The organism is Dysosmobacter sp. Sow4_B12 (assembly GCF_052116665.1).
Taxonomy (GTDB): Bacteria; Bacillota; Clostridia; order Oscillospirales; family Oscillospiraceae; genus Oscillibacter.
This window is the reverse complement of record NZ_JBQKKR010000016.1, coordinates 1-50,412: the sequence shown is the minus strand read 5'-3', so window position 1 is coordinate 50,412 and position 50,412 is coordinate 1. Positions and strand designations below refer to the sequence as shown.

Sequence of the window (50,412 nt, the reverse complement as noted above, 5' to 3'; positions counted from 1 at the left end):
TACGATTCCGCGATCCAGTTTCCCTCGTTCCAGCATCTTTCATCACCCATGCTTATTTTACCATATAAATGCGATAAAGCCCAGCTATGCTGGACTTTTTCGACAGCCTGAATCCCGAAACCGAAAGGTTTCGGGATTTTTTCGCGCTTAGGAGGACTGGCGTTTCCGGGCGGTGGAGGACTGGATGCCCAGCTCGATGCGGTACTTGGCCACAGTGCGGCGGGCCACCTGGATGCCCCGGGCGGAGAGCAGCTGGCACAGCCGCTGGTCGCTGAGAGGATGGGCGGGGTCCTCGTCCCGGACCAGATCCAGAAGCCGGCGCTTCACCGCCTGCTGGGAGGGGCCCTGGTCGCCGATGGCCCGGCTGAAAAAGTACCGCAGGGGATAGGTGCCCTGGCGGCACTGGAGAAACTTGCCCCGGGTGGCCCGGGAGACAGTGGAGGGATGGACCGCCAGTGCCTCCGCCAGGGAGCTGAGGCTCATGGGGGAGAGCTCGTGGGTCTCACCGGAGAAAAAAGGCCGCTGAGCCTCCAGAATGGCGTCCGCGCAGGAGCGGAGGGTGCTGCCCCGGCGCTCCAGGCTGCTGAGCAGCCACTTGGCCTGCTGCATCTTCTGGCGCAGGTACTCCCGGGTCTCCTGCTCGTCGGATTCCTTCAGCAGGCGGGCGTAGTAGTCGCTGATGGACACCCGGGGGAGGTAGTATTCGTTCAAAATCGCCTGCAGCTTGCCGTCCAGCTCCACAATGAAGATGTCCGGCCGGACATAGACCGTGGGCTCCGTGGGCTGGAAGGCCCGGCCGGGGTGGGGCTCCAAACCGGAGATGACCTTCTCCGTCGCCTGGATCTCCTCCACGGTAAGGCCCAGCTCCCGGGAGATGGGACCGTAGTGCTTGCGGCTCAGCTCCGGTAAAAAGCGGGACACGATGTCCATGACAGCGGGGGAGACGTTGTCCTTCCGGGCCAGCTGCAGCAGCAGGCACTCGGAAAGGTTCCGGGCGCCCACACCGGCGGGGTCCAGGCTCTGGATGGTGGAGAGCGCCTGGTCGATGAGGGCTTGGGGGATCTTCAAGTCCAGCAGACCGTCCAGGTCCTCTTGATTCAGCCAGCCATCCTCGTCCACCAGCTCCGCGATGTACCGGCTCAGGGCCAGCAGAGGCTTGGGCAGGCGCTTGCGGTCCAGCTGGTCGCACAAAAAGGCGGAGAGGCTCTCCACCTCCCGGTCAGCGGCGCCCCGCTCCGGCATGGCGGTGTCCTCGTGGGTGAAGGTGCCTCCGTGGACGCCGGCGTCGATCCAGCTGGCTTTCTGGCGCAGCTCCTCATAGGCGCTGCGCAGGGCGGAGGAGTCCTCCTGCTCCACCACGGGATTTTCCTCACTTACCTTATTTAAATATTCCAGCAGCTCCTGGGAGTTCATCTGCAGGATCTCCATGGACTGCAGCAGCTGCGGCGTCAACTTTAGGTCCTGCCGCAGTTCGGTTTTCAATGAGACCAGGCTCATGATCGGTCCTCTTTCCTCAGCGGCGGCCCTTAGGACCGGCCGGTGACGTATTTGCTGATCTTGCGGGCGGCGGTGGCCTGGGAGATGCCCAGCTCTTTCGCCACGGCCACGGTGGTGCCGCAGCGGTGGTAGGAGTCCCGGATGATCTGGGCCTCGTAGGCGTCCATCCGCTCGGACAATGTGCCGCTCTGGGCCAGCAGCTCCGCCGGGGGCACCGCGTCGCCGGTGTACTCCGGCGGCAGGGCGGTGACGTCAATGATGGGGTCCTGGACGGTAATGACCATCCGCTCCAGGAGGTTTTCCAGCTGGCGGACGTTGCCGGGCCAGTCGTACTGCTCCAAAAACGTCATAAACCGGGGAGAGAAGGTGAGGTTTTTGCCGTACTCCCGGCAAAACCGCGCCAGAAACTGGTGGGCCAGGGGGAAGATGTCCTCCTTCCGCAGCCGCAGGGGCGGGATGTGGATGCGGATGACGTTCAGCCGGTAAAAAAGGTCGGAGCGGAACAATCCCCGCTGGACCTCCTCCTCCAGATTCCGGTTGGTGGCCACGATGAGGCGGAAGTCCAGCTCGATCTTCCGGGTGCCGGACAGGCGCTCAATGGTCTTTTCCTGGATGAGCTGCAGCAGCTTGGACTGGATGTGGGCCGGCAGCTCGCCGATCTCGTCCAGAAACAGCGTGCCGTGGTTGGCCAGCTCGATCTTGCCGATTTTGCCAGAGGAGGACGCGCCGGTGAAGGCGCCCTTTTCATAGCCGAACAACTCCGACTCGATGAGATTTTCATGAAGCACGGCGCAGTTGACCTCGATGAAGGGGCCGTTTGCCCGGTTGCTCATCTTGTGGATGGTCTTGGCAATGGCGCTCTTGCCCACGCCGGTCTCACCGGTGATGAGGATATTGGCCTTGGTGTTGGCCGTGTTCTGCATAAGGGTCCACAGCCGCTGCATGGAGGTGCTTTTGAACACCATGGAGGTGGAGGTGGCCCGGGTGCGCAGCTCCGCGATCTCCTGGGAGTACTGCTGGATGGAGTCCTGGAGGTAGCGGTAATTCCGCTGGATGGTGTTGATCTGCTCCATGGACACCGTGTTGAAGCAGACGGCGTATTTCAGCTCCCCGTTGTCGTCGAAGAGGGGGATGCCCACGGTCATGACGTTTTTGTGGGAGTGGTTGATGGTCTGGGTGGCGGTGATCTTCCGCTTCTGGCGGATGACCTCCGCCGTGATGCAGGGGGTGAAGGTGCCGTCCGCCTCCAGGTCAAAGGCGGATTTGCCCACGATGGAGTCATGGGTGAAGCCGAAGTTCTTCTCGTACGTCTCGCTGACCCGCAGAATGACGCCCTTGGCGTCCGAGAGCATCATGTCGTCCGCCAGGACCAGATTGTTCTCCGGATTCAAGATCTCAAAGAGGCCCTTCAGATTGATGTCCTCGTCAAAAATATTCGAAAAATTTTCTGATTGTGACAAACCGCCACCTGCTTTCCAAATCGTGTGGAAGCCATGCTTCTATTCAAAAATGAGTATACCATATTCAAAAATGAATAGGAAGAGGAAAAGCCTCTTTTTTGCTCGTCGGATTTGACAGAAATCCGGTGAGAATTTTAGAGTCTCCCCACAAAATGCGTTTTTAATTTTGAGAAAGCACAGGGAATGTTGAACTATTCATTTTTGAATAGGCTGCCGATGGAACCACCACAGTCTTTGGCAAAAGCACAAAATACAAAATAAAAATCTGTATATTCTGCACAGAAAACACTGGAAATTTTTCTAAAATCGGCACCGAAAAATTGGCATAAAATTTGCTTAATTAATCGGTAGCAAACTCTGGGCCAGCCCCGCGCTTCGCGGACGGCTGCCATCCAACATTTATTTTTAAGGAGGAAACAGTCATGTATCAGACCATTCGTTACGAGAAGAACGGCAATATCGGTATTGTCACCATCAATCGTCCCGAGGCGCTGAACGCTTTGAACTCCACTGTGATTTCTGAACTGGAGCAGGTGATCTCCGAGGTGGAGAAGGACACCGAGCTGGGTGCCTTCATCCTCACCGGCGAGGGCCGCTCCTTCGTGGCCGGCGCCGACATCGGCGAGCAGTATCCCATGGACGTGGCCGCTGGCCGCAAGTGGGGCCAGCGGGGCAGCGCCCTGTTCCGCCGCATCGAGAAGCTGGAGATCCCCACCATCGCCGCGGTGAACGGCTTCGCCCTGGGCGGCGGCTGCGAGATCGCCATGTCCTGCGACATCATCCTGGCTGCCGGCCCCAACGCCGAGGGCAAGGGCGGCGCCAAGTTCGGCCAGCCTGAGGTGGGCCTGGGCATCACCCCCGGCTTCTCCGGCACCCAGCGCCTGCCCCGCCGCGTGGGCGTCGCCAAGGCCAAGGAGCTGATCTTCTCCGGCAAGGTCATCGGCGCCCAGGAGGCCAAGGAGATCGGCCTGGTCAACGCTGTGTATCCCCCCGAGGAGCTGATGAACGGCGCCATCGCCATGGCCAAGTCCTTCACTGCCAACGCCCCCATCGCCGTGAAGTATTCCAAGGCCTGCATTGACCGCGGCATGCAGATGGACATTGACGACGGCATCGCCCTGGAGAACGAGCTGTTCGCCATGTGCTTCGCCACCGCCGACCAGAAGGAGGGCATGAGCGCCTTCCTGGAAAAGCGCAAGGAAAAGCACTTCCAGAACAAGTAAGCATCTGAAAGCATCTTAAAAAATATTGAAATAAAGAGGGAAGTTAAGCATGAAGAAAGTTCGTGTGATCACTGCTGAGGAAGCGGCCCTGCTGGTCAAGGACGGCGATACCGTCTCCACCGGCGGCTTCGTCAGCTGCGCCTGCCCCGAGGCGCTGACGAAGGCTCTGGAAAAGCGCTTTGTGGAAACCGGACATCCCCGCGATTTGACGCTGTTCTTCGCGGCCGGCCAGGGCCACCGGGACGGCACCGGCGGCGACCACTTCGGCCACGAGGGCATGTGCAGACGCGTGGTGGGCGGCCACTGGGACCGCGCCGCCAAGCTGGGCGAGCTGGCTCTGGCCAACAAGATCGAGGCCTATAACCTGCCCCAGGGCGTCATCACCCACATGTACCGCGACATCGCCGCCCACAACATCGGCACCATCACCCACGTGGGCCTGTACACCTTTGTGGACCCCCGCAACGGCGGCGGCAAGCTGAACGAGTGCACCAAGGAGGACCTGGTGAAGCTGGTGAACATCGAGGGCGAGGAGCGGCTTTTGTACAAGCCCATCCCCATTGACGTCTGCCTGATCCGCGCCAGCTACGCCGATGAGTACGGCAACTGCACCGTCCACCGCGAGATCGGCCCCCTGGACGTCACCGCCCAGGCCCAGGCCACCAAGAACTCCGGCGGCAAGGTCATCGTCCAGGTGGAAAAAATCGTCCAGGGCGGCTCTCTGGACCCCAAGCTGGTGAAAATTCCCGGTATCTATGTGGACGCCATTGTGGTAGGCTCTGTGGAGGACAACATGCAGTGCCTGGGCATGCCTTATGACGGCGCGCTGACCGGCGAGTTCCGCATCCCCGTGGACGCCATCCCCCCCATCCCTCTGGATGCCAAGAAGATCCTGGCCCGCCGCGCCGCCATGGAGCTGCCCCAGGACGCCATCGTCAACCTGGGCACCGGCGCTCCCGAGAAGATCGCCAACGTGGCCGCTGAGGAGGGCATTTCCGATAAGCTGATCCTCACCGTGGAGGCCGGCGGCATCGCCGGTGTGCCTTACGGCGGCACCCAGTTCGGCGCCTCCGCCAACGCCATGGCCATTCTGGACCACAACGTCCAGTTCGACTTCTACCAGGGCGGCGGCCTGGATGTTGCCTTCCTGGGCCTGGCGGAGACCGCGCCCAACGGCGATCTGAACGTGTCCAAGTTCGGCACCCGTCTGGCCGGCGCCGGCGGCTTCATCGACATCACCCAGAACGCCAAGAAGGTGGTCTACTGCGGCACCTTCACCGCCAAGGGCTTGAAGACCGAGTGCCGGGACGGCAAGCTGGTCATCACCCAGGAGGGCGCCAAGAAGAAGTTCGTCAAGGCGGTGGAGCACATTACCTTCTCCGGCGTTTATGCCAACAAGGTCCACCAGCCCGTGCTGTATGTCACCGAGCGCGCCGTGTTCGAGCTGCGGCCCGAGGGCGTGACCCTCATCGAGATCGCCCCCGGCATCGATCTCCAGACCCAGGTGCTGGACCAGATGGAGTTCATGCCGAAGATCGCCGAGGATTTGAAGCTCATGGACGAGCGCATCTTCCGTGATGAGCTGATGGGCCTGGCCAACGACTAAATCCCAAGACCCCCAACATACAAGGAGGAAAAACAATATGGCACTGATGACCGCACAGGAATACATTGACAGCCTGCGCAAGCTGAACACCCGGGTGTACATGTTCGGCGAGAAGATCGAAAACTGGGTGGATCACCCCATGATCCGTCCCTCCATCAACTGCGTGGCCATGACCTACGCCCTGGCCCAGGACCCCCAGTACGCGGACCTCATGACCGTGAAGTCCAGCCTCACCGGCCACACCATCAACCGCTTCACCCACCTGCACCAGTCCACCGAGGATCTGATGAACAAGGTGAAGATGCAGCGCCTGCTGGGCCAGAAGACCGCTTCCTGCTTCCAGCGCTGCGTGGGCATGGACGCCTTCAACTCCGTGTTCTCCACCACCTATGAGATCGACGAGAAGTACGGCACCCACTACCACGAGAACTTCAAGAAGTTCCTGACCTTCGTCCAGGACAATGACTTGACCGTGGACGGCGCCATGACCGACCCCAAGGGCGACCGCTCCAAGTCTCCCAGCCAGCAGGCGGACCCCGACATGTACGTCCATGTCGTTGAGCGCCGCAGCGATGGCATCGTGGTCTGCGGCGCCAAGTGCCACCAGACCGGCTCCATCAACTCCCACTGGCACATCTTCATGCCCACCATCTCCATGGGCGAGGCTGACAAGGATTGGGCCGTCTCCTTCGCCTGCCCCACCGACGCCGAGGGCATGTACATGATCTACGGCCGCCAGTCCTGCGACACCCGCAAGCTGGAGGAGGACGCCTCCATCGATGTGGGCAACGCCAAGTTCGGCGGCCAGGAGGCCCTGGTGGTTCTGGACCACGTGTTCATCCCCAACGAGTACATCTTCCTCAACGGCGAGTATGAGTTCGCCGGCATGATCGTGGAGCGCTTCGCCGGCTACCACCGCCAGAGCTACGGCGGCTGCAAGGTGGGCGTGGGCGACACCCTCATCGGCGCCGCCGCCCTGGCCGCTGAGTACAACGGCGTGGAGAAGGCCTCCGCTGTGAAGGACAAGCTCATCGAGATGACCCATCTGAACGAGACGCTGTTCTGCTGCGGCATCGCCTGCTCCGCCCAGGGCTTCAAGACCAAGGCGGGCAACTACCAGATCGACCTGCTGCTGGCCAACGTGTGCAAGCAGAACGTCACCCGCTTCCCCTATGAGATCGTCCGCCTGGCGGAGGACATTGCCGGTGGCTTGATGGTCACCATGCCCTCTCAGAAGGACTTCCACAGCGAGACTGTGGTGGGCCGCAACGGCGAGACCATCGGCGAGATCTGCAACAAGTTCTTCGCCGCCCGGGAAGGCGTTTCCACCGAGAACCGCCAGCGCATCATGCGCTTCATCGAGAACCTGTGCCTGGGTGCCGCGGCTGTGGGCTACCGCACCGAGTCCATGCACGGCGCCGGCTCTCCCCAGGCCCAGCGCATCATGATCGCCCGCCAGGGCAACATCCAGGGCAAGAAGCAGCTTGCCAAGGACATCGCGGGCATCAAGGATTAAAGAGGTCCTCTAAGGGGGACTTTGTCCCCCTTAGACGCTCCGGCGGAAGGGATTCCGCCTCCGCTGAACCCCCTCACGTCCGCACGCGGACGTGTCGCTGCGGCGGGCAGAGGTGTTTTGGCCGAAATGAATTCGTCCAAAACAAATTTGCCGCCCCCTAAACAAGTGTTTCCAAATTTAAATATAAGGAGTAAACATCATGGATTTCAATCTGAGCCGTGAACATCAGCTGATCCGGAAGATGATGGCCGACTTCACCGAGAATGAAGTCAAGCCCATCGCTGCCGAGACCGACCGCACCAGCCAGTATCCCCGGGAGACCATCGAGAAGCTGTTCGACCTGGGCGTTATGGGTATGTGCGTGCCCAAGGAGTACGGCGGCACCGGCGCCGACCCCCTGGCTTCCGCCATCTGCATCGAGGAGCTGAGCAAGCAGTGCGCCTCCACCGGCGACATCGTGGCCACCCACAACGGCCTGTGCTGCGACCCCATTCTGACCCATGGCACCGAGGAGCAGAAGGCCAAGTATCTGCCCATGCTGACCACCGGCCACAAGGTGGGCGCTTTCGCTCTGACCGAGCCCAACGCCGGTTCTGACGCCTCCAAGGGCCAGACCGAGGCCCGCCTGGAAGGCGACCACTACGTCATGAACGGCTCCAAGATCTTCATCACCAACGGCTATGTGGCCGACGTGTTCGTGGTGTTCGCCATGACCGACAAGTCCAAGGGCACCAAGGGCATCTCCGCCTTCATCGTGGAGAGCAGCTTCCCCGGCTTCTCCGTGGGCAAGCACGAGGAGAAGATGGGCCTGCACGGCTCTCCCACCGCTGAGATCGTGTTCACCGACTGCATCGTTCCCAAGGAGAACATGCTGGGCCGTGAGGGCAAGGGCTTCTCTATCGCCATGCAGACCCTGGACGGCGGCCGTATCGGCATTGCCGCCCAGTCCCTGGGCATCGCCGAGGGCGCCCTGGCCGAGGCCAAGGAGTACACCAAGGGCCGTGTCCAGTTCGGCAAGCCCATCAGCAAGTTCCAGAACACCCAGTTCACCTTCGCTGACATGGAGCTGGGCTGCGAGGCCGGCCGTCTGCTGACCTATCAGGCCGCCGTTCTGAAGGGCGAGGGCAAGCGTTACACCAAGGAAGCCGCCATGGCCAAGCTGTTCTGCTCTGAGCACGCCATGAAGACCACCACTAAGGCGCTGCAGATGTTCGGCGGCTACGGCTACACCAAGGACTATCCCATGGAGCGCATGATGCGCGACGCCAAGATCACCGAGATCTACGAGGGCACTTCCGAGGTCCAGCGCATCGTCATCTCCGCCAACATGGGTCTGTAAGGAGGAACTAACGAATTATGAAGATCATTGTTTGTGTCAAGCAGGTCCCCGATACCTCCGGTAAGGTGGCCGTGAATCCCGATGGTACTCTGAACCGCGCTTCCATGCAGACCATCACCAACCCCGACGACATGAACGCCGTGGAGGCTGCCCTGAAGATCAAGGACGCCACTGGCTGCAGAGTCACTGTTGTCACCATGGGTCCCCCTCCCGCGGCCGGCATGCTGCGTGAGCTGATGGCCATGGGCGCTGACGACGCCGTGCTGGTGTCCGCCCGTGAGTTCGGCGGCTCCGACACCTATGCCACCTCTCAGATCCTGGCTGCCGCCATCGATACCATCGGCATCGAGAAGGACGACATCGTCATGTGCGGCCGCCAGGCCATCGACGGTGATACCGCCCAGGTCGGTCCCCAGATCGCCGAGAAGCTGCACCTGCCCCAGGTCACCTACGCTGCCGACATCCAGAAGGACGGCGACACCATCACCGTCAAGCGCATGCTGGAAGACGGCTACATGACCATCAAGGTCCAGACTCCCTGCCTGCTGACCTGCATCAAGGAGCTCAATGAGCCCCGCTACATGAGCATCGGCGGCATTTACAGCACCTACAACAAGCCCCTGGAGGTCTATGACTACGAGAAGCTGAAGGATCATCCCCTGATCGACGCCACCACCATCGGCCTGAAGGGCTCCCCCACCAACATCTTCAAGAGCTTCACGCCTCCTCAGAAGGGCGTTGGCCAGATGCTGGAGGGCGATGGCAAGGAGACCTGCGAGAAGCTGGTGGAGATTCTGACCGCCAAGCACATCATCTGAGAAAGGGGATAAAGAACTATGTCTAATTTCAACAGTGCTGATATCGCTGCTTTCAAGGATGTATGGGTGTTCTGTGAGCAGCGCGAGGGCAAGCTGATGCCCACCGACCTGGAGCTGATCTCCAAGGGCCGCGACCTGGCCAACGAGCTGGGTGTGGACCTGTGCGGCCTGCTGCTGGGCGGCGAGGGCATCGAGTCCGTCGCCAAGGAGCTGGGCGGCTACGGTGCCGACAAGGTCTATGTCTGCGAGAGCCCCCTGCTGAGCGTTTACAACACCGATGCCTATGCCAAGGTCATCTGCGACGTCATCGAGGACTTGAAGCCCGAGGCGTTCTTGATCGGCGCCACCAACATCGGCCGTGACCTGGGTCCCCGCTGCGCGGCCCGTCTGCACACCGGCCTGTGCGCTGACTGCACCCACCTGGACGTGGATGTGCCCAACTACATCCAGTTCCTGCGTGAGTCCTCCACCCTGGACGTGGACGCCCAGAAGTGGGATATGGAGGACCGGAACTTGAAGATGACCCGTCCCGCTTTCGGCGGTCATCTGATGGCCACCATCATCTGCCCCCGCTTCCGTCCCTGCATGGCCACCGTGCGCCCCGGCGTTATGAAGAAGAACGCCTTCGACCAGGCCAAGGCTGACGCCTGCCAGATCGTGAAGCCCGCTTTCGAGCTGAGCGAGGCTGACCTCAAGACCGAGGTCGTGGAGGTCGTGAAGGCCGCCAAGAAGCTGGTGGACTTGATCGGCGCCGACTACATCGTGTCCGTTGGCCGCGGCATCAGCAAGGATGTCGAGGGCGGCATCAAGCTGGCTGAGGAACTGGCTGCCGAGCTGGGCGGCGTTGTGGGCGGCTCCCGTGCCACCATCGACTCCGGCTGGCTGTCCGCCGACCACCAGGTCGGCCAGACCGGCAAGACCGTGCATCCCAAGGTGTATGTGGCTCTGGGCATCTCCGGCGCCATCCAGCACAAGGCCGGCATGCAGGATTCCGAGTGCATCATCGCGGTGAACAAGAACGAGACCGCTCCCATCTTCGAGATCGCCGACTACGGCATCTGCGGCGACCTGTTCAAGGTCACCCCGCTGCTGATCGAGGCTGTCCGTGCCGCCAAGGCTGCAAAGTAAGATCCCTTTACAGCGATTGAAAAAAGGGGCCATCCGAAAGGATGGCCCCTTTTTTCGCCCGGAGCCGGCAGACGGGGGAAGTAAATTGCTTTTTTGTACAAAAGTAAACGATTATTTTTGGAAACGGCGAAAAAAAGAACAGGGGAAAGGCAGGTATTTACGATTTATTCACAATTGCGGATTTGATAAAATGAAACTGGAAAATAGGAGAGCGGAGCTCTCCTAAAAAACGGGAGGGAAACATGAAACGAGTATTTGCAATGATGCTGACACTGTGCATGGCGCTGTCCTTGCTGGCCGGCTGCGGCTCCACCAAGTCCGGCACCATGGACACCGCCAACGCCAACGCCATCGCCGCGGGCGACAGCAGCCTGCCTGTGGTCACCTGGAAGATGGGCTCCACCTGGGGCGCCGGCAACGTCCACTTCACCGTGGACAAGCGGTTCACCGAGCTTGTCAGCCAGCTGACGAACGGACGCTTTACCATCACCAACTATTCCGAGGGCGAGCTGTGCTCTGCCAGCCAGCTGTTCGACTATGTCAGCCAGGGCACCATCCAGTGCGGCGGCGACTGGGGCGGCTATTGGTCCGGCAAGGACACCGCCTTTGAGCTGCTGTCCACCATTATGGACGATTTCACCGCCCTGGACTACTACACCTGGATCTATGAGGCCGGCGGCATGCAGTGCTACAAGGAGATGTACGGCCAGTACAACATGGAGTATTTCCCGCTGGTCACCAACCCCTCTGAGTCCGGCATCCGCTCTGTGAGGCCCATCAACTCCATCGCCGACATGCAGAAGATGAAGATCCGCTTGGGCGGCATGATGGCCGGCAAGGCCGCCAAGAAGCTGGGCATCAATATCACTGCCGTGGCTGCCTCCGAGCTGTACGAGTCCCTGCAGCGGGGTGTTATCGACGGCGGCGAGTTCTCCGGCCCCAAGGCCGATGACTCTTTGAAGCTGCAGGAGGTCGCGCCTTACTGGTGCGCTCCCGCCTGGTACCAGTCCGCCGGCGTCAACGGCGTCATGGTGAACATGGACGCCTGGAACGAGCTGCCCGAGGAGTACCAGACCGCCTTTGAGACCGCCGCCCGCCTGTGCTGCGGCGAGCAGCTGTCCCGGTACATCTGGAACGACATGACCGTCACCAACCAGATGATCGACGAGCAGGGCATCACCGTCACCCACCTGCCCGAGGAGGACATGGCCCTGATCCGTGAGACCTGCCGCCAGACGTATCTGGAGGAGTGCGAGATCAACCCCAACTTCAAGATGGTCTATGACTCCATGCAGGCTTACCGTGCGGACGCCGCCAACTACCGCGACTGGACCGGCGACTACGGCTTTGGCTTCAACCGCGCTGACTGAGCGCCTTCTCTGAAGAGAACATCAAAAGAGAGGTGTTAGAATGAAAGTTATTAACGCTATCTGCAAGGGCATCGACAAGGTGAACGACATTCTGGGCCAGGTCTTTTCCGTCCTGTCTCTGGGCATCCTGGCTGTCATCATCATTGAGGTCGTCCTGCGGCGCCTGTTCAACAGCCCTCAGATCTGGACGCAGGATCTGATCGTCATGCTGTTTGCCTGCTACATCATCCTCATCTGCGCCTATGGCTTCCAGAAAAAAGCCTTCGTGGCGGTGGATGTGCTGTTCGCCCAGCTGCCCAAGCTGGCCCAGCACATCCTGCACCTGGTGACCTATGTCATATTCCTGGTGCCCTTTGTGTTCGCGCTGCTGCCGGAGAGCTGGTCCTTCTTTCTGAAGGCCTACACCACCGGCGAGCAGACCTACTCCGTGTGGGCCGCGCCCACCTGGCCTGTAAAGCTGTGTTTGTTCGTGGGACTGCTGCTGATGGCCGTCCAGTCCGTGTCTGAGATCCTCAAGCAGGTCCAGGGCATCGCGGAGGATGTCACCGGCAAAAAGTCCGCCGACGGAAAGGAGGCCCAGTAATGGCTGCGATCATGCAACAACTCCAGGCCCTGGTGGCCTCTTACGGCATCATGGCCGACGACCTGGCTGTCATTATGATCGGCCTGCTGTTCGGCCTTATGGTGGTGGGTCTGGTCCTGGGCCAGGAGCTGGCCTTCGTTCTGGGCGGCGCCGGCGTTATCGTGGGCTGGATCGCCTGGGGCGACCCCGGCGTCACCATCGCCATGACGAAGATCTATGACCAGATGCAAAGCTACTCCATGGTGGCCATCCCCATGTTTGTCCTCATGGCCAACTTCCTGACCCACTCCAAGGTGGCGGACGGCCTGTTTGAATCCATCCGCTACCTGCTGGGCCCCTTGAAGGGCGGCCTGGGCCTGGCGGTCATCCTGGTGTCCACGGTGTTCGCGGCCACCACCGGCATCGTGGGCGCTTCCGTGGTCACCATGGGCATGCTGTCCCTGCCCATCCTGCTGCGCAGCGGCTACAAGCCTTCTCTGGCCTGCGGCATGGTGTGCGCCGGCGGCTCCCTGGGTATTTTGATCCCGCCGTCCATCATGCTGGTGTCCATGGGCTCTTATGCCGAGGTCTCCGTGGGCAAGATCTTCTTTGCCGCCATCGTTCCCGGCTTGAGCCTGTCCCTGGGCTATATCATTTATTTGATGGTGGTGTGCCACATCCACCCCGATTGGGGTCCGGCCATGAGCGCCGAGGAGCTGGCGGAGATGCCCCTCAAGCAGCGCATCACCGGCTCTCTTGTCAACCTCATTCCTCCGCTGATTTTGATTTTCGCCGTGCTGGGCTCCATCTTCGGCGGCGTCGCCACCCCCACGGAGGCCGCCGGCGTGGGCGCACTGTTCGCCTTGATCCTGGCGATCTTCTACAAGCAGTTCAATTTGAAGATGCTCTATGAGTCCCTGGTGGATACCGCCAAGACCACCGCCATGGTGTTCATCATCCTCTTCGGCGCCGCGGCCTTCACCGGCGTGTTCATGTCCCTGGACGGCGACCAGATCATCTCCAACTGGGTCATGAGCATGGGCATCGGCAAGTGGGGCGCCTTCGCCATCATGATGGCCATTGTGTTCGTGCTGGGCATGTTCATCGACTGGCTGGGCATCGTGATGATCGTGTTCCCCATCTTCCTGCCCATCATGGACCAGTTCGGCTTTGACCGGCTGTGGCTGGTGGCCGTTACCGCCACCATGCTGCAGACCTGCTTCATGACTCCGCCCTTCGGCTTTGCCCTGTTCTATGTCAAGGGCATCCTGCCGGATTCCGTCAAGATCCAGGAGGTCTACAAGGGTGTCATCCCCTTCATCGCCATCATCGTGGTGGTGACCGTCCTGTGCGCGGTGTTCCCGCCCCTGGTCACGTGGCTGCCCAGCAAGCTGGCTGCCTAAGCATCTGAAAAAGCCCGAAGGACGAAAGTCCTTCGGGCTTTTTTCGAATAACATCATATCTCCGGCATGCGGGCCTCGGGGATCTCCACCTCCGGCATCAGCTCCCGGCTGACAATATTCATCATCTCAATCAGCTTGCTGCAGTCCTCTGGGCTGAAGCGCCGGGTGATGCGGTGCATGACCTCCACGATGTAGGAAGAGGAGATGTTGTAGTAGTCGATGTATTTCTGGGTGACCTCCAGGTGGTATTCCCGCTTGTCCTCCCGGGACTGGACCTTGCGGATATAGCCCTTTTTTACCAGACTGTTGACCTTATAGGCGGCATTGGGCGGAGAGATCCTCATGAAAGAGGCAAATTCATTGACCGTGGGATTGCCCAGGGCCATGATGGTCTCCATGCAGAAGGTCTCCACTGTGGTGAGGCTGGCCTCCCGGTCCTGGAAGCGCCGGAAGATCTCTTGATAAAAATGCAGCTTGAATTTTGTATACACGTTGAAAAAAGCCTGTTCCAGCATAACGTCCGCTCTCTTTTCCGCAAAATTCTGCCCGGCTTTCCGGGGACTGCTCCGCTGCCGGAAAACACGGCCGGCGGATTTGTAGACCAATGATAACAGTATAGCAACTTTGCGGCGAAACAGCAACCGTTATTCGCTGATGGCGAAGGTCAATTCCGCCGTGCAGGCAAGCTGGCCGTTCACCATGGCCTTGCACGCGCCCACGCCCACGGGCCCCCGGCGCTTGGTCAGCACACATTCCATCTCCAGCACGTCGCCGGGGATGACCTTCCGCTTGAAGCGGGCGTTTTTCACGCCGCCGAACAGGGCGATCTTGCCCTGGTTCTCCGGCAGGGACAAAATGGCGATGGCGCCCACCTGGGCCATGGCCTCCAGAATCAGCACGCCGGGAAAGACGTGCTGCTGGGGGAAGTGGCCGCAGAACACCGGCTCGGCGGCGCTGACGCACTTGATGCCCTTGGCCCACTGGCCGGGCTCATAGTCGGTGATGCGGTCCACCAGGGCGAAGGGATAGCGGTGGGGCAGGATCTGGGCGATCTGGTTGGAGCTCAGTTCCATATTCACGCCTCCCATTTCTTCATCAGCAGGCAGCCGTTGTGGCCGCCGAAGCCCAGGGAGTTGCTCATGGCGTACCGGACATCGGCGCTGCGGCCCTGGTTGGGCACCACGTCCAGGTCACATGCCGGGTCGGGGACCTGGTAGTGGATGGTGGCGGGCAGGAAGCCGTCATGGAGGCTGAGAGCGGTGAAGATGGCCTCCACGGCGCCGGCGGCGCCCAGCATGTGGCCGGTCATGGACTTGGTGGAGCTCATGGCCAGCTGGTAGGCGTGGGGGCCGAACACCGTCTTTACGGCGGCGGTCTCACCGGCGTCGTTGAGGTGGGTAGAGGTGCCGTGGGCGTTGATGTAGTCCACGTCCTCCGGCGCCGCGCCGCCGTCCGCCAGGGCCAGCGCCATGGCCTTGGCGCCGCCGCTGCCGTCGGGCCGGGGAGCGGTCATGTGGTAGGCGTCGCAGGTGGCGCCGTAGCCTGTGATCTCCGCGTAAATACGGGCGCCCCGTGCAAGGGCGTGGTCCAGCTCCTCCAAAAGCAGCATGCCGGCGCCCTCACCCAGGACGAAGCCGCTGCGCTCCGCGTCAAAGGGAATAGAGGCCCGGGCGGGGTCCTCCGCCTGGGTCAGAGCCTTCATGGAGGTGAAGCCGCCGATAGCCAGGGGCGTGACGCTGGCCTCGGTGCCGCCGCAGAGCATGGCGTCGGCATAGCCGTCCCGGATATAGTGGAAGGCGTCGCCCACGGCGTTGGTGCCGCCGGCGCAGGCGGTGACGGGGCAGGTGCACATACCCCGGAAGCCGCTGAGGATGGCCACCTGTCCCGCGGCCATGTTGCAGATGCCCATGGGGATGTAGAAGGGGGACACCCGGTCCCAGCCCTTTTCCTTGCCCCGGTCATGCTCACTCTCGGTGATGGACAATCCGCCGATGCCGCTGGAGATGATGACGCCGCAGCGGTCCAGGTCCGCCTGGGCGGGGTCAAAGGCCGCGTCCGCCAGAGCCTCTTTGGCGCAGGCCACGGCAAACTGGGTAAAGCGGCCCATGTGCTTGGCCTCCGGCTTGCTCATGTAGTTGGCCGGGTCGAAGCCCTTGACCTCGGCGGCCAGCCGGACCTTCATGCCGGTGGGGTCGAACTGGGTGATGGGAGCGATGCCGCACACGCCATCTTTCACGGCCTGCCAGCTCTCGGACGCGGTAAGGCCCACGGGGGTAACGGCCCCCAGGCCGGTAATGACGACTCTGCGTCGATCCATAGTGTACCTCCTGCAAAATGAAATCATTTTTGCCGCGGCGTGTACGTGGCAAAAACACATTGATTCAGCCGCCTTGGGCGGCGTTCACCAGTGAACGCGGTTCACTGGTAGTGGGGGATTTTTAAGGGGGAGCCTGCTCCCCCTTGACGGTTTTTACATGGCCATCCCGCCGTCCACGGCCAGCACCTGGCCGGTGATGTAGGCGGCCTCATCGCTGGCCAGGAACGCCACCGCCCGGGCCACGTCCTCCGGCGCTCCCAGCTTCTGCATGGGGATGGAGGCCAGGGTGGCGGTCTTGGCGGCGTCCGTCATGGCGGCGGTCATATCTGTCTCAATAAAGCCGGGGGCCACGGCGTTGACGGTGACGCCCCGGGAGGCCAACTCCTTGGCAAGGGACTTGGTCATGCCGATGACGCCCGCCTTGCTGGCGGCGTAATTCACCTGGCCGGCGTTGCCCCGGAGGCCCACCACGCTGCTGAGGTTCACGATGCGGCCATACCGCTGGCGCATCATGAGGCGGGACACCGCCTTCATGCACAAAAGGGTGCCTTTCAGATTCGTGTCGATGACGGCGTCAAAATCCTCGTCCTTCATCATCATGAGCAGGCCGTCCCGGGTGATGCCGGCGTTGTTCACCAGAATGTCGATGCGGCCAAAGGCTTGGACGGCGGCGTCCAAGAGAGACTTCACCTCGCCGGATTCCGCCACGTTGCAGCGGACGGTCAAAGCCTTGGCTCCCAGGGCCTCGCAGGCGGTCACGGTATCATGGGCGGCGGATTCGTTACCGGCGTAGCACAGCACCACGTTGGCGCCGCCCTTTGCCAGCTCCAGGCACACGGCCCGGCCGATTCCCCGGCTGCCGCCGGTGACCACGGCGGTCTTTCCAGAAAAATTCATGCTTCCCTCTCCTTTACCGCGTTTGCAAGGGCCTCCACATCCGCAACGGTCTCCACGGCGTACACCGGCAGCTCCGGCGCCGTCTTTTTCACAAAGCCGCTGAGGGCCTTGCCGGGACCGATCTCCACCAGGGCGTCCAGGCCCATGGCGGCCATTTTCCGGATGGAGTCCTCCATGAACACACTGCTCTGCACCTGTTTGACCAGCAGCTCCGGAATGGTGACGGAGTCGTCCTTCACATCTCCCAGGCAGTTGAAAATAACGGGGATCCGGGGCCGGGCGAAGTCCACGGAGCGGAAATGCTCCTCCAGAGCTTTCCCGGCGGGGGCCATGAGGGGGGTGTGGAAGGGACCGCTGACCTTCAAGGGCAGGCACCGGCGGGCGCCCCGTTCCTTTGCCAGGGCGGCGGCCTTTTCCACGGCGGCCTTCTCGCCACCCAGGACCAGTTGGCCGGGGCAGTTGTAGTTGGCGATGACCACGCAGCCCAGGGCGGACGCCTCATCGCAGGCGACCTGGAGGGAGACACGGTCCAACCCCAGCACCGCCATCATGGCGGATTCGATGTCTCGGGCCGCCTCCTCCATGGCGCGGCCCCGGAAGGCCACCAGCTTCACGGCAGTGGCGGCGTCAAAGACGCCGGCGGCGTGGAGGGCGGAGTATTCGCCCAGGGAAAGGCCCGCGGCGGCGGCGGGAACGATGCCCCGCTCCGCCAGCACCGCCGTCATGCCGGCGGCAAAGGCCACCATGCATGGCTGGGTGTAGCGGGTCTGGTTCAGAACGCCGGCGGCGTCCGTAAAGGAAACTTCCTTTAAGTCAAACTCCACCGGGGCGCTGTCGATGACGGCGCGGAAGGCGGGAAAGGTCTCGTACAGGTCAGCGCCCATGCCCGGGTGCTGGCTGCCCTGTCCGGCGTATAAAAAGCCAAGCTTCATTGGGCGGCCCTCCATTCTCTCATGATTTGGTCCATCTGCTCCCGGACGGTGGAAAGCCGGCTCACGTTCCCGGCGTTGGCGCCGCAGAAGAACAGGCCGTTTTCCCAGTCTCCCCGGGCGGCGGCGATCAAGGCCCGGGAGATGCAGTAGGGCGCGGTCTTGGGGTCACAGACGGAAAGACAGTTGACGCAGCGGTCCGGACGGGGCTGCGTGCCGTCCTCCACCCGCTGGATAAGGGGGCTGCGGAGCGCCCGGCCCGGCATGCCCACGGGACTTTGGACGATGGTGATGTCCTCCGCCCTGGCGTCCAGCAGCCGCTGCTTGTAGCACTCGCCGGCGTCGCACTCCTCCGTTGCGATGAAGCGGGTGGCAAACTGGGCGCCGGCGGCGCCGGCCTTCATGTACCGGGCCATGTCAGCGCCGCTTTCCACGCCGCCCGCCACGAATACGGGAATGTCCCGGCCGTATTTCTCCCGGAAGGGGGCCAGGGCCTCCATCACCTCCCGGAGGAGCGTGCCCAGAGGCTTGGGACGCCCTGCCTGGGCCTCCCGGGCCTCCTCCTTGGAAAAGCCCAGGTGACCGCCGGCCAGGGGACCCTCCAGCACCACAAAATCCGGCACCCGGCCGTGGTGGCGGTCCCAGAGCTTGCAGATGAGGCCCGCGGCCCGTCCACCGCTGACGATGGGGGCCAGGGCGGCGTCGCTTTCGGGGACCTGGGCGGCGATGCCCGGCAGGTCACGGGGCAACCCCGCGCCGCACACCACGGCGTCCACCCCCGCCCGCAGGGCGGTGCGGACGCTGTCGGCGTACTGGGTGGTGGCTACCATGGCGTTGACGGCCACCATGCCGGCGCCCTTGGCGGCGGCTTTGGCGGCTTGGACCTGCCGGGCCAGGGCCCGCAGGTTGGCGCCCTTGGGGTCGGCGGCAAAGTCCGGTTCCCGGTAGCCGCACATGGCGGTGGAGATGGTGCCCATGCCGCCGCAGGCGGCCACGGCACCGGCCAGGCGGTCCAGGCTGACGCCGACGCCCATGCCGCCCTGCAGAATGGGAAGGGTCAGCTCCTTCCCCCGAATCGTCACTGCCATTCCCGGTTCGTCGCCTCCAAAACAGCGCGGCTCTGGCTGTACAGCTCCTCAAAGATCTCCCGGACGGGGCGGATCTCGTGGAGCATGCCGGCCACCTGGCCGGCCATGACGCTGCCGTTTTCCATGTCGCCGTCAAACACCGCCCGGCGCAGGCCGCCCAGGGTGTGACGCTCCAGCTCCTCCAGAGAGGCGCCCTTTTTCTCCAGAGCCAGGTACTGCCGGGCCATTTTGTTCTTCAGCACCCGCACGGGGCCGCCGATGGAGCGGCCGGTGACGGTGGTGTCGCTGTCCTTGGCCTTCAGCAGGGCCTGCTTGTAGTTGTCGTGGATGGGACATTCCTTGCTCACCAGCAGGCAGGTGCCCACCTGGGCGCCGCAGGCACCCAGGGCGAAGGCGGCGGCCAGCTGGCGGCCGTCGGCGATGCCGCCGGCGGCGATAACGGGGACATCCACCGCGTCGATGACCTGGGGCACCAGGGCCATGGTGGTCATCTCACCCACGTGGCCGCCGGACTCTGTGCCCTCGGCGATGACGGCGTCGGCACCGGCGTTCACCAGGCGCTTGGCCAGGATGGAAGCAGCCACCACCGGCAAAACCTTCACGCCCGCCTCTTTCCAGGCGGGGATGTACTTGCCGGGGGTGCCGGCGCCGGTAGTGACCACCTGGACGCCCTCGTCGATAATGATCTTCGCCATCTCGTCGGCGCAGGGGTTCATGAGCATCAGATTCACGCCGAAGGGCTTGTCCGTCAGGCTCTTGCAGATGCGGATCTGCTCACGCAGCAAATCGGCCTTCAGCATGCCGCCGGTGGCAATGACCCCCAGGGCACCGGCGTTGGAGCAGGCGGCTGCGAATTCGCCGGTGGCGATATTGGCCATGCCGCCCTGGATGAAGGGGAACTCGGTTCCCAGGATCTCGTTTAGCTTTTTCATAGTGTTCTCCTATCTGGACAAAGCGGCATGGCCCGCCCCTTGGGGCGGCGCCGGAAGTCCGGCGTGCAAGCATTTCCGGCGGCGCCGGAAATCTTGAAATCGGCCGAATTCATTTCGGACGATTTGAGTGAAATGCGGGGTCCCCGCAAAATCAAGGGATTTTGTGGGGTGCTCAGGCGGCTGCGAATTCGCCGGTGGCGATATTGGCCATGCCGCCCTGGATGAAGGGGAACTCGGTTCCCAGGATCTCGTTTAGCTTTTTCATTTTTTCAACCTCACGCAAACTCAATAAGTGCGCCGCCCCAGGTGAGGCCGCCGCCGAAGCCCACCACCAGCGTCCGGGAGCCGGGGCCCACCTTGCCCTGGTCCTGCAGTTCGCTGAGGACCAGAGGAATGCTGGCGGCGGAGGTGTTGCCGTATTCGTGGATGTTTTTATAGTACTTTTCCGGCGGAATGCGGAACTTCCGCACCGCCAGGTCGATGATGCGGGCGTTGGCCTGGTGGAACACGAAAAAGTCCACGTCCTCCACCGTCATATGGGCCTTTGCCAGCACCTGTTCCATACAGCGAGGGATGGCCTCCACGGCAAACTTAAAGACCTTGGTGCCCTCCATGGCGATGAGGCTCCGTTCTCCGGTTTCAATGCCCGGCAGCCGCAGCAGCTCGTTGTCACCTTGGCTGCCCAGCACGGCGCCGATGGAGGGCCAGCCCTCCCGGCACTCCACCACGGCGGCGCCCGCACCGTCGCCGAAGAGGATGCAGGTGCCCCGGTCGTCCCAGTTGATGACGCGGCTCAGCTGCTCACCGCCCACCACCAGACCGAATTTCCGGGGGGAGGCGTTCAGCAGGCACTCCATGGTGTGCAGGGCGTAGAGAAAGCCGGTGCAGGCTGCGTTCAGGTCAAAGCAGGGGGTGTCCGTGGGCAGTCCCAGCTCCCGCTGGAGCATGCAGGCGGCGGAGGGGACCAGGGTGTCCGCCGTGACGGTGGCCACGATGCAGGCGCCGACCTGGTCCGGGGAGACGCCGGCGCGGTCCAGAGCCGCCTTCGCGGCGGATACACACAAGGAGGTGTGGGTCTCGCCGATGCAGTGGTGCCGCCGCTGGATGCCGGTGCGGCTGGTGATCCACTCGTCGTTGGTCTCCACGATCTGTTCCAGGTCCCGGTTGGTGACCACCTTTTCCGGGACGGCGCGGCCGGTGCCGCGGATCTTGATTCCGTTCATCCTTCCTCCTTTTGGGAGGCGGGTGCTCCCAGACGTCTGAATTTTTGATAGCGTGCCGCCGCCAGAGCCTTGCCGCTCTCCTTGTCCAGCTCCGCCAGGTGGCGGGCGATGCAGCGGTCCACCTGGCGCAAGGCCACGGCGGGGGAGACATGGGCGCCGCCCTCCGGCTCCGGGATGACGTCGTCAATGACGCCCAGCTCCAGAAGGTCCGGCGCCGTCAGCTTCATGAGGCCGCAGGCCTCGTCCCGCCGCTGGGCGTCCTTCCACAAAATGGAAGCGAAGCCCTCCGGGGACAAAATGGCGTACACGGCGTTTTCCAGCATGAGCACCCGGTCGGCAACCCCCAGGGCCAGTGCGCCGCCGCTGTTGCCCTCGCCGGTGATGACGGCAATGACGGGGACGGTTAGGCGGCTCATCTCCATGAGGTTCCGGGCGATGGCCTCTCCCTGTCCCCGGGCCTCCGCCTCCAGGCCGGGATAGGCGCCGGAGGTGTCGATGAACGTAAAAATGGGGCGGCGGAACTTCTCCGCCTGGCGCATCAGCCGCAGGGCCTTGCGGTAGCCCTCGGGGTTGGGCATGCCGAAGTTGCATGTTAAGTTTTCCTCCAGGGTCTTGCCCTTTCGGGTGCCGATGACGGTGACGGGGCGGCCGTGGTACAGTGCCACACCCCCTAAAATGGCGGCGTCCTCGCCGCACAGGCGGTCGCCCTTCTGTTCAAAGAAATCCGTGAACAGGGCGCCGATATAGTCGCTGATGTTGGGCCGCTGGGGGTGGCGGGCGATGTTTACCCGCTCCGCGGCGGTGAGGGAGCTGTTACTCATGCCGGCCTCCCTTCTCGTGAAGCCGCAGCAGCTGGGCCAGGGTGTCCCGCAGCTGTACGCGGGGGACCACCGCGTCCACGAAGCCGTGGGCCTCCTGGTACTCCGCCCGCTGGAAGCCCTCCGGCAGGGTCTCGCCGATGGTCTGCTGGATGACCCGGGGACCGGCAAAGCCGATGAGGGCGCCGGGCTCCGCCAGGATGATGTCGCCCAGGGAGGCGAAGCTGGCGGTGACGCCGCCGGTGGTGGGGTCCGTCAAAACGGAGATATACAGCAGCCCCTTGTCGGAAAACCGGGCCAGGGCGGCGCTGGTCTTGGCCATCTGCATGAGGGACAAAATGCCCTCCTGCATCCGGGCTCCGCCGCTGGCGGCGAAGAGGATGAGGGGCAGCTTGTTCTTGGCGGCAAACTCAATGGCCAGGGCGATCTTTTCTCCCACGGCGGCGCTCATGGAGCCCATGAGAAAGCGGCTGTCCAGCACGCCCACCACGCATCGGCTGCCGCCGATAGTGCCCGTGGCGGTGACCACGGCCTCCGTGAGGCCGGTCTTGCGCTGGGCGGCGGCCAGCTTTTCCTTGTAGCCGGGGAAGTGCAGGGGGTCGCCGGCGCTCAGCCGGGGGTGCAGCTCCCGGAAGGAGCCGGGGTCCAGAATGGTGCTGAGACGGTAATAGGCGCCGATGGGCCAGTGGTAGCCGCACTTGGGGCACACGGACAGGCCCTGGGACACCACGCGGCGCTCGCTCTCCTGGCCGCACTGGGGGCAGGAGATGCGCTTCTCGCCGGGAATGTAGTTGTCCCGCATGGCCTTCATGGCCAGGAGGCGGGCCCGGCGCTTGGCGAAAACAGAATTCATGCCTCACCCTCGCTTTCACTGAGCCGCCGGTTGAAATCCAGCAGCCGGGGCAGGTTCTCGTCCAGGAAGGCCGTGGTGCAGCCGCCCCGGACGAAGGTGGGATGGTACAGGATCTGGTAGCTGAGCTCCGCGTTGGTGGGGAAGCCCTCCAGGGCGAATTCCTCCAGACAGCGGCGCATTTTGCGGATGGCTTCCAGCCGGGTAGGGGCGTGGACCAGGAGCTTGGCGGCCATGGAGTCGTAGTAGGGAGACAGGGCGCAGCCGTTGTACAGGCAGGAGTCCACCCGGACCCCGGCGCCGCCGGGGAAGTGGAGGAAGGACACCTGGCCGGGGCAGGGCTGGAAATTTTTCGCCGGGTCCTCGGCGTTGATGCGGCACTCCAGGGCGTGGCCCTCCAGACGAATGTCCGCCTGGGTCATGTCCAGGGACAATCCGGAGGCGATGCGCAGCTGCTGGCGCACCAGGTCCACGCCGGTGATGAGCTCTGTGACGCCGTGCTCCACCTGGATGCGGGTGTTCATCTCCATGAAGTAGAAGTGCTCTCCGTCAGCGTCCAGCAAAAATTCCACGGTGCCGGCGTTTTCGTACCCTACGGCCCGGGCCGCACGGACGGCGGCCTGGCCCATGGCCGCCCGCAGCTGCGGCGTCAAGCACCGGGCGGGGGCCTCCTCAATGAGCTTTTGGTTGCGCCGCTGGACGGAGCAGTCCCTGTCGCCCAGGTGGATGACGTTTCCGAAACGGTCCGCCAGCACCTGGAACTCAATGTGCCGGGGCCGCAGCACCAGCTTTTCCAGGTACATCTCATCGTCGCCGAAGCAGGCCTTGGCCTCGGCCTTTGCCTCCGCGTAGGCGGCGGGCAGGGCCTCGGGGCTGTCGCAGCGGCGGATGCCCCGTCCGCCGCCGCCGGCGCTGGCCTTCAGCAGCACGGGATAGCCCACGGCTTCCGCCGCGGCCAGGGCCGCGTCCACACTGTCCACCGGGCCGCCGGAGCCGGGGGTCACCGGCACGCCGGCGGCCCGCATCAGCTCCCGGGCGGCGGATTTGGAGCCGGCCTTGCGGATGGTGTCGCCGGAGGGACCGATGAAGGTGATGCCCGCCTGGGCGCAGGCGTCGGCAAAGTCGGCGTTTTCAGACAAAAAGCCGTAACCGGGGTGAAGGCCGTCGCAGCCGGTGGCTGCCGCCACTGTCAGCAGGGCGTCCTGGTTCAAATAGCTGTCCGCCGCCCGGGAGGGGCCGATGCACACCGCCTGGGTGGCTAGCTGGACATGGAGGGCTTCCGCGTCCGCCTCGGAGTAGACGGCCACGGTCTCAATGTCCATCTCCCGGCAGGCCCGCAGCACCCGCAGGGCGATCTCGCCCCGGTTGGCGATCAAGACCCGCTTCAGCATGGCCGGTAGCGGAAGAGGGCCTCGCCGAAGGCCGCCAGCTCTCCGTTGGCCTTCAGAACCTCTTCGATGACACAGTCACAGGGGGCGGGGACCTCGCTCATCATTTTCATGGCCTCAATGAGGCACACCGTCTGGCCCTTTTTCACCCGGTCGCCTGCCGCGACGAAGGGAGGCTGCTCGGGGGCGGGGGCGGCGTAGTAGGTGCCCACCAGCGGCGCGGAAATGACGGGGCCCTCCGCCTGGGGAGCGGGAGCGGCCGCCGGCGGAGCGGGGACGGCTGCCGGAGCGGCGGCCGCGGGGGCCGCCGCGGCGCCCTGCTCCAGCTCTATGGAAAAATCCTGGCAGGACAGCTTCATGGCGCGCAGGGAGCTGCGCTGGAAGCGGTCCATCAGGTCAAAGATCTCTTGGTTGGTCATAGTGTTCCTCTCTCAGCGGAAAGATTTCCCCGCCGGAGGTGCAAGGGCCTCCGGCGGGGCGGACAAGTCAGTTCTGATGTGCCTTCAGATAGCTCATGATGTCGCCCACGGTCTTGAGACCGGCCACATCGGCGTCGTCGATGGAGATGCCGGCGGCCTCTTCCAGAGCCATGACCAGCTCCACGGAAGCCAGGGAATCGGCGCCCAGATCGTCAGCCAGGCTGGCTTCCAGCGTCACCTGCTCGGCATCGCAGCCCAGGGTCTCCACAATGATGTCCCGTACTTTCTCGAATTCCATATGAGGTTCTCCTTGTCGAAATATAAATTATTTTAATTAAAAATATTTAACTAAAATATTTGAACATATTCTACGCAGATGCAGGCGGTTTGTCAAGAAGAATTTCGCCGAAATCCGCCGGCAGCATAAATTTTCCGTCAGAGGCGGCAGAAAGGTATTCACTTTTTGGAAGCTTTCCTTTATAATTCCTTCATACAATGATATTAGCCGCGGACCGTATCCGCGGGATAGAATGAGGTAACACCATGAGAATCATCATCGTGGGCGCGGGTAAAGTGGGCCTGGCGCTGACGCAGCACCTGTCGGTGAAGAACCAGGTGACGGTCATTGACCAGAACCCCCAGCTCATCGACAACATCATCAATATCCACGACGTGATGGGCGTGTGCGGAAACGGCGCCAGCTACGAGGTGCAGAAGGAGGCGGAGACCGACAAGGCGGAGCTGCTGATCGCCACCACCTCCAGCGACGAGACCAACATCGTGGCGTGTCTTGTGGCCAAAAAGCTGGGCGTGCAGCACACCATTGCCCGCATCCGCAACCCGGAGTATGAAAAGCAGCTGCGCTTCATGCGGGAGGAGCTGGGCCTTTCCATGTCCATCAACCCGGAAAAGGCCACCGCCCGGGAGATCGCCCGTGTGCTGCGCTTCCCCAACGCCATGAAGCTGGAGTCCTTCTCCAAGGGCCGGCTGGAGCTGGTGGAGTACCGCCTGCCGGAGGGGTCCGCCCTCCACGGTATGCAGCTGTCGGACCTGTACCGGAATATCCGGGTCCGTGTACTGATCTGCGCCGTGGCCCGGAAGGGGGAGACCATCATCCCCTCCGGCGACTTTGTCCTTCAGTCCGGCGACAAGATCTACCTCACCTCCTCTCCCGCCCAGCTGGAGCAGTTTTTCCGGCACCTGGGCGTGTTCCGCAAGCGGGCGACCTCCGTTATGATCGTGGGCGCCAGCAAAATGTGCTATTACCTGGCCCAGGAGCTCATTGAAATGGGCATGGCCGTGAAGATCATCGACCGGGATGAGCAGCGGTGCGTCCGCATGAGCGAGCAGCTGCCCCGGGCCCTGGTCATCGTGGGCGACGGCACCGACAGCGAGCTGCTCCACGAGGAGGGCATCGGCCAGACGGACGCCTTCGTGGCCTTGACCGGCATGGACGAGGCCAACATCCTCATGTCCATGAGCGCTTCCCGCCTGGCGGGGGAGTGCAAGGTGGTGGCCAAGATCAACCGCCGCTCCCTGCTGGAGCTGGTGGCGGCCGAGAGCATGATCGACAGCGTGGTGTCCGCCGGCGCCGTGACGGCGGAGCTCATCCTCCAGTATGTCCGGGCTATGCAGAACGCCACCGGCTCCCAGATCAAGACCCTGCACCACATCGTGGACGAGACGGTGGAGGCCCTGGAATTCGGCGTCACCACCCCGGCACCTTACATCGGCGTGCCTCTGAAAGACTTGAAGCTGAAAAGCGGCATCCTGCTGGCGGGCATCGTCCGCCAGAACGGCCAGATCATCATCCCCTCCGGCGACGACGTGCTGAACCTCCACGACGATGTGATCGTGGTGACCAAGGACACCTCTCTCCGGGACATCGGGGACATCCTGCAGTAAAGGAGAGGTGATCCGGTGAATAATCGAATGATCGCCTATGTCATCGGCAGGATTCTGCTGACGGAGGCGGCACTGCTGCTGCTTCCCCTGCTGGTGGCCCTTTTATACGGAGAGGCGCCGTGGCCGTTTTTGATCCCGGCGGCGCTGCTGGTGCTGTGCGGCGGCGTTATGAGCGGGAAAAAGCCCAAAAGCACGGCACTGTACGCCCGGGACGGCCTGGCGGTGGTGGCGCTGGCGTGGATCTGCATGTCACTGTTCGGCGCGCTGCCCTTTGTGATCTCCGGTGACATCCCCAATTACGTGGACGCCTTTTTTGAGACGGTCTCCGGCTTTACCACCACCGGCTCCAGCATCCTCACGGAGATCGAGCCCCTCAGCCGGGGCGGCTTGTTCTGGCGCAGCTTCACCCACTGGGTGGGCGGCATGGGCGTGCTGGTGTTCGTCATGGCCATCCTGCCTATGAACGACGGCCACGGTATGCACTTGATGCGGGCGGAGGTTCCCGGCCCCACTGTGGGCAAGCTGGTCAGCCGCATGAGCGACACCGCCAAGATCCTCTACGGTATCTATCTTGCCATGACCGTCATCGAGACCGTGCTGCTGCTCCTGGGGGGCATGTCCCTGTACGATTCCCTCATCCACGCCTTCGGCACCGCCGGCACCGGCGGCTTCAGCTGCCGCAACCTCAGTGTGGGCGCCTACGACAGCGTGTATTTCGACGTGGTCATCAGCGTGTTCATGCTGCTGTTCGGCGTGAACTTCAACCTGTACTACTTCCTGCTGATCCGGCGGTTCCGGGATGTGGTCTGCTCCGAGGAGCTGCGGGCGTATCTGCTCATCGTGTCCGCGTCGGTGCTGGCCATCGCGGTGAACATTTCCCACCTGTACCAGAGCTTCGGCGCCTGCCTCCGCTACGCGCTGTTCCAGGTGTCCTCCATCATCACCACCACCGGCTACGCCACAGCGGACTTCAACACCTGGCCGGCCTTTTCCAAGGCGATCCTGGTGATCTTGATGTTTGTGGGCGCCTGCGCCGGTTCCACCGGCGGCGGCATGAAGGTGGCCCGCGTCGTCATCCTGGTCAAGACCTCCTTCTGCGACATGCGCAGGATGCTGCACCCCAACGCCGTGGCCACGGTCCGGTTCGAGGGCAAGCCCATCGGGGAGAAGAACATCCGCAGCGTCCACCTGTTTTTGACGGTGTACCTCATTGTGTTTACCGTGTCCTGCCTGCTGCTGTCCCTGGAGGAGATGGACCTTGTCACCACCTTTACGGCGGTGGCCGCCTGTATGAACAACATCGGCCCCGGCCTGGAGGTGGTGGGCCCCATGGGGAACTTTGCCTCGTTCTCTCTCTGGGCCAAGCTGCTGCTGTCCTTTGACATGCTGGTGGGCCGCCTGGAGATCTTCCCCATGCTGCTGCTGTTCGCCCCCTCCATCTGGAAGCGGAAGGTGCCGGCGAAGCACTGAGCCTCATAGAATGACAATGCGGATGCGCGGCCATTCGGCCGCGCATTTTCGCGGAGAGAAAAGCTGGCAAGAAATTTGCTTATATATTAAAAATTGAGACTGTGTAACGGAAAAGGGAGAGGATTTATTTGCTGCAAAATCTGCTGTTCAGCCTCAATATGAGCCTGCCGCTGTTTGTGCTGCTGGGCCTGGGGTGTCTTTTGACCCACAAGGGGATGTTTACGGAGGACTACATTGCCCGCACCACCAACCTGGTGTACTACGTCATGCTGCCCGCCAAGCTGTTTCTGGACATCTGCAACGTGGACCTGGGTGTGGCCTTTGAGGGCAGGTATATGGCCGTCACCGCTGTGGGCGTGGTGATCCAGTTCATTCTGGCCTGGGTGTTCGGCAACATCCTCTGCCGGGACAAGAGCAAGCAGAGCGCCTTTTCCCACGCCTGCTTCCGGGGCAATTTCGCCTATCTCGGCATGGCGCTGCTGCAAAACATTTACAACAGTGAATCCGTGCCCGCCACGGCGGTGATCCTGGCGTTGGTGCTGCCGCTGTACAACATCCAGGGCGTCATCCTCATGACCGTCAAGGAAGGGGAGGGCGGCATCCATGTGGGGAAGATCCTCAAGGGCATTTTGAAAAACCCCATGGTCCTGGCCATCCTGGCAGGCCTGCCCTTTGCCTATTTCCATATCCAGCTGCCCTTTGTGGTCACCAAGAGCCTCAGCTACCTCCAGGTGGCCACCAGCACTATGGCGCTGCTGGTGGTGGGCGCCAGCATCAAGCTGGATGTGATCCAGAGCAATTTGAAGCTGCTGCTGCGGGTGTCCGGCGTGAAGCTGATCGTCATGCCGGCCATCTGGGGCCTCATGGCCGCGGCGGCGGGCCTGGCGCCGGAGCAGATCGTGACGCTGACGGTGGTGGGCGGTATGCCGGCGGCGGTGAATGTCTACATCATCACCGACAAGCTGGGCGGCGACGGCAACATGGCCTGCGGCGCCGTGGTGGTGACGCACCTTTTGTCCCTGTTCACCATGACCGGCATTGTGTTCATCCTGCGGTCGGTGGGACTGATCTGAAAACCTGGCACAAAACTTGCTTAATTAATCAAAGAATACGTCAATTGCCGGCATAGATGCTGTGCCGGAGAGAAAAAAGGAGGAGTGATCCCCATGGATATGCCGTTGGCACTGAGCAACATCCGCGTACTGGACTTGACCCGGGTCATGGCGGGTCCTTACTGCACCATGTATCTGGCGGATCTGGGCGCCGAGGTCATCAAGATCGAGATCCCCGGCAGCGGAGATGACACCCGCAAGCTTCCCCCTTTCCAAAATGGGGAGAGCCTGTATTACTGTAACCTTAACCGTAACAAAAAAGGTGTTACATTAAACTTGAAAAGCCCCGCGGGTAAGGAGCTGTTCAAGGAAATGGTAAAGAACGCCGACGTGGTGGTGGAAAATTACCGCCCCGGCGTCATGGACAAATTGGGCGTTGGTTACGACGTGCTCAAGGAGGTCAATCCCCGCATCATCTATGCCGCTGTGTCCGGCTTTGGCTCCTACGGTCCCTTGCACCAGCGCCCCGGCTATGACATCATCGCCCAGGCCATGAGCGGCCTCATGAGCCTCACCGGCGAGTACGGCGGCGGCCCCCTCCGCACCGGCAGCGCCATCGGCGACCTGGTGGGCGGACTGAACCTGTGCATTGGCATCCTGGCGGCCATCAACGGCCGGCAGATCACCGGCAAGGGTCAGCGGGTGGACGTGTCCCTGGTGGATGGCTTGGTCTCCTGCCTGGAAAACAACACCCAGCGCTATCAAGTCAACGGCGTCCAGCCGGTCCGCATGGGCAACCGCTATCCCTCCGCCGCTCCCTACGATTCCTTTAAGGCCAGCGACGGCGACTTCGTCATCGGCTGCGGCAACGACAAGCTGTTCTCCCTGCTGTGCACCAAGGTGCTGAACCGGCCGGAGCTGGTGAACGACCCCCGGTATGCCACACCCGCCGACCGTCTGGCCCACGAGGCGGAGCTGAAGGTCATCGTGGAGGAGTGGTCCACCCAGCATACCATTGAGGAGGCTGTGGACATGGTCCTGGCCGCCGGCGTTCCCGCCGGACCCATTAACGACATCAAGGCCGTTATGGAAAACGACCACATCGCCAACGTGCGGGAGATGTTCCTGGAGTGCGACCATCCCACCGCCGGCCACCTGCGCATCAACGGCAACCCCGTGAAGCTGATGGACAGCATGCCCCGGCTGCGCACCGCGCCGCCGGCATTGGGCCAGGACAATGAGGCTGTGTACGAAGACGTGTTCGGCGTCAGCCCGGAGCGGCTGGCGGAGCTGAAAGAACAGGGCGTTATCTGAGCGCCCGAGGTAAATAGAACGCAAAATTGAAAGGAGTTTTTTCCATGAATCTGCCTAAGAAAGTGGAACTGATCGAGGTCTGCCCCCGTGACGGTTTCCAGAATGTCCATGACATCATCCCCTTTGACGCCAAGGTAGCCATTATCAAAAAGCTGGCGGAGGCCGGCTTCAAGCGGGTGGAGGCGGTGTCCTTCGTCAGCCCCAAGGCCATCCCCCAGATGGCGGACGCCAAGGACGTCATGCTGGCCGTGAAGGATACTCTGAAGGAGCACGGCGTCCGCTCCGTGGCCCTGGTGCCAAACGCCCGGGGCGTGGAGACCGCCCTGGAGTGCGGCGTGGACGAGCTGACGTATGTGGTCAGCGTCAGCGAAAAGCACAACATGGCCAATGTCCGCCGGACCCCTGCCGAGTCCCTGGAGCAGTTCAAGGGCCTCATCGGCCAGTACGGCGACAAGATGCGCTTCCGCCTGGCCCTGGCTACCGCTCTGGGCTGCCCCTTCGGCGAGGAGATCCGCACTGAGCGGGTGGCGGAGATGGTGCAGTTCGGCCTGGACCAGGGCTGTAAGGAGGTCATGATCGCCGACACCGTGGGCATGTCCAACCCCAAGCGCACCTATGACCTCATGAGCGCCCTGGTGGACCAGTTCGGCGCCGACAAGTTTGTCATGCACCTCCATGACACCCGGGGCCTGGCGCTGGCCAACACCCTGGTGTGCATGCAGCTGGGCGTCCACAAGTTCGAGTCCGCTGCCGGCGGTCTCGGCGGCTGCCCCTTCGCGCCCGGCGCCGCCGGCAACGTGGCCACGGAGGACGTGCTGAACATGATGAGCGAGATGGGCGTGGAGACCGGCATCAACAACGATGTGCTCCATGAGGCCGTGGAGCTGATCCAGGCCAACGTTCACGCCAACATCGTCAGCCACTTGACCCCGCTGTACAAGAAGGCTCCCTGCGTGTAAGACCGCGGGATGAAAAGATGAAAAAAGGGACCGTCCATCCGGACGGTCCCTTCAGCTTGCCGAAAAACCTTTGCTTGGAGAAAAAGCGTTCCGTTTCGCAGGGGGAGTACGAGGGGGCGGGAGTCCCCCGTGTTGAATCGAATGCCTGCAAAACGCCTGCGGCAGCAGGCGCTTGCGCCGCACAGCGGCAGCTTTTTGGACTGCGAAGCTGACAAAAAGCGAGGCATTTTGAAGGCTGCCGAAAAAGGCGCTGGACTTTTTCGACAGCCTGGAGGGACCGTCCATCCGGGCGGTCCCTTTTTTTGACATTTTCTCTTTTTTTTCTCCGGGGAGTGTGGTATAGTTGTTTCATGTGTAAATAACGAGGTGAAACATATGCAACAGGAATTGGACTGGAAGCAGGTGGAGACTGTGCAGGAGATCTGCATGATGGCGCCCACCCGGCAGCTGGCGGAAAAGGCCCGGGCCATCATTGAAGAACGGGACGGGATGGCGGTGGACGTTTTCGTGGCCTCCAACGGTCGGCGGGAGATCGTGGAGTGCGCCCAGACGCTGGCCCGAAAGGGCGCCAGGGTCATCGTCTCCCGGAAGGGCACCCAGCAGATCGTGGAGGAGACCACCGATTTGAAAGTGGTGGGCTTGAACAACACCCTGACAGACTACCTGCGGATGCTGAAGGACCGGGGGCTCCACACGCCGGGCCTCATCGCTTTCTTTACATATGACCCCCTCAGTGACGATGTCATGCAGATGTGCGAAATGCTGGACATCCAGGCGAAAAACTACATTTTCAAGACCTTTGAGGACTGCTGGGGCTGTGTGCGCTCCGCCATGTCGGACGGCGCCGTGCTGGGCATCGGCGGCGCCTGGACGGAGCCCATCTCCAAGGGACTGGGATTTCCCCACATCACCGTGGAAAACTCGGAGGAGTCCATCGTCAACGCCCTGGTGGTGGCGGAGCAGATCAACCGCATCCAGCATGAGGAGGCGGAGAAGCAGCGGGCCCTCAAGACCCGACTGGAGACCTACCGTACGGTGCTGGATTTCACCCATGACGCCATCATGTCCATTGACGACCAGTGCCGGGTCCAGGTCCTCAACCCCGTGGCGGAGCGGATCATGGGCTGCCGGGCAGCGGACGCCATCGGCAGGCCCGTGGACCAAGTGCTGCCCAACACCATGCTGCCGGATGTTCTGCGTTCCGGCGTGAAGCAGACCAACCAGATGATGGAGATCGGCAAGGTCCTCACCAACACCAACCGCATCCCCATCGTGGTGGACGGCCAGATCCGGGGCGTGGTGGCCACCTTCCAGGACATCAAGCAGCTGCAGACCACTGAGCAGAAGATCCGCCTGAAGCTCCACGAAAAGGGCCTGGTGGCCAAATATTCCTTCTCGGATATCATCGGAGAGTCCAGAACCATCCGCAACACCATCCAGATCGCCCGCAGCTACGCCTCCTCCCAGGCGGCGGTGCTCATCCACGGCGAGACCGGCACCGGCAAGGAGCTGTTTGCCCAGAGCATCCACAACGCCAGCGACCGGCGGGACGGTCCCTTCGTGGCCATCAACTGCGCCGCCGTCAGCAACAACCTGCTGGAGAGCGAGCTGTTCGGCTATGAGGCGGGCGCCTTTACCGGCGCCTCCAAAAACGGCCGGGAGGGATTGTTCGAGCTGGCCCACGGCGGCACCATCTTTTTAGATGAGATCGGCGAGATCAGCAAGGAGACCCAGGTGGAGTTGCTCCGGGTCCTCCAGGAAAAGGAGGTCCGCCGGGTAGGCGGCAACCGGGTCATCCCCGTGGATGTGCGCATCATCACCGCCACCAACAAGGACTTGATCCAGGAGACTATGGAGGGCCGCTTCCGGGAGGACCTGTATTACCGGCTGAACGTGCTGGACCTGGAGATCCCACCTCTGCGGGAGCGGGGAGACGATGTGAAGGTCCTGGGCATGGACCTGTTCCGGCGGCTTCCCGGCGGCAGCGACCCGGACATGCAGGCGCAGTTCCTGCAAAAGCTGGCCCAGGTGCGGGACTATCCCTGGTACGGCAATATCCGGGAGCTGCAAAACTTTGTGGAGCGGGTCAACATCCTCATGCGGAACAAGACGGACTTCCAGGGCATGACCACGGAAATGATGCGCCGCCGCGCCGCCGGCAGCGGGCAGCCTGTCCGGCATACGGCGGCGGAGGAGGCCGGCGACCGGGAACGCGGCGCCATCGAGGCGGCCCTGCGGAACTTCCCCGACTCCATGGAGGAGGCTGCCAAGAGCCTTGGCTGCAGCCGCCAAACACTGTGGAGGAAGATGAAAAAATACGGGATCACCCGCTCGTGACGGGAGAATGGTCAAAAGGGGCGCTGCACGTTGCAGCGCCTCTCTTTTTTTCACGATGTTGCGCAACGGTGAAACGTGACGCGGCGGCAGCGGCGTAAAGATTTGTTAAGGCGCAGGGGGGCGCTGTAAAAAACGCGTTCACAAAATAAAAAAGCTGTTCTAAAGTTGTGAATGTCCTATAAAAATGGATTGAATGGCACCCTTTTTGCTTTATATACTGTCGTATTCGGCCGAAACCATTGTTGAAACGCATGATTGAGGAGGAGATTTCATGGGTAAATATCCAATTCGCAAGATCGGCTTTATTGTCGGTATTCTGGCAATGCTGATCATCGGCTTCATGCCCACCCCCGAGGGGCTGACGCTGGTGGGCCAGCGGGTACTGGCGGTCACTGTGCTGATGGTGGTGTTCTGGATCACCGAGGCCATGCCCATCCCGTTCACGGCGCTGCTGCCCATTTTGCTGTTCCCTCTGATGGGCATTACCGGTGCCAAGGGGCAAAACGATATCCAGCTGTTCAAGCACTATGCGTACCAGACCTGCTATCTGCTGGTGGGCGTCGGCTTTCTGTCCGGCTCCATGGTCAAGCACGGCCTGCATAAGCGCATCGCTTTGGGCATCGTTTCCAAGATCGGCAAAAAGCCCGCCACGCTGATCCTGGGCTTCATCATTGCCGTGGCGTTTGTGTCCATGTGGATGTCCAACACCACCGCTACCGTCATGATGCTGCCGGTGGCGCTGGCCATCGCCTCCACCCTGGGGGATGAAGCCAGAGGCCTGCGGAAGGCCATGGTGCTGTCCATTCCCTATGCCGCCACCATCGGCGGTATGGCCACCGTCATCGGCACCACCACCAATCCCACCGGCATCGGATTGATCCAGGAGACCATCGGCGTGGAGATCAACTTCCTGGACTGGCTGAAGATCGGCCTGCCCTTCACCATTGTGCTGATCCCCCTGTTCTGGATTTACATGGTAAAGTTCTTCAAGGTGGATAAAATGGAGAACATCGACATCTCCATCGCCCGCCAGCAGTATGAGGCGCTGGGTCCCATGAAGAAGGGTGAGAAGTACACCGCCGTGATCTTCCTGCTGTGCGTGGTCCTGTGGGTCACCCGCTCCACCGTGTGGGGCAAGCTGGTGCCCTTCGCCACGGATGAGACTGTCGCCATGCTGGGCGCCTTCCTGGTGATGGCCATTCCCCTGGACTACAAGGAAAATGAGTATGTCTGCGACTGGAAAACCGGCTTTAACGACATTCCCTGGAACGCCGTCATCCTGCTGGGCGGCTCCATGGTCATGGGCAACGCCTTCAAGGACGCCGGTGTGGCCGGCTGGGTCGCCAACATGCTCCAGGGCCTGGCAGGCATGAATGCCGTGGTCATCTGCATCATCGTGGGCATCGTCACCGCCCTGCTGACGGAGCTGACCACCAACGCCGTGGTGGTAGCCGCCTTTATCCCTGTCCTGGCCGGTGTGGGCGAGGCCATCGGCGTCAGCCCCTTCGCCATGATGATTGCTTGCATGCTGGCCTGCAACTTCGCCTTTATGCTGCCTCCCGCCACGCCCCCCAATGCCATCGCCTACGGTACCGGCGAGATCACCATGAAGGACCTCATCACCTGCGGCCTGGGCCTGAAGCTCATCGCCCTGGTGGTGTTCCCCATCGTGCTGTACGGCATCACCATGGGCATCTTTGGTATCGGTGTGTGATACTTGTAACTCAACATGTTGCAAAACAAAATCCCGCCTGCTGTTTGGCAGGCGGGATTTTCCTTGTAAATTCAAGGTTTTTTCGAGTTGCAAGGGGATAAAGAATCTGTTAACGGCGTGCAACGCTGCCGCCAAAAAATAAAGCGTTTCCGGTAAAAAACCGTCAAAAAAGCTGTGAAAACCGTTAAAAAATAGGGAGATTTTCTCTTGACATTTCAATGCTTTGACGAAACGGCCAATTTCCCAAAAGGACTTTTGTAAAAAAGCGCAATCACAAAAAATGGAAAAAGGTCGAAAGTGGCATGAACTTTGCTATAATATGACGGCGATGAAGCTCTGTGGAGCAAACCCCTGAGCCGGACGGAGAGGGAAAGAAGCTGCCCGGTTCAACCGTATTTTATTTAGGAGGAGATTCGATGGGTAAATATCCTGTTCGCAAGATCGGTTTTATCGTCGGTATTCTGGCGATGCTGATCATCGGCTTCATGCCTACCCCCGCAAGCCTGGCGGCGGTTACGGAAACGCCTGTGGTCGCGCAGCGTGTTCTGGCCGTCACCGTGCTGATGGTTATCTTCTGGATCACCGAGGCTATGCCGATCCCGTTCACCGCACTGCTCCCGATCGTTCTGTTCCCCTTGATGGGCATTACCGGCGCCAAGGGCCAGAACGACATCCAGCTGTTCAAGCACTATGCGTATCAGACCTGCTACCTGCTGGTCGGCGTCGGCTTCCTGTCCGGCTCCATGGTGAAGCACGGCCTGCATAAGCGCATCAGCTTGGGCATCGTGTCCAAGATCGGCAAGAAGCCCACCACCTTGATCCTGGGCTTCATCCTGGCTGTGGCGTTCGTGTCCATGTGGATGTCCAACACCGCCGCTACCGTTATGATGCTGCCTGTGGCTCTGGCTATCGCCACCACGCTGGGTGAAGAGGCCCAGGGCTTGAAGAAGGCCATGGTGCTCGCCATTCCCTACGCAGCGACCATCGGCGGTATGGCTACCGTCATCGGCACCACCACCAACCCCACCGGCATCGGCTTGATCGAGTCCACCATCGGCATCAGCCTCAACTTCCTGGACTGGCTGAAGATCGGCCTGCCCTTCACCATCGTGCTGCTGCCCCTGATGTGGATCTACATGGTCAAGTTCTTCAAGGTCGACAAGATGCCTCCCGTGGATATCTCTGTTGCCCGTCAGCAGTATAAGGACCTGGGCCCCATGAGCAAGGGCGAGAAGTACACCGCCATCATCTTCCTGGCCTGCTGCGTCCTGTGGGTCACCCGCTCCATCCTGTGGGGCAAGTATGTGCCCTTCGCCACTGACGAGACCGTCGCTATGCTGGGCGCTTTCCTGGTCATGGCGATCCCCCTGGATTATAAGAACGCTGAGTACGTCTGCGATTGGAAGACCGGCTTCAACGATGTTCCCTGGAACGCCGTGATCCTGCTGGGCGGCTCCATGGTCATGGGCAACGCCTTCAAGGACGCCGGTGTGGCTGCTTGGGTCGCCAACATGCTGTCCGGCCTGGCTGGCATGAACGCTGTCGTGATCTGCATCATCGTCGGTATCGTCACCGCCCTGCTGACCGAGCTGACCACCAACGCCGTGGTCGTGGCCGCTTTCATCCCCGTTCTGGCTGGCGTTGGCGAGGCCATCGGTGTCAGCCCCTTCGCCATGATGATCGCTACCATGCTGTCCTGCAACTTCGCATTTATGCTGCCTCCCGCCACTCCCCCCAATGCTATCGCCTATGGTACCGGCGAGATCGAGATGAAGGACCTGGTCAAGTGCGGCCTCGGCTTGAAGCTCATCGCCCTGGTGGTGTTCCCCATCATGCTGTATGGCGTCACGATGGGTATCTTCCACATCGGTGTCTGATTCCCGAGACACTGTATTATAACGCGATACCGTATACAGAGTTTCTACCAAGAAAGGTCCCCGGCGAAAGCCGGGGACCTGTTCTTGTACGCGGGGGGAAAATCACAGCACCGGCACCTGGCGGCAGAGCTCAATGAGACGGCTCATGTCCCGGAAGGGCTTTTGACTGCGGCGCCACACGAGGCTCACATGCACAAAGACCTGGGGCTCCAGGGAGAGGACCGCCAGGTCCGGCATGGTGTCCGCCAGGGGGCGCAGCAAAAACCCGGTGGCGGTGCCGCTGCGGATGAGGCTTTGAACGGTGGACAGCTGCTCGGTGGCGTGGAGGATACGGGGCGTGACGCCGGCGGCTTCAAACTGCTGCATGACCCGCTCCCGCAGGGAGAAGCTGCTTTGGAAAAACACCAGGGGCTCATCCTCCAGCTGGAGGACGGAGACCCGGGACTTTCCGGCCAGGGGATGATCCGGAAGGGCGCACCAAACGATCTCCATATCTGTGACGGGGATGGTTTCAAACTCCGGCGGCAGGGGAGCGTGGTGGGAGACAAAGGCCACGTCCAGCACGTTTTCCCGCAGGTCCCGGATGAGGGTCTTGGTGCCCAGCTCCTCCGTGGCCAGCAGCAGTTCCGGATACCGGGCGGACAGTTGGCGGTACAGGGCGGGGAGGAGGGCGGTGCCGATCATGGGCGGCACCCCCAGCCTCACCGGCCGCCGCTGGCGGCCCAGAGCCTGCATCCGGTTGGACACGTGATCCGCGTGGCGCAGCAGGCTCTCCGCCATCTCCCGCAGAATGGCGCCCTCCTCCGTTAGGGAAAAGCCTTGATACCGCCGGGCGATGAGGGCCACGCCGAACTCCCGTTCCAGGTCCCGGATGGCCATGGATACCGAGGGCTGAGAAACGTGCAGGGACTCCGCGGCCCGGGAGATGCTGCCCAAGCGGCAGGTGGCCTCAAAATACCGCAGCTGCTGCAATTTCATCTGTCAAAACCTCCAAATTCCAAGGGTTTCTTTTATAATATAAAAATAATTGATAAAAATCAAGAAAAACTATATTTGACATTCGGAAAGGCCTTCCATACAATAGAAGCGAAGAAAACGAGGGGGTGTCCATGATGGAACTATCCTTTAAAATCGGGAACCGGACGGAGCGTGTAAACGTGCCGGCGGAAAACCTGCTGGGGGTTCTGGAGCCCAATGCGGTCAAGGCGGACCTCGCCGGCGAGGCCGCCGTCCGCCGGGCGCTGGCGGAGCCCATCGGCACGCCCCGCCTGCGGGACATCGTCCGCCCCGGCGAAAAGATCGCCATCGTCACCAGCGACATCACCCGTCCCATGCCTACCTGGACCGTGATGCCCGCCCTGCTGGAGGAGCTGTACGCCGCCGGCGCCGCGCCGGAGGACATTACCCTGGTGTTCGCCCTGGGCAGCCACCGGGGCCACACGGAGGCGGAAAAGGCCCACCTGGCCGGTGAGCGGGCCTGGCGGGAGATCACCTGCGTGGATTTGAACGTGGAGGACTGCGTCCATGTGGGCGTCACCTCCCGGGGCACGCCGGTGGACATTGACCGCCGGGTGGCGGAGGCGGACCGGCGCATCTGCCTGGGCAACATCGAGTACCACTACTTTGCCGGCTATTCCGGCGGCGCCAAGGCCATCATGCCCGGCGTGTCCACCCGGGCGGCCATCCAGGCCAACCACAGCCGCATGGTGGAAAGCGCCGCCTGCGCCGGCCGTCTGGCGGGCAACCCCGTCCGGGAGGACATCGAGGAGGCGGCGGCCATGGTGGGAGTGGATTTCATTCTCAACGTGGTGCTGGACGCCCATAAGGAGATCATCCGCGCCGTGGCCGGCGACGTCACCGCCGCCCACCGGGCCGGCTGCGCGTTTTTGGACACGCTGTACCGCAAGGAACTGCCCCGGCGGGCGGACATCGTGCTGGTGAGCCAGGGCGGCGCGCCTAAGGATTTGAACCTGTACCAGACCCAGAAGGCGTTGGACAATGCCAAGCACGCGGTGAAGTCCGGCGGCGTCATTGTCCTCATGGGCTCCTGCAAGGAGGGCCTGGGGGAAAAGACCTTTGAGGAGTGGATGACCACCGCCCCCACCGCTCATTCCCTCATCGACCGCATCCAGCGGGAATTCCGCCTGGGCGGCCACAAGGCCGCCGCCATCGCCATGGTGCTGGAGAACGCGGACATCTACCTGGTCAGCGACCTGCCGGACCAGCTGGTGCGGAGCCTTTTCATGACGCCGTACCACTCCGCGGAGGAGGCCTACCGGGCTGCCGCGGCCAAGTGCGGCCCCGGCGCCACAGTGCTGGCCATGCCCTACGGCGGCTCCACCCTGCCCTGGACAGGCGATTTGGAAGCATGAACATCGTCCGGCAAGCCGGACTGGAAACAACTGAAAACAAATAAAAAGGAGAATGTGAAATGGATTACGCAAAGGAATCCCTGCGCCTGCATGCTGAGTGGAAGGGTAAGCTGGAAGTTGTTCCCCGGGCGCCTGTGGGCAGCAAGGAGGATCTGGCCCTGGCTTACACCCCCGGCGTTGCCCAGCCCTGCCTGGAGATCCAGAAGGACATTTCCAAGAGCTATGAGCTGACCCGCCGCTGGAACACCGTGGCCGTGGTCACCGACGGCACCGCTGTTCTGGGCCTGGGCGACATCGGCCCCGAGGCCGGCATGCCCGTTATGGAGGGCAAGTGCGTCCTGTTCAAGGCCTTCGGCGACGTGGACGCCATCCCCCTGTGCGTCAAGAGCAAGGATGTGGACGACATCGTCAACACCGTGTACCTGCTCTCCGGCTCCTTCGGCGGCGTGAACCTGGAGGACATCGCCGCTCCCCGCTGCTTTGAGATCGAGCGGAAGCTGAAGGAAAAGTGCGACATCCCCATCTTCCACGACGACCAGCACGGCACCGCCATCATCACCCTGGCGGGCTTGACCAATGCCTTGAAGGTGGTGGGCAAGAAGCTGGAGGAGGTGCGCATCGTCATCAACGGCGCCGGCGCCGCCGCCATCTCCATCACCAAGCTGCTGCTGACCGCCGGCGCCAAGAATGTCACCCTCTGCGACCGCAAGGGCGCCATCTACGCCGGCCGCGACGGCTTGAACTGGATCAAGGAGGAGATGGCCCAGGTCACCAACCTGGAGAAGAAGGCCGGCTCCCTGGCCGATGTGTTGGCTGGCGCCGACGTGTTCATCGGCGTGTCCGCGCCCCATGCCGTCACCACCGACATGGTCAAGACCATGAACAAGGACGCCGTCATTTTCGCCTGCGCCAACCCCACGCCCGAGATCTTCCCCGAGGATGCCAAGGCCGGCGGCGCCGCCGTCTGCTCCACCGGACGCAGCGACTATCCCAACCAGATCAACAACGTCCTGGTGTTCCCCGGTGTGTTCCGGGGCGCTTTGGACGCCCGGGCCAGCGACATCAATGACGCCATGAAGATCGCCGCTGCTCACGCCATCGCCGGCCTGATCTCCGACGAGGAACTGAACGCCGACTACATCATCCCCGACGCCACCGACCCCCGGGTCAAGGACGCCGTGGCCGGCGCCGTGTGCAAGGCCGCTCACGACTCCGGCGTCGCCCGTATCTGAGAACGAATACGCTCCGGCGCAGCAAAAAAGGACCGCTTTGCGGTCCTTTTTTTGCTGCGCCGGCTTGTCAAGCGGAAAAGACGGAGAAAAAAACAGGAAAATTCTATGGAACTTTCCCATTTACAAACGGCGGTTTATTTGCCATGATAGACGGCGTGCAGTTTATCAGAAGTTTCTACATAAAGTGGCAATTGCAACTAGCACAAACTATATCTTGTGTGTTATGATACATACAATGCGAAATATATTGTGGTGCACGGGAATTTAACGGAGGGAATGACATGATCGTTATCAAAAGAAACGGCACGGAAGTTGATTTTGACATCACCAAGATCATCGCCGCCATTACAAAGGCCAACGACAGCGTTGAGGAAAGCGCCCGCATGACGCCCATGCAGATCCGGCGCATTGCCGATTTTGTGGAGCTTCAATGCCTAAAGATGAACCGGGCGCCCTCCGTGGAGGAGATCCAAGATTTGGTGGAGTACCAGATCATGGCCCACGGTGCCTTCGAGGTAGCCAAGAGCTACATCACCTACCGTTATACCCGTTCTCTGGTCCGCAAGAGCAACACCACCGATGAGAAGATCCTCAGCCTCATCGAGTGCTGCAACGAGGAGGCCAAGCAGGAGAACTCCAACAAAAACCCCGTGGTGAACTCCACCCAGCGGGATTACATGGCCGGCGAGGTCTCCCGGGACCTCAGCGAGCGGCTGCTGCTGCCGCCGGACATCGTGGAGGCCCACCGGGAGGGCATTATCCACTTCCACGACACGGATTACTATGCCCAGCACATGCACAACTGCGACCTGGTGAACCTGGAGGATATGCTGCAAAACGGCACCGTCATCACCGGCACCCTCATTGAGCGGCCCCACAGCTTCTCCACCGCCTGCAACATCGCCACCCAGATCATCGCCCAGGTGGCGTCCAACCAGTACGGCGGCCAGTCCATTTCCCTGGCCCACCTGGCGCCCTTTGTGGATGTCAGCCGCAAGAAGATCCGCAAGATCGTGGAGCAGGAGATGGAGGTCATCGGTGTGGACCCCGGCCAGGAGAAGATCGACCAGCTGGTGGAGGCCCGCCTGCGGGACGAGGTGCGCAAGGGTGTCCAGACCATCCAGTACCAGGTGCTGACCCTGCTGACCACCAACGGACAGGCTCCCTTTGTCACGGTGTTTATGTACCTGGGGGAGGCCAAGAACGACCAGGAGCGCCGGGACCTGGCCATGATCATTGAGGAGACTCTGGAGCAGCGCTACCAGGGTGTGAAAAACGAGGACGGCGTGTGGATCACTCCTGCCTTCCCCAAGCTCATCTACGTGCTGGAGGAGGACAACATCCACGAGGATTCCCCCTACTGGTATCTCACAAAGCTGGCGGCCAAGTGCACCGCCAAGCGGATGGTGCCCGACTACATCTCCGAAAAGAAGATGAAGGAGTACAAGGAGGGCAATTGCTTCCCCGTCATGGGCTGCCGGTCCAACCTCAGCCCTTGGAAGGATGAGAACGGCAACTACAAGTTCTACGGCCGCTTCAACCAGGGCGTGGTGACGCTGAACCTGGTGGACGTGGCCCTCAGCTCCGGCGGCGATCTGGACAAGTTCTGGAAGATCTTCGACGAGCGGCTGGACCTGTGCTACCGGGCCCTCATGTGCCGCCACAACCGCTTGAAGGGCACTCTTTCCGACGTGGCGCCCATTTTGTGGCAGTACGGCGCCTGTGCCCGGCTGAAAAAGGGCGAGACCATCGACAAGCTCTTGGTGGGCGGCTATTCCACCATCTCCCTGGGCTACGCGGGCCTTTACGAATGCGTGAAGTACATGACCGGCAAGAGCCACACGGACCCGTCCGCCACGCCCTTTGCCCTGCGGGTCATGGAGCATATGAACGAGGCCTGCAGCCGCTGGAAGGCGGAGACCTCCATTGGCTTCGGCATCTACGGCACGCCTCTGGAGTCCACCACCTATAAGTTTGCCAAGTGCCTCCAGCGCCGCTTCGGCATCATTGAGGGCATCACCGACAAGGGTTATATCACCAACAGCTACCACGTCCATGTGACGGAGGAGATCAACGCCTTTGACAAGCTGCGCTTCGAGGCCAAGTTCCAGCACCTGTCCACCGGCGGCGCCATCAGCTATGTGGAGGTGCCGGATATGCAGAACAACCTGGAGGCGGTGCTCCAGGTGATGAAGTTTATTTATGATAACATCATGTACGCCGAGCTGAACACCAAGAGCGACTACTGCCAGGTGTGCGGCTGGGACGGCGAGATCCAGATCGTGGAGGAAAACGGCAAGCTCATCTGGAAATGCCCCAAGTGCGGCAACACCGACCAGGACAAGATGAATGTGGCCCGCCGGACCTGCGGCTACATCGGCACCCAGTTCTGGAACCAGGGCCGGACCCAGGAGATCCGGGACCGGGTGATGCACCTGTAAATTGATAGTTTCATTAGGAATGAACATCTGATTTTCTGTTCTATCTGCGTAAGGCCACCCCCGAACCCGGAATTGGTTCGGGGGTGGCCTGGTTTTCCGAGAAGGTCGTTTCTCACGGATTTCTGCGGCAAAGACAGCCGGCGTCCCCGCCGTGCAGAGGGTGAACAGCCCTACACCGTACAGGCTGGACAGCTCCGGAATGCGGCAGAGCCGGAAATGGACGATGAGGATATGCAGTGCGGTGTAATTGCCGACAAGGGGAGCATCCTGCCAAGTCCATTCGGGGTCGTTCAGCTAAAAAATGGGGGGCGGTCATTCCGACACGCGACAGGAGCCATCTCATATGCATGTTGCGTTTTTGCAAGCGGTTTGCTATAATAATGAAAAAATTTGCAAAACATACTGCCGTTCGCAGCAGAGCTTCAGAGGAACCGCTGCGGTTTGCGCGCACCCGCTGTGCCCGCACACTTACAAACCCAGAAGTGTTTTTCCCGAGGCGCATGCCCTCGGGAAAAAAGATTTTATGAGATTTCCGCCTGCGGGCGGAATGGAAACGGAGGCGGAACCATGTATTACGGTGAGATCAAAAACTGCGACATCGCCAACGGCGAGGGCGTCCGGGTGACGCTGTTCGTCTCCGGCTGCACCAACCACTGCGAAAATTGCTTCCAGCCCCAGACCTGGGCCTTTGACTATGGCCGGCCTTTTACGGAGGAGACAGAGCAGTACCTCATGGAGCTGCTGGCGCCGTCCTATATCAACGGCTTGACCCTACTTGGCGGCGAGCCCTTTGAACCGGAGAACCAGCGGGCGTTGGTGCCGTTTCTGCGCCGGGTGCGGCGGGAGCTGCCGGAGAAAAATATCTGGGCGTACAGCGGCTTCCTTTATGAGGACATGCTGCGGGAGGGGAGCCATCCCCGGTGCGAGGTGACGGACGAGCTGCTGGGCATGGTGGACGTGCTGGTGGACGGTCGGTTCGTGGAGGCGCTGAAGGACATTTCCCTGCGGTTTCGGGGCAGCTCCAACCAGCGGCTCATCGATTTGAACGCTACCCGGGCGGCGGGAGCGGTGTGCTTGCTTCCGGAGCAAAAACGCTGAAAAATGAACATGAACAAAGGACACTTCGGCTATATGCGGGCCGGAGTGTCCTTTGTTTTGCATAAACTTCATAAATTTATGCAAAGCGACGAAAAAGATCGTGCCGCTTTTCTTGACACGGAAAAAACAGGAACCTATAATGAGGTATCTTCTATCCAAAGCCGGACTTCTGGAGGGGAAAACAGCCGCTTGACAGGGAGACAGAAGGACGCACAGGCGCTCAAGAAGCCTGCGTGAAAACAAATGTCTTTATGCAAAGGATTGGTTAAAATGACAGAAAATGTAAAGCGCACGACCCCCGGCGCGGGAGGGATACGATGATGGAGCGGATACAGCTGGACTATCTTTTTGAGGACCGCCCCACCCCGGAGGCGGCTCCCGCGGACTACGACGCGCTGGACGTGGTCAGCGGCGGCAGCCATATTTACGGGCAGATCATGTGGCCGGACGGCGGCTATGCCGCGCCCCGCCCCTGCGTGATATTGACCCACGGCTATCCGGGCACCGCCCGAAACGACGACCTGGTCCACGCCCTGCGGCGGATCGGCTGCGTGGTGCTGACGCCTCACCACCGGGGCGCCTGGGGCAGCCAGGGCGAGTATCTGGTGTCCCACTGTGTGGAGGACGCGCTGGCCGTGGCGGAATATGTGCGGACGCCGGAATTTTGCCGGCAATTCAACGTGGACCCGGACTGCGTGTTTCTGGGCGGCCACAGCATGGGCGGCAACACCACGCTGAACGCCTGCCGGAAGCTGCCGTGGCTGAAGGGCATCCTTCTGATGACGCCCTTTGACTCCACGCGCCTCATCCGCCAGGGCCGGCCGGATAAGCTCCGGGCCCTGCTGCCCGCCGGCTACAACCTCACCGGCTATGACGAGGAGGTATTTTTCCGGGACATTGCGGCCCATGTGGGGGAGTATGATTTCGAAAACGCCTTTGACGCCGTGAAGGACCAGAACCTCTGCTGCGTGGAGGGAGCGCTGGATACCCTGGCGCCGCTGGAGGACATGTTCCTGCCCCTTTGGGAGCTGCTGCAGGCCCATCCCACCAAGGCCATCCAGCGGATGACGGTGCTGCCCACCGGCCACGGCCTTTGTGACTGCCGGGTGGCTTTGATCCGCTATGTGGCCCGCTTCCTGGCGGATGTGGTGAACGGAGAACAATAAAAAAATACCGGAAGGCCGCAGCCTTCCGGTATTTTTCTGATTACAGCACGTCCTTGCGGTTGGTCATGGCCTCCAGCACCTGGTAGCGCTCCATGTTGAAGGTCTTGGTCATCTGCAGGGCTTCCTCCATGTCCAGGTCCACGATGCGGCCGTCCTGGGTGGCGATGATGCGGTTGCCGCGGCCCTCGGCCATGACCTTCACAGCCTCGTAGCCCATGCGGCTGGCCGTCTCCCGGTCCCGGGCGGAGGGGGAGCCGCCCCGCTGGATGTGGCCCAGCACCGTCACGCGGGGGTCGATGCCCACTTCCTCGTGGATGCGCTTGGCGATGTCCATGGCGCTGGCCACGCCCTCGGCCACCACGATCATGTAATGGGTGGTGCCGGCCAGGCGGGCACGACGGATCTTCTCCACGATGTCCTGCTCAAAGTTCAGCTCCCGCTCCGGGATGAGGACGGCGGTGGCGCCCACGGCGATGCCCACGTACAGGGCAAGATAACCGGCGTGGCGGCCCATGACCTCCACCACGGAGCAGCGCTCGTGGGACTGCATGGTGTCCCGCAGCTTGTCGATGCACTCCACGGCGGTGTTGCAGGCGGTGTCAAAGCCGATGGTGTAGTGGGAGCAGCCGATGTCGTTGTCAATGGTGGCGGGCACACCCACCACCTGCAGATGCTGGCCGCTCTCGGCCGCCTGGCGGGAGAGGGCCAGGGCGCCCCGGAAGGTGCCGTCGCCGCCAATGGCCACAATGCCGTCCAGCCCCAGCAGCTTGCAGGTGGCCAGCGCCTTGGCACGGCCGGAGGGCTCCCGGAACTCCTCACTGCGGGCGGTGTAGAGCATGGTGCCGCCTTTGTTGATGATGTGGCTGACACTGGATGCGTTCATGTGGATGAAATCGCTGTTGATGAGGCCGTTCCAGCCTCTGCGGATGCCGATGCAGTCGATGCCGCGGCCCACAGCGGACCGCACCACGGCGCGGACGGCAGCGTTCATACCGGGGGCGTCGCCGCCGCTGGTCAGAACACCGATACGTTTGATCTGATTTTCCATAATGTACCTCCATCCTCCTCGTGGAAAGCCCCTGTGGCCGCCGGTGAAAAGCGGCGGACCGTGGGGCAGCTTCAGTTAACCGATTACTTTGAATATACTGTTTGCAAAGAAAAATGTCAAGATTCTTCTGAATAAAAGAGGGAATCTTGTGGAAAACGATTAACTCGCGGCGAAATAGGTATAAAAAGTGACGAAGGCATGCCACCGGCACCCGGTGGACAGAGCAACAAAATTCAACAAAAGAAAACGAAAACCTGTTGAAAAGCGTTTAAAGCTGTTGTACTATTAAAATGTCCGCATTTGCGGACATTCCAATGAACAGCGCCGGATACTGCCGGCTTCCCCGAAGGGATACATACGATAAAGGAGAGTACGGATATGGTACGCATGGACAACGATATGCCCTTTTTGCTGCAATATGAGAACGTGGCGTGGTACGACGAGGGAAAGGTCCGCATTCTGGACCGGCGGGTCTACCCCACGGAGGTGCGGTTCGTGGAGTGCACGGACTACCGGGAGGTGGCCCAGGCCATCACGGACATGGTGACCCAGAGCGCGGGGCCCTACACCGCCGTGGGCATGGGCATGGCCCTGGCGGCCTGGCAGGTGCGGGGCAAGGGCGAGGCGGAGCAGATCGCCTTTTTGAAGCAGGCGTCCTACGACCTGTCCCACGCCCGGCCCACCACCGCCAACCGCTACGGCCAGATCACCAACCGCTGCGTGGACGTGGCGGCCCAGGCCCTGGCGGAGGGGAAGGACCCCATCGCCGCCATCGTGGAAAACACGGTGGAGTCTCTAAACCGGCGGTACAGCACCATGCAGATCGTGGGCGACCGGCTGGCGGAGCTCATCCCCAACAACGGCACCATCTTGACCCAGTGCTTCGGCGAGACCATCATCGGCACCGTCATGCGGGCGGCCCGGAAGCAGAACAAGGACTTCCGGGTGTTCTGCGCGGAGACCCGACCGTACCTGCAGGGGGCCCGGCTGACCGCCAGCTGCTTTGCCCAGATGGGCTTTGACACCACGGTCATCACCGACAACATGGTGGCCTACGCCATGGAGCGGGAGCACATCGACGTATTCACCTCGGCGGCGGACTCCATCGCCCGGGACGGCCACATCGCCAACAAGATCGGCACCTTCCAGATCGCCATTCTGGCCAAGTACTTCGGTGTGCCCTACTATGTCACCGGCATCCCCGACCGGGACAAGAAGAGCAGGGGCGACATCGTCATTGAGATGCGGGACCCCAGCCAGGTGCTGTCCTACCGGGGCATCCCCAACACCGTGCCGGAGGTGAAGGCCATCTATCCCTCCTTCGACGTGGTGCCGCCTCACCTGATCTCCGGCGTGGTCACGGACAAGGGTGTGTATGTGCCCTACCTGCTGGACCAGTATTTTGACACGGAGGCCAAGGCCTTTTATTGAGAACGATCCACTGTGAAGAAGTAGGAGGAACAGACAATGTTGATGCAGGAAGAGAGAGAACTGGTCGTTGAATACGGCAAAAAAATGAGTGCCGCCCGGCTGAGCACCGGCACCAGCGGCAATATCAGCATCTATAACGCGGAAAAGGGACTGATGGCCATCAGTCCCTCCGGTATTGATTATTTTTCCACCCGGCCCGAGGATGTGGTCATTACGGACCTGGATGCCAACATCGTGGACGGCGATAAAAAGCCCTCCAGCGAATGGGGCCTCCACACCACCTTTTACCGGCATAAGCCCCACGCCCGGGCGGTGGTCCACACCCACTCCATGTACTGTACTACATTCGCCGTGCTGGGACAGCCCATCCGTGCCGTCCACTATGTCATCGGCGACGCCGGCGTGCCCGAGGTGCCCTGCGCGCCCTACCGCACCTTCGGTACCCTGGAGCTGGCGGAGGCGGCCATTGAGGTGTGCGGCAAGAGCAACGCCGTGCTGCTGGGGAACCACGGCCTCGTGACCTGCGGCAAGGACATTAAGAGCGCCTACGGCCTGGCCTGCAACATGGAGTACATCGCGGAGCTCCAGTACCGGGCCATGTGCATCGGCACGCCCAATGTCCTCTCCGATGAGCAGATGGCGGAGGTCATGGAGCGCTTCAAGACCTACGGCCAGCCCGGCAGCAAAAAGACCGGCTATTGAGCAGCGCGCGAAAACGCCCCGCGGCGGTCAGCCGCGGGGCGTTTTTTACTTCTTGCGCCAGGTGAGCATCCGGACAATGGAGGTGACCATGGAGGCGCCCACGGCGATGGCGCCGGCGGTGGCGGCGGTCCGCAGGCCCACCTGGGAGAACATGGGGAAGTTTTGGTTGATGAGGTAGTCCATGGTGTAGTACAGTCCGCCGCCGGGCACCAGGGGGATGATGCCGATGACCAGGAAAATGGTGGCGGGCGCCTTCAGCAGCCGGGCCAGCAGCTCCGCCAGGGCGGAGACCACAAGGGTGGCCACGAAGCACCGCACCGCGTCGGACCCCAGGGGCTCCGCCAGCAGGTACACGCCCCAGGAGACAGCGCCGATGGCGCTGCACAGGAAGATGAACAGGGGCTTTCGCACCTGGAAAATAAAGCAGAAGCTCACGCAGCCCAAAAAGGCGTACAGGCAGGGCAAAAACCGCATTTCAAGCCACCCCCAAAAGCAATCTGGCCAGGCCCACGGGAATGGCGATGCCCAGGGCCAGGGCCATGGAAATGATGAGTACCTCGGCGAATTTGGTCAGCGCCGTCAAAAAATCACCGGCCAGCACGTCCCGCACCACATTGGTGATGGCGATGCCGGGCACCAGCAGCATGATGGCGCCGATGACGATCTTGTCCATCTGCACCGGAACGCCCAGATAGACCAGGGCCAAAGGCGGCAGCACCATGGCCATGCTGGCGCAGACGTAGGTGAAGAAAATGTTGGTGTTCATGCGGCTGAGGGAGCCGGTGGCGGCCTTGACGGCAATGCCGCAGGCGAAGGCGAAGCAGGCGTCAAAGAGCCTTCCGCCCCAGAACAGCGTGAAAAACACCGCCACGAAGCCGTGGGCCAGATAGCCGCTCCACTGGGGATAGCCGGAGGCCTGGGCGATGGAGCGGAGCCGTTCCATGGCCTCGGCGGGGGCGGGAGTCTCCCGGCACACCTGGCGGCAGAGGCTGTTGAGCTTTTCCAGCTTGTCCAGGTTGATGAAGGAGGTGCGGATGCGGATGGCCTTCGTGTAGTTGTGGCCGTCCTCGAGAATATTCAAAATGACACTGGCGGGAATGGCGAATACCTCCGTGTCCTGGTAGCCGTAGGCGTCCATTAAGTGGTTGATGGAATCCTCCACCCGGTAGATCTCCGCACCGTTCTGAATGAGCTGGCGGCCCATCTCGCAGCAGAAATTCAAAAATTCTTCCGTGTTTTTCAGCTTCATGGCGGTTACGCTCCTTGTGATGTCGCCGCCCGGGAAGGCGCGGCACGCTGACTATTATACTGTGCCATGCGAAAAAATCAATACATTTTATAAAGACATGCGAAAGAAGAATGACCATATGAGAAAAGGTGCCGGTGCTTTCGCACCGGCACCTCAGCCTGTCGAGAAACCCCGGTTGTGCATTAGGCAGCAACCGGGGTTTCAGCGCAAATTCGGGGAAATAGAATTGAGAACAGGAAATGGACAGAGTCATTCCATTTCC

General features: G+C 61.7%; 44 protein-coding genes. 25 read left to right on the top strand and 19 right to left on the bottom strand.

The features are described from left to right. Window positions 1-147 precede the first annotated feature (147 nt). A complete protein-coding gene (rpoN, locus tag ACTQ4R_RS11750; RefSeq protein ID WP_441628902.1) occupies window positions 148-1,497 on the bottom strand; it encodes an RNA polymerase factor sigma-54 in 1,350 nt (449 codons plus the stop codon). Between the two features lie 29 nt (window positions 1,498-1,526). Beyond that, window positions 1,527-2,957 (bottom strand): sigma-54 interaction domain-containing protein, encoded by a 1,431-nt coding sequence (locus tag ACTQ4R_RS11745; RefSeq protein WP_441628900.1) that lies wholly within the window; start codon window positions 2,955-2,957, stop codon window positions 1,527-1,529. A gap of 422 nt (window positions 2,958-3,379) precedes the next feature. On the opposite strand from ACTQ4R_RS11745, the gene ACTQ4R_RS11740 reads away from it, so the two are divergent. The 9 genes from ACTQ4R_RS11740 (at window position 3,380) to ACTQ4R_RS11700 (ending at window position 13,922) form a co-directional block, all read left to right on the top strand. Then, entirely contained in the window at window positions 3,380-4,180 is an 801-nt protein-coding gene (locus tag ACTQ4R_RS11740; RefSeq protein ID WP_441628898.1) for an enoyl-CoA hydratase-related protein, read from the top strand. Window positions 4,181-4,229: 49 nt separating this feature from the next. Beyond that, window positions 4,230-5,786 (top strand): acyl CoA:acetate/3-ketoacid CoA transferase, encoded by a 1,557-nt coding sequence (locus ACTQ4R_RS11735; RefSeq protein ID WP_441628897.1) that lies wholly within the window; start codon window positions 4,230-4,232, stop codon window positions 5,784-5,786. 37 nt (window positions 5,787-5,823) lie between these two features. Continuing rightward, complete coding sequence (locus ACTQ4R_RS11730) at window positions 5,824-7,302, top strand: 4-hydroxyphenylacetate 3-hydroxylase family protein (protein ID WP_441628896.1); 1,479 nt, start codon at window positions 5,824-5,826, stop codon at window positions 7,300-7,302. 199 nt (window positions 7,303-7,501) lie between these two features. After that, entirely contained in the window at window positions 7,502-8,641 is a 1,140-nt protein-coding gene (locus tag ACTQ4R_RS11725; RefSeq protein ID WP_441628894.1) for an acyl-CoA dehydrogenase, read from the top strand. A gap of 17 nt (window positions 8,642-8,658) precedes the next feature. Continuing rightward, window positions 8,659-9,459 (top strand): acryloyl-CoA reductase electron transfer subunit gamma, encoded by an 801-nt coding sequence (gene acrB, locus ACTQ4R_RS11720; protein WP_441628892.1) that lies wholly within the window; start codon window positions 8,659-8,661, stop codon window positions 9,457-9,459. Window positions 9,460-9,477: 18 nt separating this feature from the next. Then, window positions 9,478-10,587, top strand: coding sequence for an acryloyl-CoA reductase electron transfer subunit beta (acrA, locus tag ACTQ4R_RS11715; RefSeq protein ID WP_418725446.1), 1,110 nt, complete (start codon window positions 9,478-9,480; stop codon window positions 10,585-10,587). 242 nt (window positions 10,588-10,829) lie between these two features. Next, window positions 10,830-11,957 carry a TRAP transporter substrate-binding protein gene (locus ACTQ4R_RS11710; RefSeq protein ID WP_441628890.1) on the top strand — a complete coding sequence of 376 codons (1,128 nt, stop codon included), beginning with the start codon at window positions 10,830-10,832 and terminating at the stop codon, window positions 11,955-11,957. Between the two features lie 40 nt (window positions 11,958-11,997). Next, window positions 11,998-12,540 (top strand): TRAP transporter small permease subunit, encoded by a 543-nt coding sequence (locus ACTQ4R_RS11705; RefSeq protein WP_441628888.1) that lies wholly within the window; start codon window positions 11,998-12,000, stop codon window positions 12,538-12,540. Then, the gene (locus ACTQ4R_RS11700; protein WP_441628886.1) at window positions 12,540-13,922 is read left to right on the top strand and encodes a TRAP transporter large permease; all 1,383 of its coding nucleotides are present in this window, start codon (window positions 12,540-12,542) and stop codon (window positions 13,920-13,922) included. Before ACTQ4R_RS11705 ends, ACTQ4R_RS11700 begins: the two co-directional genes overlap by 1 nt. A gap of 53 nt (window positions 13,923-13,975) precedes the next feature. Here ACTQ4R_RS11700 and ACTQ4R_RS11695 read toward each other — a convergent pair whose 3' ends face one another. The 13 genes from ACTQ4R_RS11695 to acpP form a co-directional block, all read right to left on the bottom strand. Beyond that, window positions 13,976-14,437 (bottom strand): MarR family winged helix-turn-helix transcriptional regulator, encoded by a 462-nt coding sequence (locus tag ACTQ4R_RS11695; RefSeq protein WP_441628884.1) that lies wholly within the window; start codon window positions 14,435-14,437, stop codon window positions 13,976-13,978. Between the two features lie 129 nt (window positions 14,438-14,566). Further along, a complete protein-coding gene (gene fabZ / locus ACTQ4R_RS11690) occupies window positions 14,567-14,995 on the bottom strand; it encodes a 3-hydroxyacyl-ACP dehydratase FabZ (RefSeq protein WP_441628883.1) in 429 nt (142 codons plus the stop codon). 2 nt (window positions 14,996-14,997) lie between these two features. Continuing rightward, on the bottom strand, window positions 14,998-16,239 hold the full coding sequence (gene fabF, locus ACTQ4R_RS11685) for a beta-ketoacyl-ACP synthase II (protein ID WP_441628881.1): 1,242 nt from the start codon (window positions 16,237-16,239) through the stop codon (window positions 14,998-15,000). A 153-nt stretch (window positions 16,240-16,392) separates the two neighbouring features. Next, window positions 16,393-17,136, bottom strand: coding sequence for a 3-oxoacyl-[acyl-carrier-protein] reductase (gene fabG / locus ACTQ4R_RS11680; RefSeq protein WP_441628879.1), 744 nt, complete (start codon window positions 17,134-17,136; stop codon window positions 16,393-16,395). Continuing rightward, entirely contained in the window at window positions 17,133-18,068 is a 936-nt protein-coding gene (gene fabD, locus ACTQ4R_RS11675) for an ACP S-malonyltransferase (protein ID WP_441628877.1), read from the bottom strand. Before fabD ends, fabG begins: the two co-directional genes overlap by 4 nt. After that, complete coding sequence (locus tag ACTQ4R_RS11670) at window positions 18,065-19,153, bottom strand: NAD(P)H-dependent flavin oxidoreductase (RefSeq protein ID WP_441628876.1); 1,089 nt, start codon at window positions 19,151-19,153, stop codon at window positions 18,065-18,067. Before ACTQ4R_RS11670 ends, fabD begins: the two co-directional genes overlap by 4 nt. Further along, entirely contained in the window at window positions 19,144-20,085 is a 942-nt protein-coding gene (locus ACTQ4R_RS11665; RefSeq protein WP_441628874.1) for a nitronate monooxygenase, read from the bottom strand. The genes ACTQ4R_RS11670 and ACTQ4R_RS11665 overlap by 10 nt, the downstream gene beginning before the upstream one ends. 275 nt (window positions 20,086-20,360) lie before the next feature. Then, window positions 20,361-21,308, bottom strand: coding sequence for a beta-ketoacyl-ACP synthase III (locus ACTQ4R_RS11660; RefSeq protein ID WP_441628872.1), 948 nt, complete (start codon window positions 21,306-21,308; stop codon window positions 20,361-20,363). Next, window positions 21,305-22,129, bottom strand: coding sequence for an acetyl-CoA carboxylase carboxyltransferase subunit alpha (locus ACTQ4R_RS11655; protein WP_441628870.1), 825 nt, complete (start codon window positions 22,127-22,129; stop codon window positions 21,305-21,307). Before ACTQ4R_RS11655 ends, ACTQ4R_RS11660 begins: the two co-directional genes overlap by 4 nt. Then, window positions 22,122-22,979, bottom strand: coding sequence for an acetyl-CoA carboxylase, carboxyltransferase subunit beta (gene accD, locus ACTQ4R_RS11650; RefSeq protein ID WP_441628869.1), 858 nt, complete (start codon window positions 22,977-22,979; stop codon window positions 22,122-22,124). Before accD ends, ACTQ4R_RS11655 begins: the two co-directional genes overlap by 8 nt. Continuing rightward, entirely contained in the window at window positions 22,976-24,367 is a 1,392-nt protein-coding gene (accC, locus tag ACTQ4R_RS11645) for an acetyl-CoA carboxylase biotin carboxylase subunit (RefSeq protein ID WP_441628867.1), read from the bottom strand. The genes accD and accC overlap by 4 nt, the downstream gene beginning before the upstream one ends. Next, window positions 24,361-24,783, bottom strand: coding sequence for an acetyl-CoA carboxylase biotin carboxyl carrier protein (locus ACTQ4R_RS11640; protein ID WP_441628865.1), 423 nt, complete (start codon window positions 24,781-24,783; stop codon window positions 24,361-24,363). Before ACTQ4R_RS11640 ends, accC begins: the two co-directional genes overlap by 7 nt. A 67-nt stretch (window positions 24,784-24,850) precedes the next feature. Further along, window positions 24,851-25,081 carry an acyl carrier protein gene (gene acpP / locus ACTQ4R_RS11635; RefSeq protein ID WP_441628863.1) on the bottom strand — a complete coding sequence of 77 codons (231 nt, stop codon included), beginning with the start codon at window positions 25,079-25,081 and terminating at the stop codon, window positions 24,851-24,853. 245 nt (window positions 25,082-25,326) lie between these two features. Between acpP and trkA the strand changes: the two genes are divergently transcribed. The 8 genes from trkA to ACTQ4R_RS11595 all read left to right on the top strand — a co-directional run bounded on the left by trkA (window position 25,327) and on the right by ACTQ4R_RS11595 (window position 37,411). Then, a complete protein-coding gene (gene trkA, locus ACTQ4R_RS11630) occupies window positions 25,327-26,688 on the top strand; it encodes a Trk system potassium transporter TrkA (protein WP_441628862.1) in 1,362 nt (453 codons plus the stop codon). Window positions 26,689-26,703: 15 nt separating this feature from the next. Next, window positions 26,704-28,158, top strand: a complete 1,455-nt coding sequence (locus ACTQ4R_RS11625; protein ID WP_441628860.1) for a TrkH family potassium uptake protein — start codon at window positions 26,704-26,706, stop codon at window positions 28,156-28,158. A 128-nt stretch (window positions 28,159-28,286) separates the two neighbouring features. Further along, the gene (locus tag ACTQ4R_RS11620) at window positions 28,287-29,231 is read left to right on the top strand and encodes an AEC family transporter (RefSeq protein WP_441628858.1); all 945 of its coding nucleotides are present in this window, start codon (window positions 28,287-28,289) and stop codon (window positions 29,229-29,231) included. Between the two features lie 93 nt (window positions 29,232-29,324). Then, window positions 29,325-30,524, top strand: coding sequence for a CaiB/BaiF CoA transferase family protein (locus ACTQ4R_RS11615; protein WP_441628856.1), 1,200 nt, complete (start codon window positions 29,325-29,327; stop codon window positions 30,522-30,524). Between the two features lie 44 nt (window positions 30,525-30,568). Further along, window positions 30,569-31,483: a hydroxymethylglutaryl-CoA lyase gene (locus ACTQ4R_RS11610; protein ID WP_441628854.1), complete on the top strand. Its 915-nt coding sequence runs from the start codon at window positions 30,569-30,571 to the stop codon at window positions 31,481-31,483. A 375-nt stretch (window positions 31,484-31,858) separates the two neighbouring features. Continuing rightward, window positions 31,859-33,820, top strand: a complete 1,962-nt coding sequence (locus ACTQ4R_RS11605; protein ID WP_441628853.1) for a sigma 54-interacting transcriptional regulator — start codon at window positions 31,859-31,861, stop codon at window positions 33,818-33,820. A 271-nt stretch (window positions 33,821-34,091) separates the two neighbouring features. Further along, window positions 34,092-35,534, top strand: a complete 1,443-nt coding sequence (locus ACTQ4R_RS11600) for a DASS family sodium-coupled anion symporter (protein ID WP_441628851.1) — start codon at window positions 34,092-34,094, stop codon at window positions 35,532-35,534. A 416-nt stretch (window positions 35,535-35,950) separates the two neighbouring features. Next, window positions 35,951-37,411: a DASS family sodium-coupled anion symporter gene (locus ACTQ4R_RS11595; RefSeq protein ID WP_441628849.1), complete on the top strand. Its 1,461-nt coding sequence runs from the start codon at window positions 35,951-35,953 to the stop codon at window positions 37,409-37,411. 102 nt (window positions 37,412-37,513) lie between these two features. Here the strand turns inward: ACTQ4R_RS11595 and ACTQ4R_RS11590 are convergent, their stop codons facing one another. After that, on the bottom strand, window positions 37,514-38,389 hold the full coding sequence (locus tag ACTQ4R_RS11590; protein ID WP_441628847.1) for a LysR family transcriptional regulator: 876 nt from the start codon (window positions 38,387-38,389) through the stop codon (window positions 37,514-37,516). A 131-nt stretch (window positions 38,390-38,520) separates the two neighbouring features. Here ACTQ4R_RS11590 and larA point away from each other — a divergent pair, with 131 nt between their 5' ends. From larA to ACTQ4R_RS11560, 6 genes are all read left to right on the top strand, one after another. Then, window positions 38,521-39,783, top strand: a complete 1,263-nt coding sequence (gene larA, locus ACTQ4R_RS11585; protein WP_441628845.1) for a nickel-dependent lactate racemase — start codon at window positions 38,521-38,523, stop codon at window positions 39,781-39,783. 59 nt (window positions 39,784-39,842) lie between these two features. Then, entirely contained in the window at window positions 39,843-41,015 is a 1,173-nt protein-coding gene (locus ACTQ4R_RS11580) for an NAD(P)-dependent malic enzyme (RefSeq protein WP_441628843.1), read from the top strand. A gap of 281 nt (window positions 41,016-41,296) precedes the next feature. Beyond that, complete coding sequence (gene nrdD / locus ACTQ4R_RS11575; protein ID WP_441628841.1) at window positions 41,297-43,456, top strand: anaerobic ribonucleoside-triphosphate reductase; 2,160 nt, start codon at window positions 41,297-41,299, stop codon at window positions 43,454-43,456. A gap of 567 nt (window positions 43,457-44,023) precedes the next feature. Beyond that, window positions 44,024-44,554, top strand: coding sequence for an anaerobic ribonucleoside-triphosphate reductase activating protein (gene nrdG / locus ACTQ4R_RS11570; RefSeq protein WP_441628839.1), 531 nt, complete (start codon window positions 44,024-44,026; stop codon window positions 44,552-44,554). Window positions 44,555-44,563: 9 nt separating this feature from the next. Further along, window positions 44,564-44,791 carry a hypothetical protein gene (locus tag ACTQ4R_RS11565; RefSeq protein ID WP_441628837.1) on the top strand — a complete coding sequence of 76 codons (228 nt, stop codon included), beginning with the start codon at window positions 44,564-44,566 and terminating at the stop codon, window positions 44,789-44,791. Window positions 44,792-44,871: 80 nt separating this feature from the next. After that, window positions 44,872-45,720 carry an alpha/beta hydrolase family protein gene (locus ACTQ4R_RS11560; RefSeq protein WP_441628835.1) on the top strand — a complete coding sequence of 283 codons (849 nt, stop codon included), beginning with the start codon at window positions 44,872-44,874 and terminating at the stop codon, window positions 45,718-45,720. A gap of 40 nt (window positions 45,721-45,760) precedes the next feature. On the opposite strand, the gene pfkA is transcribed toward ACTQ4R_RS11560, so the two are convergent. Beyond that, entirely contained in the window at window positions 45,761-46,768 is a 1,008-nt protein-coding gene (pfkA, locus tag ACTQ4R_RS11555) for a 6-phosphofructokinase (protein WP_441628833.1), read from the bottom strand. 378 nt (window positions 46,769-47,146) lie between these two features. Between pfkA and ACTQ4R_RS11550 the strand changes: the two genes are divergently transcribed. Together ACTQ4R_RS11550 and ACTQ4R_RS11545 are read left to right on the top strand one after the other, a co-directional pair. Further along, the gene (locus ACTQ4R_RS11550) at window positions 47,147-48,199 is read left to right on the top strand and encodes an S-methyl-5-thioribose-1-phosphate isomerase (protein WP_441628831.1); all 1,053 of its coding nucleotides are present in this window, start codon (window positions 47,147-47,149) and stop codon (window positions 48,197-48,199) included. A gap of 36 nt (window positions 48,200-48,235) precedes the next feature. Beyond that, the gene (locus tag ACTQ4R_RS11545) at window positions 48,236-48,901 is read left to right on the top strand and encodes an L-fuculose-phosphate aldolase (protein ID WP_441628829.1); all 666 of its coding nucleotides are present in this window, start codon (window positions 48,236-48,238) and stop codon (window positions 48,899-48,901) included. 45 nt (window positions 48,902-48,946) lie between these two features. Here the strand turns inward: ACTQ4R_RS11545 and ACTQ4R_RS11540 are convergent, their stop codons facing one another. Both ACTQ4R_RS11540 and ACTQ4R_RS11535 read right to left on the bottom strand, forming a co-directional pair. Further along, a complete protein-coding gene (locus tag ACTQ4R_RS11540; protein WP_441628827.1) occupies window positions 48,947-49,375 on the bottom strand; it encodes a threonine/serine exporter family protein in 429 nt (142 codons plus the stop codon). Between the two features lies 1 nt (window position 49,376). Then, window positions 49,377-50,150: a threonine/serine exporter family protein gene (locus ACTQ4R_RS11535; RefSeq protein WP_441628825.1), complete on the bottom strand. Its 774-nt coding sequence runs from the start codon at window positions 50,148-50,150 to the stop codon at window positions 49,377-49,379. Window positions 50,151-50,412: the final 262 nt, after the last annotated feature.

Excerpts from the sequence above, each read along its gene's own strand:
- rpoN (WP_441628902.1), bottom strand. The coding sequence starts at position 1,497 with ATGAGCCTGGTCTCATTGAAAACCGAACTGCGGCAGGACCTAAAGTTG.
- ACTQ4R_RS11740 (WP_441628898.1), top strand. The coding sequence starts at position 3,380 with ATGTATCAGACCATTCGTTACGAGAAGAACGGCAATATCGGTATTGTC.
- ACTQ4R_RS11735 (WP_441628897.1), top strand. The coding sequence starts at position 4,230 with ATGAAGAAAGTTCGTGTGATCACTGCTGAGGAAGCGGCCCTGCTGGTC.
- ACTQ4R_RS11730 (WP_441628896.1), top strand. The coding sequence starts at position 5,824 with ATGGCACTGATGACCGCACAGGAATACATTGACAGCCTGCGCAAGCTG.
- ACTQ4R_RS11725 (WP_441628894.1), top strand. The coding sequence starts at position 7,502 with ATGGATTTCAATCTGAGCCGTGAACATCAGCTGATCCGGAAGATGATG.
- acrB (WP_441628892.1), top strand. The coding sequence starts at position 8,659 with ATGAAGATCATTGTTTGTGTCAAGCAGGTCCCCGATACCTCCGGTAAG.
- acrA (WP_418725446.1), top strand. The coding sequence starts at position 9,478 with ATGTCTAATTTCAACAGTGCTGATATCGCTGCTTTCAAGGATGTATGG.
- ACTQ4R_RS11710 (WP_441628890.1), top strand. The coding sequence starts at position 10,830 with ATGAAACGAGTATTTGCAATGATGCTGACACTGTGCATGGCGCTGTCC.
- ACTQ4R_RS11705 (WP_441628888.1), top strand. The coding sequence starts at position 11,998 with ATGAAAGTTATTAACGCTATCTGCAAGGGCATCGACAAGGTGAACGAC.
- ACTQ4R_RS11700 (WP_441628886.1), top strand. The coding sequence starts at position 12,540 with ATGGCTGCGATCATGCAACAACTCCAGGCCCTGGTGGCCTCTTACGGC.
- ACTQ4R_RS11695 (WP_441628884.1), bottom strand. The coding sequence starts at position 14,437 with ATGCTGGAACAGGCTTTTTTCAACGTGTATACAAAATTCAAGCTGCAT.
- fabZ (WP_441628883.1), bottom strand. The coding sequence starts at position 14,995 with ATGGAACTGAGCTCCAACCAGATCGCCCAGATCCTGCCCCACCGCTAT.
- fabF (WP_441628881.1), bottom strand. The coding sequence starts at position 16,239 with ATGGATCGACGCAGAGTCGTCATTACCGGCCTGGGGGCCGTTACCCCC.
- fabG (WP_441628879.1), bottom strand. The coding sequence starts at position 17,136 with ATGAATTTTTCTGGAAAGACCGCCGTGGTCACCGGCGGCAGCCGGGGA.
- fabD (WP_441628877.1), bottom strand. The coding sequence starts at position 18,068 with ATGAAGCTTGGCTTTTTATACGCCGGACAGGGCAGCCAGCACCCGGGC.
- ACTQ4R_RS11670 (WP_441628876.1), bottom strand. The coding sequence starts at position 19,153 with ATGGCAGTGACGATTCGGGGGAAGGAGCTGACCCTTCCCATTCTGCAG.
- ACTQ4R_RS11665 (WP_441628874.1), bottom strand. The coding sequence starts at position 20,085 with ATGAAAAAGCTAAACGAGATCCTGGGAACCGAGTTCCCCTTCATCCAG.
- ACTQ4R_RS11660 (WP_441628872.1), bottom strand. The coding sequence starts at position 21,308 with ATGAACGGAATCAAGATCCGCGGCACCGGCCGCGCCGTCCCGGAAAAG.
- ACTQ4R_RS11655 (WP_441628870.1), bottom strand. The coding sequence starts at position 22,129 with ATGAGTAACAGCTCCCTCACCGCCGCGGAGCGGGTAAACATCGCCCGC.
- accD (WP_441628869.1), bottom strand. The coding sequence starts at position 22,979 with ATGAATTCTGTTTTCGCCAAGCGCCGGGCCCGCCTCCTGGCCATGAAG.
- accC (WP_441628867.1), bottom strand. The coding sequence starts at position 24,367 with ATGCTGAAGCGGGTCTTGATCGCCAACCGGGGCGAGATCGCCCTGCGG.
- ACTQ4R_RS11640 (WP_441628865.1), bottom strand. The coding sequence starts at position 24,783 with ATGACCAACCAAGAGATCTTTGACCTGATGGACCGCTTCCAGCGCAGC.
- acpP (WP_441628863.1), bottom strand. The coding sequence starts at position 25,081 with ATGGAATTCGAGAAAGTACGGGACATCATTGTGGAGACCCTGGGCTGC.
- trkA (WP_441628862.1), top strand. The coding sequence starts at position 25,327 with ATGAGAATCATCATCGTGGGCGCGGGTAAAGTGGGCCTGGCGCTGACG.
- ACTQ4R_RS11615 (WP_441628856.1), top strand. The coding sequence starts at position 29,325 with ATGGATATGCCGTTGGCACTGAGCAACATCCGCGTACTGGACTTGACC.
- ACTQ4R_RS11610 (WP_441628854.1), top strand. The coding sequence starts at position 30,569 with ATGAATCTGCCTAAGAAAGTGGAACTGATCGAGGTCTGCCCCCGTGAC.
- ACTQ4R_RS11605 (WP_441628853.1), top strand. The coding sequence starts at position 31,859 with ATGCAACAGGAATTGGACTGGAAGCAGGTGGAGACTGTGCAGGAGATC.
- ACTQ4R_RS11600 (WP_441628851.1), top strand. The coding sequence starts at position 34,092 with ATGGGTAAATATCCAATTCGCAAGATCGGCTTTATTGTCGGTATTCTG.
- ACTQ4R_RS11595 (WP_441628849.1), top strand. The coding sequence starts at position 35,951 with ATGGGTAAATATCCTGTTCGCAAGATCGGTTTTATCGTCGGTATTCTG.
- ACTQ4R_RS11590 (WP_441628847.1), bottom strand. The coding sequence starts at position 38,389 with ATGAAATTGCAGCAGCTGCGGTATTTTGAGGCCACCTGCCGCTTGGGC.
- larA (WP_441628845.1), top strand. The coding sequence starts at position 38,521 with ATGATGGAACTATCCTTTAAAATCGGGAACCGGACGGAGCGTGTAAAC.
- ACTQ4R_RS11580 (WP_441628843.1), top strand. The coding sequence starts at position 39,843 with ATGGATTACGCAAAGGAATCCCTGCGCCTGCATGCTGAGTGGAAGGGT.
- nrdD (WP_441628841.1), top strand. The coding sequence starts at position 41,297 with ATGATCGTTATCAAAAGAAACGGCACGGAAGTTGATTTTGACATCACC.
- nrdG (WP_441628839.1), top strand. The coding sequence starts at position 44,024 with ATGTATTACGGTGAGATCAAAAACTGCGACATCGCCAACGGCGAGGGC.
- ACTQ4R_RS11565 (WP_441628837.1), top strand. The coding sequence starts at position 44,564 with ATGAACAAAGGACACTTCGGCTATATGCGGGCCGGAGTGTCCTTTGTT.
- ACTQ4R_RS11560 (WP_441628835.1), top strand. The coding sequence starts at position 44,872 with ATGATGGAGCGGATACAGCTGGACTATCTTTTTGAGGACCGCCCCACC.
- pfkA (WP_441628833.1), bottom strand. The coding sequence starts at position 46,768 with ATGGAAAATCAGATCAAACGTATCGGTGTTCTGACCAGCGGCGGCGAC.
- ACTQ4R_RS11550 (WP_441628831.1), top strand. The coding sequence starts at position 47,147 with ATGGTACGCATGGACAACGATATGCCCTTTTTGCTGCAATATGAGAAC.
- ACTQ4R_RS11545 (WP_441628829.1), top strand. The coding sequence starts at position 48,236 with ATGTTGATGCAGGAAGAGAGAGAACTGGTCGTTGAATACGGCAAAAAA.
- ACTQ4R_RS11540 (WP_441628827.1), bottom strand. The coding sequence starts at position 49,375 with ATGCGGTTTTTGCCCTGCCTGTACGCCTTTTTGGGCTGCGTGAGCTTC.
- ACTQ4R_RS11535 (WP_441628825.1), bottom strand. The coding sequence starts at position 50,150 with ATGAAGCTGAAAAACACGGAAGAATTTTTGAATTTCTGCTGCGAGATG.